66 protein-coding genes, 1 tRNA gene and 1 other annotated feature (2 of these 68 cut by a window edge) are annotated in these 55104 nt (G+C 37.9%); of the genes, 42 read left to right on the top strand and 25 right to left on the bottom strand.

What is annotated here, in order from left to right; genetic code table 11:
• The 3 genes in view from ACK3CR_RS01720 to ACK3CR_RS01730 are tightly spaced (at most 31 nt apart) and all read left to right on the top strand, a layout consistent with a single transcriptional unit that may run on beyond the window.
• Nucleotides 1-159, top strand: partial view of a hypothetical protein gene (locus ACK3CR_RS01720; protein ID WP_243509558.1) — the end only. The gene continues 189 nt to the left of window position 1, outside the view; the window shows 159 of its 348 coding nt (coding positions 190-348); its start codon lies beyond the left edge, outside the window; the stop codon is at nt 157-159.
• A 14-nt stretch (nt 160-173) separates the two neighbouring features.
• Nucleotides 174-3842, top strand: a complete 3669-nt coding sequence (locus ACK3CR_RS01725; protein WP_488974629.1) for a multicopper oxidase domain-containing protein — start codon at nt 174-176, stop codon at nt 3840-3842.
• Nucleotides 3843-3873: 31 nt separating this feature from the next.
• Entirely contained in the window at nt 3874-4470 is a 597-nt protein-coding gene (locus ACK3CR_RS01730) for an SCO family protein (protein WP_488974630.1), read from the top strand.
• 81 nt (nt 4471-4551) lie between these two features.
• Here the strand turns inward: ACK3CR_RS01730 and ACK3CR_RS01735 are convergent.
• Together ACK3CR_RS01735 and ACK3CR_RS01740 are read right to left on the bottom strand one after the other, a co-directional pair.
• Nucleotides 4552-4622, bottom strand: a tRNA-Ala gene (locus tag ACK3CR_RS01735).
• Nucleotides 4623-4758: 136 nt separating this feature from the next.
• Nucleotides 4759-4923, bottom strand: a complete 165-nt coding sequence (locus ACK3CR_RS01740) for a hypothetical protein (RefSeq protein WP_243509548.1) — start codon at nt 4921-4923, stop codon at nt 4759-4761.
• A gap of 315 nt (nt 4924-5238) precedes the next feature.
• On the opposite strand from ACK3CR_RS01740, the gene ACK3CR_RS01745 reads away from it, so the two are divergent.
• Complete coding sequence (locus tag ACK3CR_RS01745; protein ID WP_430238579.1) at nt 5239-5805, top strand: YjgB family protein; 567 nt, start codon at nt 5239-5241, stop codon at nt 5803-5805.
• Between the two features lie 44 nt (nt 5806-5849).
• Here the strand turns inward: ACK3CR_RS01745 and ACK3CR_RS01750 are convergent, their stop codons facing one another.
• A complete protein-coding gene (locus ACK3CR_RS01750; RefSeq protein ID WP_243509542.1) occupies nt 5850-6110 on the bottom strand; it encodes a hypothetical protein in 261 nt (86 codons plus the stop codon).
• 447 nt (nt 6111-6557) lie between these two features.
• Between ACK3CR_RS01750 and ACK3CR_RS01755 the strand changes: the two genes are divergently transcribed.
• Nucleotides 6558-6971, top strand: a complete 414-nt coding sequence (locus ACK3CR_RS01755; RefSeq protein ID WP_243509540.1) for a YjdF family protein — start codon at nt 6558-6560, stop codon at nt 6969-6971.
• 47 nt (nt 6972-7018) lie between these two features.
• Here the strand turns inward: ACK3CR_RS01755 and ACK3CR_RS01760 are convergent, their stop codons facing one another.
• Together ACK3CR_RS01760 and ACK3CR_RS01765 are read right to left on the bottom strand one after the other, a co-directional pair.
• Nucleotides 7019-8215, bottom strand: a complete 1197-nt coding sequence (locus ACK3CR_RS01760; protein WP_488974631.1) for a macrolide family glycosyltransferase — start codon at nt 8213-8215, stop codon at nt 7019-7021.
• 384 nt (nt 8216-8599) lie between these two features.
• A complete protein-coding gene (locus tag ACK3CR_RS01765) occupies nt 8600-9064 on the bottom strand; it encodes a hypothetical protein (RefSeq protein ID WP_328123642.1) in 465 nt (154 codons plus the stop codon).
• A gap of 461 nt (nt 9065-9525) precedes the next feature.
• Between ACK3CR_RS01765 and ACK3CR_RS01770 the strand changes: the two genes are divergently transcribed.
• On the top strand, nt 9526-9720 hold the full coding sequence (locus ACK3CR_RS01770) for a helix-turn-helix transcriptional regulator (RefSeq protein ID WP_243520844.1): 195 nt from the start codon (nt 9526-9528) through the stop codon (nt 9718-9720).
• Nucleotides 9721-9722: 2 nt separating this feature from the next.
• Entirely contained in the window at nt 9723-10184 is a 462-nt protein-coding gene (locus tag ACK3CR_RS01775; protein ID WP_488974632.1) for a DUF3278 domain-containing protein, read from the top strand.
• Nucleotides 10185-10537: 353 nt separating this feature from the next.
• Here the strand turns inward: ACK3CR_RS01775 and ACK3CR_RS01780 are convergent, their stop codons facing one another.
• From ACK3CR_RS01780 to ACK3CR_RS01790, 3 genes are all read right to left on the bottom strand, one after another.
• The gene (locus tag ACK3CR_RS01780) at nt 10538-10894 is read right to left on the bottom strand and encodes a DUF2512 family protein (RefSeq protein WP_019394329.1); all 357 of its coding nucleotides are present in this window, start codon (nt 10892-10894) and stop codon (nt 10538-10540) included.
• Nucleotides 10895-10997: 103 nt separating this feature from the next.
• The gene (locus ACK3CR_RS01785) at nt 10998-11123 is read right to left on the bottom strand and encodes a hypothetical protein (protein WP_264158241.1); all 126 of its coding nucleotides are present in this window, start codon (nt 11121-11123) and stop codon (nt 10998-11000) included.
• A gap of 67 nt (nt 11124-11190) precedes the next feature.
• Nucleotides 11191-11388, bottom strand: coding sequence for a cold-inducible protein YdjO-related protein (locus tag ACK3CR_RS01790; protein WP_019394327.1), 198 nt, complete (start codon nt 11386-11388; stop codon nt 11191-11193).
• Between the two features lie 372 nt (nt 11389-11760).
• Between ACK3CR_RS01790 and ACK3CR_RS01795 the strand changes: the two genes are divergently transcribed.
• Together ACK3CR_RS01795 and ACK3CR_RS01800 are read left to right on the top strand one after the other, a co-directional pair.
• Nucleotides 11761-12150, top strand: coding sequence for a hypothetical protein (locus tag ACK3CR_RS01795; RefSeq protein WP_243509533.1), 390 nt, complete (start codon nt 11761-11763; stop codon nt 12148-12150).
• Between the two features lie 90 nt (nt 12151-12240).
• On the top strand, nt 12241-13029 hold the full coding sequence (locus ACK3CR_RS01800; RefSeq protein WP_268584307.1) for an HAD family hydrolase: 789 nt from the start codon (nt 12241-12243) through the stop codon (nt 13027-13029).
• 31 nt (nt 13030-13060) lie between these two features.
• Here ACK3CR_RS01800 and ACK3CR_RS01805 read toward each other — a convergent pair whose 3' ends face one another.
• Nucleotides 13061-13603 carry a PadR family transcriptional regulator gene (locus ACK3CR_RS01805; protein ID WP_243509528.1) on the bottom strand — a complete coding sequence of 181 codons (543 nt, stop codon included), beginning with the start codon at nt 13601-13603 and terminating at the stop codon, nt 13061-13063.
• Nucleotides 13604-13714: 111 nt separating this feature from the next.
• On the opposite strand from ACK3CR_RS01805, the gene ACK3CR_RS01810 reads away from it, so the two are divergent.
• From ACK3CR_RS01810 to ACK3CR_RS01820, 3 genes are all read left to right on the top strand, one after another.
• A complete protein-coding gene (locus ACK3CR_RS01810) occupies nt 13715-14170 on the top strand; it encodes a DUF3237 domain-containing protein (RefSeq protein WP_488974633.1) in 456 nt (151 codons plus the stop codon).
• A gap of 19 nt (nt 14171-14189) precedes the next feature.
• Nucleotides 14190-14678 (top strand): phenolic acid decarboxylase, encoded by a 489-nt coding sequence (gene padC / locus ACK3CR_RS01815; RefSeq protein ID WP_019394322.1) that lies wholly within the window; start codon nt 14190-14192, stop codon nt 14676-14678.
• A 141-nt stretch (nt 14679-14819) separates the two neighbouring features.
• Nucleotides 14820-15080, top strand: a complete 261-nt coding sequence (locus ACK3CR_RS01820) for a hypothetical protein (RefSeq protein WP_243509524.1) — start codon at nt 14820-14822, stop codon at nt 15078-15080.
• Nucleotides 15081-15141: 61 nt separating this feature from the next.
• Here the strand turns inward: ACK3CR_RS01820 and ACK3CR_RS01825 are convergent, their stop codons facing one another.
• From ACK3CR_RS01825 to ACK3CR_RS01835, 3 genes are all read right to left on the bottom strand, one after another.
• Nucleotides 15142-16767, bottom strand: coding sequence for an L-lactate permease (locus ACK3CR_RS01825; RefSeq protein WP_488974634.1), 1626 nt, complete (start codon nt 16765-16767; stop codon nt 15142-15144).
• Between the two features lie 23 nt (nt 16768-16790).
• Complete coding sequence (locus ACK3CR_RS01830; protein ID WP_243509520.1) at nt 16791-17747, bottom strand: L-lactate dehydrogenase; 957 nt, start codon at nt 17745-17747, stop codon at nt 16791-16793.
• Nucleotides 17748-18040: 293 nt separating this feature from the next.
• Nucleotides 18041-18655, bottom strand: a complete 615-nt coding sequence (locus ACK3CR_RS01835; RefSeq protein ID WP_488974635.1) for a LysE family translocator — start codon at nt 18653-18655, stop codon at nt 18041-18043.
• Nucleotides 18656-19078: 423 nt separating this feature from the next.
• Here ACK3CR_RS01835 and fdhD point away from each other — a divergent pair, with 423 nt between their 5' ends.
• The 6 genes from fdhD (at nt 19079) to ACK3CR_RS01865 (ending at nt 25955) form a co-directional block, all read left to right on the top strand.
• Nucleotides 19079-19876 carry a formate dehydrogenase accessory sulfurtransferase FdhD gene (gene fdhD / locus ACK3CR_RS01840; RefSeq protein WP_488974636.1) on the top strand — a complete coding sequence of 266 codons (798 nt, stop codon included), beginning with the start codon at nt 19079-19081 and terminating at the stop codon, nt 19874-19876.
• Between the two features lie 147 nt (nt 19877-20023).
• Nucleotides 20024-22975, top strand: coding sequence for a formate dehydrogenase subunit alpha (gene fdhF, locus ACK3CR_RS01845; protein WP_488974637.1), 2952 nt, complete (start codon nt 20024-20026; stop codon nt 22973-22975).
• A 26-nt stretch (nt 22976-23001) separates the two neighbouring features.
• Nucleotides 23002-23484, top strand: a complete 483-nt coding sequence (locus ACK3CR_RS01850; RefSeq protein ID WP_488974638.1) for a helical membrane plugin domain-containing protein — start codon at nt 23002-23004, stop codon at nt 23482-23484.
• Between the two features lie 468 nt (nt 23485-23952).
• Nucleotides 23953-24258 carry a hypothetical protein gene (locus ACK3CR_RS01855; RefSeq protein WP_488974639.1) on the top strand — a complete coding sequence of 102 codons (306 nt, stop codon included), beginning with the start codon at nt 23953-23955 and terminating at the stop codon, nt 24256-24258.
• A 90-nt stretch (nt 24259-24348) separates the two neighbouring features.
• Nucleotides 24349-25242: an ABC transporter ATP-binding protein gene (locus ACK3CR_RS01860; RefSeq protein ID WP_488974640.1), complete on the top strand. Its 894-nt coding sequence runs from the start codon at nt 24349-24351 to the stop codon at nt 25240-25242.
• An 11-nt stretch (nt 25243-25253) separates the two neighbouring features.
• Nucleotides 25254-25955: an ABC transporter permease gene (locus ACK3CR_RS01865; protein ID WP_488974641.1), complete on the top strand. Its 702-nt coding sequence runs from the start codon at nt 25254-25256 to the stop codon at nt 25953-25955.
• A gap of 39 nt (nt 25956-25994) precedes the next feature.
• On the opposite strand, the gene lepB is transcribed toward ACK3CR_RS01865, so the two are convergent.
• A complete protein-coding gene (gene lepB / locus ACK3CR_RS01870; protein WP_061804344.1) occupies nt 25995-26534 on the bottom strand; it encodes a signal peptidase I in 540 nt (179 codons plus the stop codon).
• Between the two features lie 76 nt (nt 26535-26610).
• Here lepB and ACK3CR_RS01875 point away from each other — a divergent pair, with 76 nt between their 5' ends.
• The 3 genes from ACK3CR_RS01875 (at nt 26611) to ACK3CR_RS01885 (ending at nt 28767) form a co-directional block, all read left to right on the top strand.
• Nucleotides 26611-27075, top strand: coding sequence for a GNAT family N-acetyltransferase (locus tag ACK3CR_RS01875; protein WP_488974642.1), 465 nt, complete (start codon nt 26611-26613; stop codon nt 27073-27075).
• A gap of 70 nt (nt 27076-27145) precedes the next feature.
• The gene (locus tag ACK3CR_RS01880; RefSeq protein ID WP_040057552.1) at nt 27146-27412 is read left to right on the top strand and encodes a GNAT family N-acetyltransferase; all 267 of its coding nucleotides are present in this window, start codon (nt 27146-27148) and stop codon (nt 27410-27412) included.
• A 17-nt stretch (nt 27413-27429) separates the two neighbouring features.
• A complete protein-coding gene (locus tag ACK3CR_RS01885) occupies nt 27430-28767 on the top strand; it encodes a CoA-disulfide reductase (RefSeq protein WP_488974643.1) in 1338 nt (445 codons plus the stop codon).
• A gap of 60 nt (nt 28768-28827) precedes the next feature.
• Here ACK3CR_RS01885 and ACK3CR_RS01890 read toward each other — a convergent pair whose 3' ends face one another.
• Nucleotides 28828-29562 carry a YdcF family protein gene (locus ACK3CR_RS01890; RefSeq protein WP_243509501.1) on the bottom strand — a complete coding sequence of 245 codons (735 nt, stop codon included), beginning with the start codon at nt 29560-29562 and terminating at the stop codon, nt 28828-28830.
• 250 nt (nt 29563-29812) lie between these two features.
• Here ACK3CR_RS01890 and ACK3CR_RS01895 point away from each other — a divergent pair, with 250 nt between their 5' ends.
• Both ACK3CR_RS01895 and ACK3CR_RS01900 read left to right on the top strand, forming a co-directional pair.
• Nucleotides 29813-30793 (top strand): ketoacyl-ACP synthase III, encoded by a 981-nt coding sequence (locus ACK3CR_RS01895; RefSeq protein WP_488974644.1) that lies wholly within the window; start codon nt 29813-29815, stop codon nt 30791-30793.
• A gap of 142 nt (nt 30794-30935) precedes the next feature.
• Nucleotides 30936-31691: a class I SAM-dependent methyltransferase gene (locus ACK3CR_RS01900; protein ID WP_480380632.1), complete on the top strand. Its 756-nt coding sequence runs from the start codon at nt 30936-30938 to the stop codon at nt 31689-31691.
• Nucleotides 31692-31833: 142 nt separating this feature from the next.
• Here ACK3CR_RS01900 and modB read toward each other — a convergent pair whose 3' ends face one another.
• Both modB and modA read right to left on the bottom strand, forming a co-directional pair.
• Nucleotides 31834-32514, bottom strand: a complete 681-nt coding sequence (gene modB, locus ACK3CR_RS01905) for a molybdate ABC transporter permease subunit (RefSeq protein WP_480380631.1) — start codon at nt 32512-32514, stop codon at nt 31834-31836.
• A complete protein-coding gene (modA, locus tag ACK3CR_RS01910) occupies nt 32495-33292 on the bottom strand; it encodes a molybdate ABC transporter substrate-binding protein (RefSeq protein WP_488974645.1) in 798 nt (265 codons plus the stop codon). The genes modB and modA overlap by 20 nt, the downstream gene beginning before the upstream one ends.
• Before the next feature lie 133 nt (nt 33293-33425).
• On the opposite strand from modA, the gene ACK3CR_RS01915 reads away from it, so the two are divergent.
• Nucleotides 33426-34340, top strand: a complete 915-nt coding sequence (locus ACK3CR_RS01915) for a helix-turn-helix transcriptional regulator (protein ID WP_243509491.1) — start codon at nt 33426-33428, stop codon at nt 34338-34340.
• A gap of 59 nt (nt 34341-34399) precedes the next feature.
• Nucleotides 34400-34618: a hypothetical protein gene (locus ACK3CR_RS01920; protein ID WP_328123653.1), complete on the top strand. Its 219-nt coding sequence runs from the start codon at nt 34400-34402 to the stop codon at nt 34616-34618.
• 38 nt (nt 34619-34656) lie between these two features.
• Here the strand turns inward: ACK3CR_RS01920 and clpP are convergent, their stop codons facing one another.
• Together clpP and ACK3CR_RS01930 are read right to left on the bottom strand one after the other, a co-directional pair.
• Nucleotides 34657-35229: an ATP-dependent Clp endopeptidase proteolytic subunit ClpP gene (gene clpP, locus ACK3CR_RS01925; RefSeq protein ID WP_328123654.1), complete on the bottom strand. Its 573-nt coding sequence runs from the start codon at nt 35227-35229 to the stop codon at nt 34657-34659.
• 18 nt (nt 35230-35247) lie between these two features.
• The gene (locus tag ACK3CR_RS01930; protein WP_328123655.1) at nt 35248-35859 is read right to left on the bottom strand and encodes a sigma factor-like helix-turn-helix DNA-binding protein; all 612 of its coding nucleotides are present in this window, start codon (nt 35857-35859) and stop codon (nt 35248-35250) included.
• Between the two features lie 232 nt (nt 35860-36091).
• On the opposite strand from ACK3CR_RS01930, the gene ACK3CR_RS01935 reads away from it, so the two are divergent.
• From ACK3CR_RS01935 to ACK3CR_RS01960, 6 genes are all read left to right on the top strand, one after another.
• Nucleotides 36092-36811, top strand: coding sequence for a YebC/PmpR family DNA-binding transcriptional regulator (locus tag ACK3CR_RS01935; RefSeq protein ID WP_019394294.1), 720 nt, complete (start codon nt 36092-36094; stop codon nt 36809-36811).
• 270 nt (nt 36812-37081) lie between these two features.
• Nucleotides 37082-37477, top strand: coding sequence for a hypothetical protein (locus ACK3CR_RS01940; RefSeq protein ID WP_488974646.1), 396 nt, complete (start codon nt 37082-37084; stop codon nt 37475-37477).
• A gap of 67 nt (nt 37478-37544) precedes the next feature.
• Entirely contained in the window at nt 37545-38174 is a 630-nt protein-coding gene (locus ACK3CR_RS01945; protein ID WP_488974647.1) for a poly-gamma-glutamate hydrolase family protein, read from the top strand.
• 176 nt (nt 38175-38350) lie between these two features.
• Nucleotides 38351-38596 (top strand) — a binding site (T-box leader).
• Nucleotides 38597-38665: 69 nt separating this feature from the next.
• Nucleotides 38666-39907, top strand: a complete 1242-nt coding sequence (locus ACK3CR_RS01950) for an MFS transporter (RefSeq protein WP_488974648.1) — start codon at nt 38666-38668, stop codon at nt 39905-39907.
• A gap of 65 nt (nt 39908-39972) precedes the next feature.
• Nucleotides 39973-40941, top strand: a complete 969-nt coding sequence (locus ACK3CR_RS01955; RefSeq protein WP_488974649.1) for a bile acid:sodium symporter family protein — start codon at nt 39973-39975, stop codon at nt 40939-40941.
• 319 nt (nt 40942-41260) lie between these two features.
• The gene (locus tag ACK3CR_RS01960) at nt 41261-41824 is read left to right on the top strand and encodes a GyrI-like domain-containing protein (RefSeq protein WP_488974650.1); all 564 of its coding nucleotides are present in this window, start codon (nt 41261-41263) and stop codon (nt 41822-41824) included.
• Between the two features lie 119 nt (nt 41825-41943).
• Here the strand turns inward: ACK3CR_RS01960 and ACK3CR_RS01965 are convergent, their stop codons facing one another.
• Complete coding sequence (locus tag ACK3CR_RS01965) at nt 41944-42624, bottom strand: hypothetical protein (protein WP_488974651.1); 681 nt, start codon at nt 42622-42624, stop codon at nt 41944-41946.
• 90 nt (nt 42625-42714) lie between these two features.
• Nucleotides 42715-43875 carry a stage II sporulation protein P gene (gene spoIIP, locus ACK3CR_RS01970; protein ID WP_488974652.1) on the bottom strand — a complete coding sequence of 387 codons (1161 nt, stop codon included), beginning with the start codon at nt 43873-43875 and terminating at the stop codon, nt 42715-42717.
• Nucleotides 43876-44088: 213 nt separating this feature from the next.
• Between spoIIP and ACK3CR_RS01975 the strand changes: the two genes are divergently transcribed.
• From ACK3CR_RS01975 to ACK3CR_RS01985, 3 genes are all read left to right on the top strand, one after another.
• The gene (locus tag ACK3CR_RS01975; RefSeq protein ID WP_488974653.1) at nt 44089-45630 is read left to right on the top strand and encodes an FAD-dependent oxidoreductase; all 1542 of its coding nucleotides are present in this window, start codon (nt 44089-44091) and stop codon (nt 45628-45630) included.
• A gap of 133 nt (nt 45631-45763) precedes the next feature.
• Nucleotides 45764-45997, top strand: coding sequence for a helix-turn-helix transcriptional regulator (locus ACK3CR_RS01980; protein ID WP_243509455.1), 234 nt, complete (start codon nt 45764-45766; stop codon nt 45995-45997).
• Complete coding sequence (locus ACK3CR_RS01985; RefSeq protein ID WP_243509452.1) at nt 45990-46295, top strand: hypothetical protein; 306 nt, start codon at nt 45990-45992, stop codon at nt 46293-46295. The genes ACK3CR_RS01980 and ACK3CR_RS01985 overlap by 8 nt, the downstream gene beginning before the upstream one ends.
• A gap of 20 nt (nt 46296-46315) precedes the next feature.
• Here the strand turns inward: ACK3CR_RS01985 and ACK3CR_RS01990 are convergent, their stop codons facing one another.
• A complete protein-coding gene (locus ACK3CR_RS01990; protein WP_488974654.1) occupies nt 46316-46972 on the bottom strand; it encodes a GDSL-type esterase/lipase family protein in 657 nt (218 codons plus the stop codon).
• Between the two features lie 317 nt (nt 46973-47289).
• On the opposite strand from ACK3CR_RS01990, the gene ACK3CR_RS01995 reads away from it, so the two are divergent.
• The 4 genes from ACK3CR_RS01995 to ACK3CR_RS02010 all read left to right on the top strand — a co-directional run bounded on the left by ACK3CR_RS01995 (nt 47290) and on the right by ACK3CR_RS02010 (nt 50664).
• Nucleotides 47290-48252 carry a tyrosine-type recombinase/integrase gene (locus tag ACK3CR_RS01995; protein ID WP_243509446.1) on the top strand — a complete coding sequence of 321 codons (963 nt, stop codon included), beginning with the start codon at nt 47290-47292 and terminating at the stop codon, nt 48250-48252.
• A 17-nt stretch (nt 48253-48269) separates the two neighbouring features.
• Nucleotides 48270-49148: a 50S ribosomal protein L11 methyltransferase gene (locus ACK3CR_RS02000; protein ID WP_243509443.1), complete on the top strand. Its 879-nt coding sequence runs from the start codon at nt 48270-48272 to the stop codon at nt 49146-49148.
• A gap of 72 nt (nt 49149-49220) precedes the next feature.
• Nucleotides 49221-49847: a LysE family transporter gene (locus ACK3CR_RS02005; protein ID WP_243520842.1), complete on the top strand. Its 627-nt coding sequence runs from the start codon at nt 49221-49223 to the stop codon at nt 49845-49847.
• 61 nt (nt 49848-49908) lie between these two features.
• Nucleotides 49909-50664, top strand: a complete 756-nt coding sequence (locus ACK3CR_RS02010; RefSeq protein ID WP_328123664.1) for a YqcI/YcgG family protein — start codon at nt 49909-49911, stop codon at nt 50662-50664.
• A gap of 60 nt (nt 50665-50724) precedes the next feature.
• Here the strand turns inward: ACK3CR_RS02010 and ACK3CR_RS02015 are convergent, their stop codons facing one another.
• On the bottom strand, nt 50725-51042 hold the full coding sequence (locus ACK3CR_RS02015; protein ID WP_328123665.1) for an ArsR/SmtB family transcription factor: 318 nt from the start codon (nt 51040-51042) through the stop codon (nt 50725-50727).
• Between the two features lie 232 nt (nt 51043-51274).
• On the opposite strand from ACK3CR_RS02015, the gene ACK3CR_RS02020 reads away from it, so the two are divergent.
• Entirely contained in the window at nt 51275-51562 is a 288-nt protein-coding gene (locus ACK3CR_RS02020) for a putative quinol monooxygenase (protein WP_243509436.1), read from the top strand.
• Between the two features lie 28 nt (nt 51563-51590).
• Entirely contained in the window at nt 51591-52331 is a 741-nt protein-coding gene (locus tag ACK3CR_RS02025; RefSeq protein ID WP_243509434.1) for an NADPH-dependent oxidoreductase, read from the top strand.
• A 41-nt stretch (nt 52332-52372) separates the two neighbouring features.
• On the opposite strand, the gene ACK3CR_RS02030 is transcribed toward ACK3CR_RS02025, so the two are convergent.
• Nucleotides 52373-52579 carry a hypothetical protein gene (locus ACK3CR_RS02030; protein WP_243509431.1) on the bottom strand — a complete coding sequence of 69 codons (207 nt, stop codon included), beginning with the start codon at nt 52577-52579 and terminating at the stop codon, nt 52373-52375.
• A 126-nt stretch (nt 52580-52705) separates the two neighbouring features.
• Here ACK3CR_RS02030 and ACK3CR_RS02035 point away from each other — a divergent pair, with 126 nt between their 5' ends.
• Complete coding sequence (locus ACK3CR_RS02035; protein ID WP_243509428.1) at nt 52706-54004, top strand: lysine N(6)-hydroxylase/L-ornithine N(5)-oxygenase family protein; 1299 nt, start codon at nt 52706-52708, stop codon at nt 54002-54004.
• Nucleotides 54005-54057: 53 nt separating this feature from the next.
• Here ACK3CR_RS02035 and ACK3CR_RS02040 read toward each other — a convergent pair whose 3' ends face one another.
• Nucleotides 54058-54252 (bottom strand): hypothetical protein, encoded by a 195-nt coding sequence (locus ACK3CR_RS02040; protein ID WP_019394274.1) that lies wholly within the window; start codon nt 54250-54252, stop codon nt 54058-54060.
• Between the two features lie 196 nt (nt 54253-54448).
• Here ACK3CR_RS02040 and ACK3CR_RS02045 point away from each other — a divergent pair, with 196 nt between their 5' ends.
• Nucleotides 54449-54997: a GNAT family N-acetyltransferase gene (locus tag ACK3CR_RS02045; protein ID WP_243509425.1), complete on the top strand. Its 549-nt coding sequence runs from the start codon at nt 54449-54451 to the stop codon at nt 54995-54997.
• On the opposite strand, the gene ACK3CR_RS02050 is transcribed toward ACK3CR_RS02045, so the two are convergent.
• Nucleotides 54969-55104, bottom strand: the final stretch of a protein-coding gene (locus ACK3CR_RS02050; protein ID WP_488974655.1) for a TatD family hydrolase. It continues 632 nt past the right edge of the window; the window shows 136 of its 768 coding nt (coding positions 633-768); the start codon falls outside the window, past its right edge; its stop codon occupies nt 54969-54971. The two genes, ACK3CR_RS02045 and ACK3CR_RS02050, sit on opposite strands and share 29 nt — an antisense overlap.

Raw genomic sequence — 55104 nt, forward strand, 5'->3', positions numbered from 1 at the left:
ACGGCAGTAGTAGGAGACAACGTTGTGGTGGACGTCCAAACCACAACAATTGGGGAATTAGAAAATCGAATTTGGTCGATCCATATTCACCAAATTGAAGTATTTTATATTGAACAAGAAGGATTACCGGCAATTCCAGAATTAAGAGATGATATGTAAAAGGGGAGGGATATATGAAACGATTTTACCATGTGGTAGCTATTGACATTCGTATTGTGTTAAACACTTTTGGAGATCACAACGAACATGGGAAAATATATATCTTAAAAGAAAATGTCGATAAAGTGAGAAAAGCGGTCGAGAAAAACCCGTTTACACCTGTCGATCTAGTTGAGCCACTCTGCATTCGAGCAAATAAAGGGGATACAATCGAAATTTTGTTTGAAAATCAAATCAAAACCTCGGCTGGAATGCATTTTCAAGAAGTAGACTATGATGTATTAGATTCAGATGGAGCAAATGTCGGATTTAATCCAAATACACTTGTGAAACCTGGGGAGAAGATTCTCTACCGTTTACGGGCAAATCATGAAGGAATCGCTTTCTTTTCTGACTTAGGAGACCCAGATAGTAGTGATGATGGTACAAATATTAACGGTTTGTTTGGAGCCTTATTCATTGAAAAAAGGGGATCAACATGGACAGATCCTGTGACAGGTGGCCCTTTAAAGAGCGGGCCTATTGCTGATGTTCACAATCCTTTCGCTCCGTCATTTCGAGAGTTTGGCTTTATTTTTCATGATGAAATGCCAACGCAAGATATTACAGGAAACAGACCTCTTGATCCTGTCACAAATCAAGAAAGAGAATCCACTCACGCGATTAACTATCGTTATGAACCTCTACAAAACCGTAAAAAACTAATTGAAGAAGGGGTTGTATGTCCAGATTGTGAGGGAGAGGAAGTTCACCATGATTCATGGGTATTTGGAGATCCTGCAACTCCTATTTATCGAGGATACAAGGGAGATCCTGTGAAATTTAGACTTGTGCATGGTGGTGTAAAAGAAACACATGTTTTTCATTACCATGTTCATACATGGTTTCGGGATCCGTTAAATACGGATTCTGCTATATTTGATGCTCAAGCTATTAGTCCGCAAAATTGGTATACAGTTGACGTTCTTTATGGATTAGGGTCTCTTCAAGAGGCAATTGGAGATGCTATTATTCACTGTCATTTGTATCCCCACTTTGGAGTTGGCATGTGGGCCCTCAATCGGATTTTTGATACTATGCAAGACGGAAGTCAATGTTATCCAAATGGAATTCCGATTAAACCGCTTCAACCTTTACCAGATCGTCCTGCTCCACCCCGGCCAACCAAAGAAAGACCAGGATTCCCTAATTTTATTCCTGGAAAAGTGGGATGTAAAGCACCAAGACCGCCACTTGGTATTGTGGGAGGGCGCGGTTTAACAGAACTTGAAAGAAATGCAGCTGTTCCTACCGCAAGACCTGGAGCTGTTTTTGCAGATCCTTGTATTATTGAAGAAAATCCTGTTGTGCAGGAATTCAATGTTTCTCTTATTGAACTGCCTCTTGTCTATAACCGAGAAGGATGGAATGATCCGAAAGGAAGAATTTACGTTCTTGATGAAGATCTAGACGACATTTTAGCAGGACGGAAAGAGCCAGAGCCTCTTGTTATTCATATGAATGCGGGAACGTGTATCTCTGTTAACTTTACAAATCGTCTTAACGAAGTAGCAGGGGGGGATGCCTTTCAACTTGTGACCCGAACGTACGAAGTAGGGTTTCACGTTCATTTTGTTAAATTTGATGTTCTAGTTAGTGATGCAGCGAATGTTGGGTGGAATTATGATTCGAGCGTTCTTCCTGGTGAAACGATTCGCTATGAATTTTTTGCAGACACGGAACTCAAAGCATGGTTTCTACACGATCATCTTTTTCCCAACTATCATCAGCAACATGGGGTATTTGGCTCAGGGAATGTTCATGCCAGATTTTCAAAAGTGTTAGATTCGAAAACAGGAGAAGAAGTGCAGTCAGGCACACAAGTTACTGTCACACATCCTTTAATTCCAGACTACCGAGATTTTGCTCTATTCGTCCAAGATTTCACTCTTTTATTTGATAAAAACGGCTGTCCACTTGAACCGCCCGAGTTTCCTGGATCTGAGGACGACCCGGGGTTGTTTGCTGTAAATTATAAAAATGAACCGCTTCAGTTCCGTTTAGGAAAAGATTGTGACCCGGCGTATTCCTTTAGTTCGTTTGTAAATGGAGACCCTGTCACACCTATTTTGAACTGCTATGAAGGAGACCCTATTAGAATCCGCGTACTGCAAGGATCTCAAGAAGAATCCCACAGTTTTAATATGCATGGTTTACGATGGAAAGCAGAGCGTCCAGATAGTGAAACATCCTTTGTTTGTCAAGAACATATTGGAATATCGGAGTCCTTTACATTCGAATTGGCTGTGCCAAATTCCGGAGATTATCTTTGGACGTTTGAAACAGAAGAAGATTTGTGGAACGGCTGCTGGGGGCTAGTGCGTGCATTTGACGAGGAAGTAGATTTTCTTATTCCTCTTCCAGATAGGCCTGATCCGCCAAAACGAACAAAGGATTTACCTGTTTGCACAGGAAAACCGCCGGAAAAAGCAAAACGTGTTGAAGTAGATGCTCCACCTAATGCTCCTGTGAAGCGCTTTGATATTGTTGCATTTCATGTTCCGATTCCTTACAGCAAATGGGGCGAAAAAGACCCGTTTGGTATCGTCTTTGCACTTAGAAAAGATGTAAAAGCTATTTTAGCTGGAAAGAAAAAAATTCAGCCGCTTATTATCCGTGCAAATCAAGGTGACGTGGTGGAAATTAATTTAGAAAGCCGACTAGAATTCGATGAATTCCCATTTCCTGATGGAATTTGGCCATATCCTCCTGTAAAGGAGCAGGCATTTTATCCACCATCTGTCCGGATTTCGTTGCATCCACAGCTCATTCAATATGATGTGAAATCTTCGGCAGGAGAAACGGTTGGCTTTAATCCAGACCAGACCGTTGGACCTGGTGAGAAGATTACGTATCGCTGGTATGTTGATCTTCCCGTTGGGGCATGCGGAATGTGGGATATGGCGGATATCCGCAATCATCGCTCATTAGGGACGTTCGGGATGTTTATTGCGGAACCAAGAGGAGCGCAAACTTTAAGCCAGAAAACGTTAAAACCTGTTATTACAACAGATCGAGCTATTATAAAGCATCCTTTTTTACCGACTACACGGGAATTTGCGCTTATTATGTACGATGGAGCTAGATTAGTGGATAAAAACGGAAAGTTAATTATTGATCCTGTTGACGGTATATTAGGTGGCGTAGATCCAGAGGAGTTAGGTGATCTTGTTGATACGTATGATAATGGGTCAAGAGGGTTTAACTACCGGACAGAACGATTAATTAATCGACTTAACCAGGTTCCTGTATTAAAAGACTTATTTAGTTCGAAAGTACATGGAGATCCGTCTACACCAATTCTTGAAGCTTATCCTGGAGATCCTATTACAATTCGCTTTGCAAATCCGTCTGAACGAAGACGTGCCCACGGATTTCATGTGCATGGTCACTATTGGAATACAGATGATAAGGATATTTTCTCACAAGTAAAGTCCATCCGAGATCATATCGTATTAGGAGATGCCTTTGATATTCAGCTGCATTACGGGGCAGGAAGCTTTTTTAACTTCCCTGGTGATTATATGTACCGCTCTGGGAATATTCGTTGGGACATTGAACAAGGCATGTGGGGAATTATGCGCGTGCATAAAAAACAACAAAAAAACCTTCCGTCTCTAAAAATGCTAAAGAAAAAGCATTAGCTTCTTAATTAGATAAGAGAAGGTGGATATCATGACAAAAAAGCATCGATTGTTCATTTTACTAAGCATATGTGTGGTTGCTTTTGTGCTTGTTTATTGGCTTTGGCCAAAGAATGAAAAACTCCCCGTATTAGATGGCATAAAAAGTGTAGCACTACAAAATGTCCATGGTGGAGAGTATGATTTTAAGAGCGGAAAAGTTAAGCTTGTCACTTTTTTTTATACAAATTGCCCAGATATTTGTCCGTTAACAATGGCTGATTTTAAAGATTTACAAGCAGAGCTCAAGAAGGAGAAGATCTTTGCTTCAAAAGTAGAACTTGTAGCTATTTCACTTGATCCAGAACAAGACACACCATCTGTTGTAAAGAAATATGCAGAATCTTTTGGTGCAGATTCCTCCGGTTGGAAATGGTTAAGAGGTTCCTTAAAGGAAACGAAAGGCGTTACAGATGATTTAAAAATGCAGTACAAAAAAGGAGAAGGTAATTTTCTTTCTCATTCGACAACGATGTATTTAATCGATGAAAATAACAAAATTAGAGCGCTTTACGATATGGCTTACTCGAAGAATCCAATTGATAAGAAGAAAATATTAAGTGATATCCGGTATTTAGTAAACAAATAAAAAAGGGCTTCAATCTTTTATTATGAAGAAATGAAAATCCCCCTTCTTCATCTTTTTACAGATAAGAAGGGGGATAAAGAATGGAGCTAGCGAGAATCGAACTCGCATTACTTGACTGCCAGTCAAGCGTAATCCCATTATACCATAGCCCCACTTTAGAGATATTTAGCGAATATTCTTTCATTATAAAGGAAAATGTCACACAGTACAATAAAAAAGAGAAGGGGAAGAGAGAAAATCTCATTTTCAGCCAACTTAAATGAGATTTTTATTCACAAAAGTGTATGATCAGAGAGAGAGTGGAGGTTGTTCATCGCCGTATATGACTTCGCTTAATAAGGAAATATCTTCTGAAATTTCTTTTTTTAATGAAGGTTTTTCACAATTCCTATAGTCGTCCAGCAACCGGGCCAGCTCTTTTCGAAAAAAGAGCACTTCTTGATTGTCAATCATCGTAAAAACCCCTTTTTTAAGATCAACTTCACTAAGAATCTAACATTACCATATACTTATTAAAGTTGCCCATAAATTTTGTTTTCAAACCCCATTGGAATTATTAAGAAAGTTTCGAAAGCAAGGAAAGCCGAAACTAGGCGCTTTTTACTATATGAAAATAGAAAAAAAGAGTGCTTATCTGATTTTTAACTTTAACACGTTAAATCGATAAGGGGTTCGTTTGAACTAATTTGTTTGAGTAAACGAAGAGACGGGTAGAAGTATATGGAATGGAAAACTTGAAGATGGAAGATAAATGAGGAGGTTTAAATCATGAAAAAAGCGAAAATGATCGCTGCTACAGCTTTAATTGGAGCATCTTTTGTAGGCGGAATTGGCGCAACTGTTCATGCAGAGAGCCCAACAATAAAAAAAACAACAAATATTAAAGATGAGCAAAAACAAATGGCGCTAAATACTCTGCTAGGCTTATATAGTAAAGCACAAGAAGGAAAAGTATATGGAGGATTTAGCGATCAGTTCGTTGTGGGAGAAACAACGCGTACAGAGGTATATAACAGCATTGGTAAGCCTTATTCAGTAGAAGGAAACTTTGAACATTATTCAGGTTCAATGGGGCAAGCTTCTTATGACTTCTCCTATGATAAAAAAGGAGTGTTAAAAGAAGTGCGCTACTTTGGTACAAATGTGGAACGTCAAACAAATCTTGGTGGCATTACACCTGACATGATGATAAAGCATTTAGGGAAAGAAGACCGCACACACATTATCACAGGCACAAATGAAACAAATCATATTTATGATTTAGGAGACTATGCGCTTGAATTTGTGGAAAGTGCTGACCATACGATAAGTCACGTGAACTTAGTCGCGCAATAAAAAAGAGAGAATCCCCTCTCTTTTTTATTATGTGTTTATAGGTACTATACAACTAGATAAACTAAAACCGCGAGGATGTTTGGAATGGCAATCGATATAAATCTCTTCGATTCCTCCACACGTCCGATTTTGCGTTTTTTTCGACGAGAAGACATTGTACCTTTATTTCCTAGAATGATACTGTCAAGGAAGTAGGCTAGTGCTAAAACGAGATTAATAAATGCAGCTCCCCCGCACACATAATAAACATACTTCCATTCTCCAATAAAATAGGAAGTGATGAAAACAACAAGTAAGATAAGCATGCCTGATATTAACCCTTTTTTTACAATTAGTATCACTCCTTTTTGAGTTTTTATACATATTTTACCACATTTTTTGTTTTTATAGGAATATTAAGGAAAACCTTCTTGAGTAGGCAAAAAGAAGAGAAGCGTTATTAATAACGGAGTAAGTGTTCTTACAGACTTTAGGAGGAGAAGAGGTATGAGTATGATGAATCATCGGGAATTTCATTTCCATATAGGCTATTATAAAAGTGGTTATGAAGCAGTCACTCATAAACGAAAAAATGAATAATTTGTATTCTGTTCAAAAGTAAGATTAGTTCTTTTATGTTATAATTTGGATGTGAAATGAAAAAACACAATTCGGTTGGTAGTCCGGATGCATGAAGAAGACTTCATGTCAGTAGCCTTCCCCTCCTCGGGATGTCCATCATTTTATAGTATTTTATAGAGGAGGGAATCGTTATGAGATTAACGATTTACCATGATGGTCAGTTTTGGGTTGGAACAATTGAAGTGGTTAGTGACGGCCATTTAAAAGCATTTCGTCACGTTTTTGGAGGAGAACCAAAAGATTCAGAAGTGTTAACTTTTATCTATCATGAACTTTCAACTCTTATTCATAATTCACATCAATCAGGTGTCAATGTAAAACAAAACGACCTCAAACGCATCAACCCTAAGCGTTTACAGCGCAGGGTAGCAAAAGAGATGAGAAGAACTGGAGTCTCAACAAAAGCCCAAGAAGCAGTTAGGCAAGAATATGAAGAACGAAAAAAGCAACGTAAGCACATCACAAAGCAGCACCGTGAAGAAGAAAAGCAGCGAAAATATCACCTCAAAAAGAAAAAAGCAAAAGCGAAGCATAAAGGAAGATAGAAAAAAAGATCCCTCATAAATGGGGGATCTTTTTAGTTTATTTAATGTCATTTCACGCTTTCACTAAGTGCTTGACGTTTAAAAGAAAAAATTTCGTCTACAGCTTTCTTATAGCCACCTGCATTTTTGAAAGAGGTGCTAATTTTTGTAGCGTTCTCTTTGTAAGAAGATTCACATAAGAGGGTATGAGCTGTTTCTTTTAATTTCTCTGCGGTAATACTGGTGAGATCAAGATGAATCCCTGCTCCTAACTCTGCAATGCGCTTTGCAACAATAGGTTGATCAACACTTACAGGCAGTACAGCTAATGGAATATTAAAATATAATCCTTCACTTGAACTGTTCATTCCTCCATGTGTAAAGAACACATCTGTATGTTGCAGCACTTCTAGCTGAGGAACATAGTTTTTCACAATAAAGTTTGTAGGGATATCACCAAGCTCATCTATTTTTAATTTTTTACCGATGGACATCACAACGGTTCCTTCAAAATCTGCAAAAGCTTTTAAGCATGTTTGATAAAAATCAATGTTCTCATTGAATATTGTTCCAAGAGAAATAAAGATTACAGAATCGTTTTCTAGTTTTTCTAATGGGAATTCGATATTATGCTGTCTTTTGGCAATAGAGGGTCCAACAAATTTAAACGTATCATCAAGCTCTTCACGATGCATTTGGTAATGTTCAGAAGTATAGACAATCGTTAGGTCACCAGAGTTCGGCATAATGGAACCTTTATTACGGATAAAGGTTAAGTCTACATTGTATTTCTGTTCAATCTCCGTTAATATTTTTTCACTTTCTTCATCAAAACCTTCTATATCTTCTGTTACATTTAGATGCTTTTTCATGTCTTCTAACATGTTTTTTGTAAAAGCAAACGTTGTGCAATTGCAGATTTTAGGGATGTTTAGCATTTTCGCTAAAATAACGCCGGCTAGACAAATTTCATCGTAAATAATATAGTCATATGTTTCATCTTGAATGTCAGCCACAATTTTGTCTAATAGAAAACTGTTCGCTTCTAAGATTTTTGACATGCTAGGAAGAGTATTGGCATTCATCGTTTCTGAAAAATCTTCGTATGTTCGGACAACGGCACCAACGTTTTCGAGGCGCTCTCTAAAACGTTCTGCACAATAATATGTAATCGTTTCGCCTCTCTCAACTAATTCTTTGACTAATCCCACAGTTGGATTGACATGTCCTTCGGCTGGTAAGTTAATAAATAATACATTAGACATGAAACAGCCTCCTTTTAGGTAAATATTCATATTTAGATATAATTTTGAATTTTATTTACTTAAACAATCTGAATGTGGAGATTATATCACTTTATCATAAAGTAATTCTAGTGAATTTGTTGGATCAGGAGGATGAACCTATTTTAGTGAGATAGAATGTCTTACATAGTTTAGGCCAATAGTAACCTACTACAATATGTTTCTTTTACTTTAGAGGGATGTTTTACTTTAAATCTAAAAAGTATACGGTGATTCATCTACATGCTTTTAGATGTAGTTTATTATTAAGGTTCACCTCTTTTTATAGAATAAAAAAGTGCGAGAATGATGGACAGAGGCATAAGCAAAAAGAGTTCCATATCTAGTATGGAACTCTTTTTGCTGTTAATAAACAGCATATACTTTTACTTCAAAATCTTCGGTAGCACCTTCTGGATTAGCGATTTTAAGAGCTGGGGAAAAAGCTAGAGTGGAAGAAAGATCTGTCTTAATCCCATTCGAGACATTGTGAAAAAGTGGAACATCCATAAAAGGTGTTAGCCCTCTGTACACATCAAACGTTACGCCTTCTGGTGCTACCCATTTAAGTGCATAGATACCTTTTGGGGGGGAGGCTAGCAAGATAGTATCTGATGAATGTAGTTGTCCTGGCATACCTTCATAAGACGGTGGTCTATTAGTTGGAGAACTAATAACCGTGCCAACAAGTTTTAAGCGCTCTTCTTGTTGCGCTATGTTACCTTCTTGTTCAGAAGTGGAAGTTTGGGCAAAAGTAGAAACTTCACCTGTAGATAAAACAAAAGGTACGGCAAGTGACGCGATTAGAAGCTTTGTTTTCTTTTTCATCATATTCTCTCCTTAAATATAAGTAGTGGGTAGCTACTTAATATTAAGAATTAGCTAAAGAAATGAAGAATCCTTTAAAATTTCTTTATTTTTACATTTTTATCTATAAAATCCTTTTATTATTCATATGAAATTCAAAAAATTAGAGTATCGAAAAAAGAATCACTGCTATCATCGTTTGCACACATGACACAATGCCTAACCTTTTTAATGAGCTTTCTTTTTTCGTAAGAAAGGTGTCACATAAAAGATTAAGCATAAAGAAAATAATTAGGGCAAAAAGCGTTTCAACAATGATCATATCGTTCTTTTCACATCCATAAAAACTGATTAATTCTCTTCCTATTTATATAAGAGAATTAATCAGTTTTTATGGAAATTTATTGAATTAACCTTTCGTTTGATGTAATCTATATGTAACAATAAGTAATATATAGATTGCATTACATTAAGAAGGTGTTAATCTGAAAAACAAAGTGAAATTAGCGCGCGTTGAAAAGTCGATGACTCAGCAAGACTTAGCTAAGAAAGTTAATGTGACACGACAAACGATTGGATTAATTGAAAAAGGAGAATATAATCCGTCGCTAAAGCTTTGTCTTAATATTGCTCATGCTTTAGGAAAAACGTTAGATGACCTATTTTGGAAAGGGGAATGAAGATGAAGAAATCGTGGCTATCGCTCTTTTTATCAGAAGATGAGTATAAAGAAAAAAGGATTTTATACTTTTTAGGGGAAGCCGCCATTTTAGGGGTATGTGTTAGTCTTTTATTTCTAATTGCAAGCTATACGTATCCACTTCATATAATAGAAACGAACATGTTTTTTAGTTTTGTCGTAGTTGGACAGGTTATCTACATCTTTTTAAGATATATTTTCTCTGGAATGGAATATATGGATACGTTTAGCAGCAACGATTATAAAAGAGAAATGAAAAAAATCTTTTTTCAATCTCTTACATTTATGTTTGTATTTTTTACGCTCTATGTATTGGTTAGCGGTCTTCCACAAAAACAGCCCGAGTGGAGAGACATGATAGGCTTGCCAATTCTTAGCGGGTTTTTAATGTTTTTAATTAACTTCATTTCTCTTAAATCATCGTATAGAAAAAATAATGGATAGATCCATGGGATAGGAGAAAGCAAAATAAAGAAAATAGGATTTCTTGTCCTATCATTGTTTGTTATTTCTTTATTACTTGCAGTGACAAAATAATAACAAGCAAGCCAGATAAGTCAACCGTGAAAGAAGAAAAAATAACGAAAAAGATAAGAATGGAGGAGATTGGTTCTATGTTTTGGGAAGGACAAGATATTCGTTCTTTATTTTGATTGTTGAAGTAAATGGTGAAATGAAGAAGGGTATAGTATCAGCGGAAGGAGAGGAAGAAAGATTAGAGATGCAACAAAAAAACATAGGGGGTTAACCTCCTATGTTTTTTTTGCTATAATGCACCTATTAGAACATTATAAACATTATACGATTGAATTTTGTTCAACATCTTCTTTAAGAAGAAAATAATGTTGCGGAAGCTCTGCAACTGTAAATAAAATAGCTGTAAAGACTGCGCCAGGAAAAAGGACGTATGCATTTTCAAATCCGTACGGCAAAATATAGGTAATAAAGAACGCCGTGAAGAAGTCGATAATGAGCGTAATAATTTTAGTATGAGAACGAAGCAAAATGCGTTCCACATACCTTGTGACAAGAGCAATCGCCACACCAATGACAATTGGTTGCCAGTAGGAAGAATAAAAGATACCGGGGAAAATAAAGGCCGCAAATGTTGCTAAAACAGGGGTTAAAATCAGTTTGATAAGTAAAATAGTCATTGTGCGTCTCCTTTTTATAAGTTAACGCTAGTATGTGTAATAAAAAAGAATTCACGCATACTACAACAAAAAAAGGCTCCTAGATGGAGAAGCCTTTTTCCTTTTATGCCGAAGGTTTATAATTTGATGCGGGTTTTTTTGCGGGTTTTGGTCTTAAATTTTTAAGCTGTTTTTTCAAGTATTCCTTTAAAAGTCGCTTCTTTCGGATACTTTTATCTCGATTTTTCATTTCACATCACCACCTCTATTGTACTCAAAAGGGAGGCATTTCGTGCTAGATAAAAGACACAAAGATACTATCGACCTTGCAAGTTTGTCAATTTAGACAGCATGCGCTCGCCGCTTTTCATTGAGGAACCACATAAAGGGCAGCTTGGCTTTTCATCGAACGAGAAGTTTTTTCTCATCCATCCTACGCATTCCGTTGATTCACATTCCCATACAGCAACTTCTTCTTGTACTTCTTCTTCGGTATTTCGTTTACTCCAATGCATAACACCACTCCTCTTTTTTGACAGAGTACGTTCACGTTTGTCACGCTTTGTAAGGAGAACGAATCTGTTTGTTTGCTTAATTTATATTGCCATTAGATGAAAGCAATTCAGCCTGTCTAAGCATTACAAATAAAAAATTCACATATCTCCTTGTATTCGCTAAGATGGTACTTTTATGAATACTGTTAACATGTGAAGGAAATCTGTTATAATTTTTCTAACTAATCTTAATTATACGCTTATTATTCATCCTTTTCAATGTATATTTATTACAGAGAAGGAGTCATATAAAGATAAATGCGTCATATATGCTCTATAATGTTTAATACGAATATCTTTAACATCTTGTGTAAGACAAGTGGAGGGGAAGTTGTGAAACAAAGATTTGATGCAACAAATATTGCATATACATCTATTATTACATACAGCATTACCGTTTGGTTTATCCAGTCCGAATGGCTTTTATTGCTGCTTTTACTTGCGGTTATTAGCTTTAGTTGGCCACACCGCCATATGTTAAAAAAGCTCCGTTTTTACGAACTAGCTCTTTTATTAGTTGGTTTTGTTGTGCTTGTTACCATTGGTTCAGTGCTTGTATGGGGAAGTGATGCGCTCATTTCACGAGAAATTACGATTGGAGATAATGGGAAAATTGGCGTTCAGTTCTTGTTGATTTTAATGGTGTTGTTCGGTCTAGGGTACTTATTTAAACGTCTGTTCAAAAAAATGTTCGGAAAAAGAGTAAATAATAATAAAAAATAGAGAATTTTCATTTACTTATTCATTTTTTCGATGTAGTCTTATAGAAATAAAGCAATTTTAAAAACATAATGAAAAAGTGGGGAACGCAGAATGATTAAAGCTGTTTTTTTCGATCTTGATGATACGCTGCTTTGGGACAAAAAAAGCGTAAAGGAAGCCTTTGTGGCAACGTGTACATATGCAAGTCAGAAACGTAATGTAGATGTAGAAAAATTAGAAGAAGCGGTAAGAGAAAAAGCCCGTGAACTTTACTCTTCTTATGAAACGTATGAGTTTACTCAAATGATTGGAATCAATCCTTTTGAAGGACTATGGGGAAACTTTTTAGATGATGATGATAACTTTCGCAAAATGAAAGATATTGTACCAGCTTATCGAAAAGAAGCGTGGACACAAGGATTAAAGGAGCTTGGCATCGATGATGAAGCATTTGGAGCAGAGCTTGCAGAACGCTTTCCACTTGAACGTCGTAAGCATCCGTTTGTATATGAAGAAAGCTTTCGTACGTTAGATAAGCTAAAAGAGAATTACCGTCTTCTTTTATTAACAAACGGTTCTCCAGATCTTCAAAATACAAAGCTTGAGATCACACCTGAGATTGCTCCTTATTTTGACGAGATTATTATTTCAGGAGCATTTGGTCGTGGTAAGCCTGATCCAACCATTTTTGAACACGCTCTTGAAAAAATGGGATTAGAAAAAGACGATGCGATTATGGTAGGAGATAACTTAATGACAGATATTTTGGGCGCCTCACGCATTGGAATGAAATCAGTGTGGATTAACCGTGAAAATAAAGAACGTAATGAAGTTACTCCAACGTACGAAATTACTCATTTAGAAGAACTATATCCACTGTTAGAAGAGTTAAATAGATAAAAAAAGCCTCCGCAACGACGGAGGCTTTTTTTTACTTCAGTAGGTCAATTGTCTTTTCAAGCCAGACAATATATCCTTTTTCTCTTTCAATGGCTCTCGTTAAGACGAGGTAGTGACCAAATTGAGGAGAAGAGAACGTAATCGATATTTCCTCTTCTTCTAGTAAAGATAGCGTCTTTTGAAGCTTTGAAAGATTTTCTTTCCTCTTAACAAGCTGATCGTTAAAAAGGTCATATGCTTCTTCTTTCTCCATAGCTGAAATAAAGTATGTTTTTAGCATAAATTCATCTTTGTTTACACTTGAATCTCGCTCCACTTTTTCAAGCCACTCTGAAAGCTCTTTTTCTCCAAGCGAAGTAATTTCATATACTTTTTTTTCAAGTTTTGTTCCTTGAACAACGACTTCATATTGAATAAATCCTTCATCTGTCAGCTTTCGTAATTCAGGATAAATTTGACTGTGTTTTGCTGTCCAAAACTGTCCAAGTGGTCCTTTAAATTTGCTTGTAATATCGTACCCTGTTAATTTCTCGTTGTAGAGAAGTCCTAGTATCGCATATTTTAAAATCCGCATGCTTTGCCTCCAGCTCTATTATTTGACACTATTATATCATAGTGTTAACATAAACATGTAAATAGTTACATGATTTCTTCTTGCTTAGAAGAAGAAGGAGGAAAAACTATTATGAATAAGCCGTCATTGAAAAAAGTGGCTTCTGCAGAAATTGAAGTTGCCGCACCAATAGTTGTTGGCCACACAAAGCTTGGAAGACGACAATTTATTCCAATCAAAGGTGGGAAAATAACCGGAGAGATAAATGGCAACATTATAGACGGTGGAGCCGACTCGCAAATCATTCGTGCTAACGGACGAACAGATTTATCTGCTCGTTACGTTATCGAAACAAACGATGGTGAACTTATTTATATCGAAAACAACGGTATACGCCAAGTGATCGAGCATTTTAGAGATCGCGCCTCAAGAGGGGAAATTATCGATCCTGAGCACGTTTATTTCCGCACTGTTCCGACGTTTGAAACAAGCAGTGAGAAATACGAATGGCTTGAAAATTCCCTGTTTGTTGGGGCGGCTCTTCGTACAGAGACAAAGGTAGTATTAGATATTTACAAGGTACTTTAATCAAGAAGGAGAGAGAAATATGGAAAACTTTATTGGAAATCACATGATTTATACGTATGAAAACGGTTGGGAATATGAAATGTATATTAAAAATGACCATACAATCGATTATCGTATTCATAGCGGAATGGTTGGCGGACGCTGGGTGCGTGATCAAGAAGTTGATATTGTAAAATTGACAAAAGGCGTTTATAAAGTATCATGGACAGAGCCAACAGGAACAGATGTATCTCTCAACTTTATGCCTGAAGAAAAACGCATGCACGGCATTATTTTCTTCCCAAAATGGGTTCATGAACATCCAGAGATTACGGTTTGTTACCAAAACGACCATCTTGATTTAATGAAAGAGTCAAGAGAAAAATACGAAACATATCCAAAATATGTTGTACCTGAATTTGCAGACATTACGTATCTTAAAAACGTTGGAAAAGATAACGAAAACATCATTTCAAAAGCTCCATATGAAGGAATGACAGACGATATTCGTGCTGGAAAACTTCAATAAGTATGAAAAAAGCCAAGTATATATACTTGGCTTTTTTCATGTGTTTTATTTTCAGAATAGTTTTATTATAATGAGAGGAGAAAAACTGCAGAATTTGTCATCTTTTTTGTGCAAACTCTAAAAGAGAAAAGAGGGATGTTCATGAAAATTGTTCAGTTTGAAGTCTGGAGAGAACGAAGAAAGAGGCGCCGACGGATAAAGGCTGCTGAAATTGGAGTCATTTTTCTTCTTTTATTGGCCGAGCTCTTGCTTGTATGGAACGGAGATTTTATGATGCACGAGGCATTTGAAAGAGGAAACGCACTTTATTATACCCTTATTCTTCTTTCGCCTTTTTGTCCCATTTTGCTGCTTTTTCTATTTTTAAGAGTTTTTAAGCAAAAAGAGAGACGTTTATCGTGAAAATAATCCATGTTATCCAAGAACGAAAAAAGCCCTAACTAAAAATCAGGGCTTTTTTGTATTATATACCAAGCAATGAAAGAACATATGTCCATAAGCTAATAAGTACGAGTAAAAATAAACTATATTTAAGCGTCATTGTAAGCAGTTTAGATTCTTGCCCTGTTTCTTTAACAGAAGCTGTCGCAATCGCAATAGATTGTGGTGAAATAAGCTTAGCCATAACGCCTCCGCTTGTATTAGCTGCAAGAAGAAGCGATGAACTTGTGCCAATTTGAGCGCCTGTTACAACTTGTAAGTTACCAAATAGCGCATTGTTGCTAACAACAGAGCCTGTAATAAAAACGCCAATCCAGCCTAGTACAGGAGAAAGAAGGGGAAAGATATCACCTGTTTTAGCTAGCGCAAGACCAATAGAAGAAGAAAGACCAGCGAAATTGGCGAGATTTGCAAAGCCCATAATCAAGCAAATTGTCACAATCGGAAGCCAGAGCTCTTTTACGGTCTCACCAAGTCCTTCCCACGTTTTTTTTCTATTCATATTACGACTTAAAAGAGCTGTTAACAATACGGCAATAAAGATAGCTGTACCTGTTGCCGCTAAAATATCAAATTTAAATATAGCCTCAAGCGGCATTTTTTCAGCTGAGATAGGTGGGATTTTCATAACCGCTCCATCTAAGCTAGGAATGTGAACCATCAGCGTTGTTTTCGCTAGAGGACCACCTTCTGCAAAAAGAGCTTTAAAAGCAGGTAGGCTCCATAGCATAATCATGATTGTTAAAATATAAAAAGGGGACCATGCAAGCACAATATCTTTAAATGAAAAAGGAGGTTGGGTGCTGACTTTTTCTTCTTTGTTTTCTCGATAAATATGCTTTGGCTGCCATTTTCTAAGGAAAATAGCTAGAGCTGCCATGCTGAGAAGAGCAGGAATGATGTCGGCAAGTTCTGGACCTAAAACGAACATTGTTAATATTTGAAAGATTGAAAAAACTAAACTTACAACAAGAAGTGCTGGGAGCGTTTCTTTAATTCCTCTCCACTTGTCTAAGATGAAGACAAGTAAAAAGGGGATGATAAAAGAAATGAAAGGGAGAATGAATATAAGCGTATGCGATAAGTCCAATGTTCTTAGATTTCCCATTTGTGCTCCTACAATGACGGGAATGCCAATAGCTCCAAACGCTCCAGAAGCAGCATTTGCAATTAAACAAAGCATAGCAGCTTTCAATGGACGAAAACCAAGTTCTGTGAGCAGAGCTGCACAAATAGCAATTGGAACGCCAAAGCCTGCTGCTCCTTCTAAAAAGGCGTTAAAGCTAAATCCGATTAATAGCACTTGCAGGCGTTGATCTCTTGAAATATTGGCGATACTGCCTCGTATAATCGCAAACTTTCCAGACTTCACGGCAATTTTATATAACCAAACAGCCATAATAATGATGTAGCCAATTGGCCAAAGTCCGTTCGCGATACCTTGTACAATCGCTGCTAATGCCTTTGTGATTGGCATATGAAAGCCAATTACAGAAACACAAGCACTAATAAGTAAGGTAAGAAGGGCGGCTATGACGCCCTTCATTTTAAATAAGGTGAGTGAGAGCAAAAAGAATAGTACAGGTAGAGCTGCAAGTAGTGCTGATAAATAAACATTATCTAAAGGATTATAGTTTTGAATCCACATGATGACCCACTCTTTCTTTTACATTATTTTGTTACTTCTTCAAAGTGTGGAGCTAAAATCTCTTTTAATACATGTGCACTATGAGCAAATTTTTCTTCTTCTTCCTTATTTAAATCAAGTTCTACAATTTCTCGAATTCCATCTCGATTAATAACGGCTGGAACCCCAATATAGACGTTTTCTTCGTTATATTCACCTTCTAAGAGGGCAGATACAGTTAATATGCTGTTTTCATTGCGCAAAATCGCTTTTGTAATGCGCACAAGTCCCATCGCAATGCCATAGAAGGTAGCACCTTTACTTTCAATGATTTGATAAGCAGCATCACGTACGTTTATAAATAGGTCATCTAAATCTTCTAGTTTGTATTCTTCATTTCGTTCAATCATTTTAAGAACAGGGATGCTGCCAACATCAGCAGAGCTGTAAACAGGAAGCTCGCTATCACCGTGTTCTCCAATAATATAAGCATGTACATTTTTAGGAGCAACATTGAAATATTCACCAAGAAGGAAGCGGAAGCGAGCTGTATCTAAAATTGTGCCAGAGCCGATTACGCGTTCTTTTGGTAAGCCACTAAATTTCCAAGTTGCATAGCTTAAAATATCTACTGGGTTTGTTGCGACAAGAAAGATGCCGTCAAATCCGCTAGCCATTACGTTATCAACAATATTTTTAAAGATTTTTAAGTTTTTTTCAACAAGATCAAGGCGAGTTTCGCCAGGTTTTTGGTTAGCACCTGCACAAATCACGACAAGGTCTACATTTTTACAATCTTCATAATTACCAAATCGAACGTGAGTCGGATGAGGGGCGAAAGCTTTTCCGTGATTAAGGTCCATCACATCTCCCATTGCTTTCTTTTCATTCAAGTCAATCATAATTAGTTCATCTGCGATACCTTGGTTTACAAGAGCAAAAGCATAGCTTGATCCTACAAATCCTGTTCCAATTAATGCGACGCGGTTTACTTTTTCCATGAATAACTCATCCTTTCTGACGTTAAGAAAATGTATAAATTTGTTTGTGAATCATTTCACAATTAAATCATACATCATATTTTTATAAGTGACAACAAATAAATTCCAATTATTTTGTCTAATTTGTGAAAAATATCACAAATAATAATATTATATTTTCCTCGAAAAACAAAAAAACAAACATTAATCAGTTTAAAAGAGGAACAATCTGATAAAAAGAACAGTAATTCAAAAAAACTATGTTCTAAAAGATACTAAATAAAAAAGCTCAAAGAAAATTCTTTGAGCAAAATTTAACGACTTGAAAATAATAAACTAATACCAAGTAGTCCAAAAACCATTCCTTTTGTATATTTTAAGACATGCTGAAAACGTAAGCTTTGAATGAACTTTTGGCCAAGCTTGGAAGCAAAAAAGGCAATAATACTAAAAATGATTAATGTTTCGATAATAAAAATAAAACCAAATAAAAGCATCTGTAAATTCACATGTCCAAGCTCTGGACGTACAAATTGAGGAAGGAACGTCAAGAAAAATAGGGCACATTTTGGATTCGATAAATTCATAATCATGCCTTTTCGAAAATAGTGTCCTTGTTTTTTATGAGGAAGCACCATTGATGGATTCTTTTCTCGGAAAGCTTGAAAAGCTAAGTAGAGAAGATAAATGACTCCAACGATTTTTAAAATGTTAAAAGCAAGAAGCGAGCTTGCGAAAACAACGGAAAGACCAAAAGAAGCAAGCAGCGTATGAAAAACTGTTCCTGTAATGGATCCCGCAACAGTTTGTAGTCCTGCTTTTTGTCCAGAAGATATGCTTTGGGTAAGAACAAAAAGCATATCTTGACCTGGGATAAGGACGATTGTGACAGATACAAGTATGTAGGGTAAAAGCCATGAAAATTCCATATTTTTTTCTCCTTTCTTTTTATGCAGCTTTATTCTAAGTTCTTTTGAACATCTTCTCAAGAGTGTCAGATAATGAATTAATATAGCAGTCTGGTGAAGGATTAAAGGGAACTTTGTCACATATTGTTTTAAACGAAAGAGCAAGCATGATAAAATGAAAAAATAACCATAAAATAAGAAGTGAAAGTAGAGGATACAGCGATGAAAAGAGAACCATCTTTTGCAACAGGCTGCTTTTATGGAGTCCTAATGTCGATTCCACTTTGGTTAATCATTTTATGGGGTGTAAAGAAATGGATTCTATCATAAACATCAATATAGAATGCTCAGAAAGAATCCTGCTTCTTGTTTTATAGCAGGATTCTTTTTAGAAGAAAAAGGGAAGAAGTAAGAGAAAATATAGGTTGAAGGGTGTAAAACAGGATGGAATCAATTATAAAAAGACGCAATATTATTAAATTTATGAATGGAAAGACAATAAATATAGAAGATTCTGTTGTTACAGAATTTCCAGTTACCATCAAAGTGAACGAAAAAGAATTTGTGACAATGGTATGCACACCTCAGTATATAGAGGATATGGTAATTGGCTATTTAGCTTCTGAAAGAGTAATTCAGTCCTACAAAGATATTAAAAATTTATGGATACAAGAAAAAGAAGGATTTGTTCATGTTGAAATTGAAAACCTTCATACATATTATGAAACCTTTCAAAACAAGCGCTATATTACATCATGTTGCGGAGGAAGCCGGCAAGGTTTCGTTTTTACAACAGATGCGCTTGCGGCTAAGGAGATAAATTCCAATCATGTAAGTGTTACCCCTAAGGAATGTATTCACTTTATGAATAAGCTCCAAAACAGTGCAGATACGTTCAAACATACAGGAGGTGTTCACAATGCCGCTCTTTATGACCGAAATGGTTTCTCTCTAGAAAGAATGGATATTGGAAGGCACAATGCCCTAGATAAAATCTACGGCTATTGCTTAAAGAATAACATTGAATTACATGGAAAAGTTGTGGCTTTTAGCGGTCGAATTTCTTCTGAAATTTTACTTAAAGCAAATAAGATAGGCTGTGAGGTTTTACTATCTAAATCTGCCCCAACCGAGCTAGCGCTAGAACTTGCAGAAGAGCTTGGAATGACAACTGTTGGCTTCATTCGGGGAGAGGGCTTTAATGTTTATACAGGAAGTGAACGTATTATTTTTCCTTCCTAAAAAGAGACCTTTTCCAGATAAGGATAGCCTTGTAAAGCCTATTTTAATTTGAGAGAAAAAAATATAATAGCACTAGAATAGTTCAGTAAGTGAACTATTCTTTGAAAAAGAGGAGAATTTGAAATTTAAGAGAAAAGGGGAGAAAAGATGGAAAAAACGGTTGCAGTTACAATTAACGGGGAACAACATAAAGTTCAACAAGGCACAAGGCTCTTAGATTATCTACTAGCTCAAAATACCCCACATCCTCATGTTTGCTATTCTGAAACGTTAGGTCCTATTCAAACATGTGATACATGTATGTGTGAAATTAATGGCGATATTATGCGAGCTTGTTCTACTGAAATCCAAGAAGGAATGGAGATTTTAACCTCATCTGAACGTGCCCAATCTTCTCAGAAAGAAGCAATGGACCGCCTGTTGGAAAATCATTTATTATATTGCACAGTTTGTGATAATAATAATGGAAATTGCCGTGTACATAATACAGCAGAACAGCTTGAGATTGAACATCAAACACGCCCATTTCGTGAAAAAGGATATGAAAAGGATCATTCTCATCCTTTTTACCGCTATGATCCAGATCAGTGCATTTTATGTGGGAGATGTGTAGAAGTTTGTCAGGACGTTCAAGTAAACGAAACGCTCACAATTGACTGGGATCGTAAAATGCCACGCGTGCTGTGGGACAACGGAAAAAGTATTAACGAGTCTTCTTGCGTATCCTGTGGCCAATGTGTCACTGTTTGTCCATGTAATGCCCTAATGGAAAAATCGATGATTGGAGAAGCTGGGTTTTTAACAGGGATGTCAGAAAAGCTATTAGATCCAATGATTGATCTTGTGAAAGAAGTAGAGCCAGACTACAAGACTGTCTTTGCCCTCTCAGAAGTAGAAGCCGCAGCCCGAGAAAAACGAACTAAGAAAACCAAAACAGTGTGTACTTTCTGTGGTGTTGGGTGTTCGTTTGAAGTATGGACAAAAGGCCGAGAAATTTTAAAGATTGAACCAACAGAACAGGCTCCTGTTAACAGTATTTCAACTTGTATTAAAGGGAAATTCGGCTGGGATTTTGTAAATAGTGATGAACGTTTAACAACCCCTCTAATCCGAAAAGGTGATCAGTTTGTTCAAGCCTCCTGGAATGAAGCTCTTACGCTCATTGGAGAAAAGTTCGGGTTTATAAAAGAAACGTACGGTGGAAATGCTCTTGGGTTTGTAAGTTCTTCTAAAACAACAAATGAAGAAGCCTATTTAATGCAGAAGCTTGCGCGTCAAGTTTTTGAGACAAACAACGTTGACAACTGCTCCCGCTACTGTCAATCCCCTGCCACAAATGGATTGCTTGCAACTGTTGGCTATGGAGGAGACTCTGGCACAATTCAAGACATTGAGAATGCTGGTCTTGTAATCACGATCGGCGCAAACCCAACGGAAGGACATCCTGTATTAGCAACCCGTGTTAAAAGCGCTCGTAAACTTCGCGGCCAAAAGCTCATTGTAGCTGATCTTAGAAAACACGAATTAGCAGAACGCTCAGATTTATTTCTTCGACCAAAACAAGGAACAGACTATGTATGGTTAACAGCTCTTGCAAAATATATGATTGACAAAGGATGGAATGATGAAAAGTTCATCCGAGAGCGCATTGACAATTATGAGGAATATGTAAAGCTCTTAGACAAATATACGCTTGATTATGCCTCGGAAGTGACAGGTCTCTCTAAAGAAATCCTTCACAATACAGCAAAAATGATTTATGAAGCGGACGGAACTTGTATTCTTTGGGGAATGGGCGTGACGCAAAATATCGCTGGGTCCCACACGTCAGGCGCGATTGTGAACCTTTTGCTTGTAACTGGTAATTTTGGACGAACAGGAACGGGCGCTTATCCGCTTCGGGGGCACAATAATGTACAAGGGTCCTGTGATATGGGGGCACTTCCACAGTCGCTTCCTGGAAATGAACCTCTTACAGATGATGAAGCAAGACAAAGATTTGAAGAGGCTTATGGAGTGTCTATTTCAAAAGAAAGTGGCTTAAAGAACGTAAATATGTTAGTAGGAGCGAAAGCGGGAAGTTTAAAAGGCATTTATTTAATAGGAGAAGATATGGCCTTAGTTGATGCAAATGCAGATCATGTTCAGGATGCACTGAGTAAGTTAGATTTCTTCGTTGTGCAAGATTTGTTTTTTACGAAAACGGCTCAGTTTGCAGATGTGATTTTGCCAGCTTCACCGTCCTTTGAAAAAGATGGAACCTTCACAAATACAGAGCGAAGAATTCAACGTCTTTACCAAGCGATCCCACCATTAGAAGATTCTAAACCAGACTGGTGGATTATTCAAGAAATAGCAAACAGATGCGGGGCTCAGTGGAATTATCATCATCCAAGCGATATTATGGATGAAATTGCTCGCCTTTGCCCAAACTTTGCCGGTGTTTCATATGAGAGATTAGAAGGATGGAAGAGTCTTGTATGGCCTGTTCAACACAGTGGAAAAGACGAGCCGCTTCTCTATACAAAACGATTCAATTTTCCAGATGGAAAGGCACGGTTCTCACTCAAAGAATATGTACCTCCACTTCAGTTTTCAAAAGAGTATGATTTAACGTTAAATAATGGCCGACTTTTAGAACAATTTCACGTTGGGAATATGACAAACAAATCAAAAGGCATTCAGTACAAGCTTCCTAAAGTATTTGTAGAAGTTTCCCCACATCTGGCAGCAGAGAGAGGCATAAAGGATGGTTCGCTCGTTCGCCTCCGTTCCCCATATGGAGCGATTAAACTTCATGCCCTTATCACAGATCGTGTTGAAGGAAATGAACTTTATGTACCGATGCACTCTGTTCAGCATGAAAATGCCGTCAACCTTTTAACCGGAACGGCAGGAGATCTTCAAACCCAAACTCCTGCTTATAAGCAAACAAAAGTAAAGATGGATGTTTTAGCAGAAAGCGGAGAAAATCCGCTTCCATCTTACAATCACCGTTATACCAAACGTTATCCTCAGCTTGGGGTTGAAGTTGAGCGAAAATGGAAGCGCGATGATTATGAACCGATTGCAGATCAAAACCAACCTGTAAGAAAATAAACAAACGTAAGGTAAGGGGGAGTATAATGGCGAAACCTATTACAAAAATTGAAAAACCAGTATTAACAGAAGAGGAAGAGCAAGAAAGAACCCTTCAAGAAGTGCTTCACGAGCTTTCTAAAAATGTGGGTGGCGTGAAAGACACGATGACATTACTTCAAGAGCTTCATAAGAGTGGAATATTAGGAGCAGTTAATCATCTTGTAGAAGCCAAAGAAGACGTGACGAAAATTGCTGTTGAACAGATGCTTCGTCCTCCTGTGACAAATGCTATTAATAACGCTATGGCAGCAGCAGGAGTGCTAACAGATGTTAATCCTCAAACAACGGAGAAGCTTGCAAGCGGGTTTGCCAAAGGATTGCAAAAGGCGGAAGAAGGATTAAAAGAGGAGAAAAAAATGAGTATGTTTGAACTTGCTCGGTCATTGAAAGATCCAGATGTTAATCGGGCCATTAAATTCTCTTTAAACTTGTTAAAAGGCGTAGGGGAAGGATTAAAAGAGAAATAAAAAATTCACAAACAAAGGATGCTAATTTGTATTAGCGTCCTTTTGTTTGTAAGGAAAAAGAAAGTCCATTTACATAAATATCTTATTTTGAAATACGAAAAGGGGTATTTTTTAGCTAAACGTGTTCTAAATGCGTTTAGCTCTCTATCTAATGAGGAATGTGGTAGAGGAAAGGAGCTGATGGTATGCGGTTGAGATATATTTTTCTTGTGAAAGAGGTTTTTGAGTACATACAAAAGAAAACAACTCGTTATTAACAGATTGTCGGGAACATTTTCTTCGTTCACCTTTCTTTTCAACAAAAAGAACAAACAACTGGAAAATATAGTATAATAAAATAGAGAGATAGAAAATAAAGAGAAGATGGATTTGAAAGCATGTTGGATACACTTTAACTTATATGATAGAGAAAAGCTGCTATGTTGAATCTAGCTCTCTTATATTGCCTGTGAAAGGAGAAAGTCATTGATGGATGATAATTTTCTCGAATTTCTTGCAAATCTTCTTCCTCCCACCTGGAGTAGAAAACCTCTGACAACAGAAGAGAAAATCAATGAAAACATAAAAGAACTTCGAAATGTTCCATGGTTTCAATCATTGTTCGCTTCTCATATGGACATTTTTATCATGAATGATTATGTTCGGTTTTCCATCGGTTTACAAAATGTAGAGAACTTATTAAAAAGTGAGCGAAAACAGAAAATATTTAAAGAAGATTTAGTTCATACTCTACAAAAAATTAGAAGGTCACAGCAACGGAAGAAAAAACTGTAATCATTTAAGGATATACGCACTTTTATCTTTTGGGTGCTGGAATACTACGTGCGAAGTGGAAGTGAACATAAAAAAGTAAGGTGTGTGAATATGGAACTTATACCTATAATGGAAGTGCGAAATATTACCAAGCACTATAAAAATAAAGTAGTCTTAGAAAATGTTTCTTTCTCAATCTATGCAAATCAAATCATTGCACTTGTTGGAAAAAATGGGTCTGGTAAAAGTACTTTACTAAAAATTATAGGAGGATTAATCAAGTCAGACAGCGGGGAGTTGTACAAACCCGCATCTTCTTTAAAAATGGGGTATGTTCCTGAAATCACCCCTTCTCATATTCCGTTCACTATAGAAGAATATCTTACTCATATGGGAAAGATTAGAGGGATAAATAAACAACGCTTAAGACAGCGAATAGATGGTTTACTAAAAACGTTTCATTTACAAGAAGACCGCCGAACAGCAATTGCCGCGTTATCTAAAGGAATGAAACAAAAGGTGATTATTATGCAGTCGATGATTGAGGAGACAGGTTTTCTCCTATTAGACGAGCCCTTATCTGGACTGGATCCGAAGGCGCAAAATGATGTAGAAACGATTCTCTTGACTTTGAAACAAAGAGGAGTAAGTATTATTCTTACATGTCATGAAACAAAATTACTAGAAAACCTAGTAGATAGACTCCTATGGATTAAGAATCACCAAATTGTTCAGAATAGTAGTCCTCTTCATACTATCATCGGAGGAAACAAACTTGTTTTTCAAATCCTCGCGCAAACATCATTAAGAGAAGTACTTCCCCTTATGAAAATTCAACAACAGCGTTATTTGAGTTCTAATGCGAACGAGATAGAGGCCATTGTCAAGCCGGAAGATACAGACAAACTCTTAAGAGAACTTTTACAAAGAGGGGCCTCAATTAAGGAGCTGCTCCTTATAAATGAAAATAACAAGAATGTGTATAGCTATTTTGAGAGGGGGTAGGATCGAAGAGAATGAAGGGTTTATTATACTATCACTTACACAACTACTTAAGATCTCATCGATACATTCCTCCTCTTTCCCTTTACATCTTGTCTCTTGTCATAAATTATACATATACACCAAATCCGATATTAGACAGTTATTCATTTACGTCTTTACTTCTTTTCTTTATCATGGGATGGTTTACAGTCACCATATTTCATGCCGAAGATGAAGGACAAAAAAGGATCACAATGCTCCATTGCAAAAATCCAAGAAAATATTATCGATCTTTATTTACAATGGGCATCCTTATTGGGCTTTGTCTCAGTCTTATTTCAGTAGTTTATCCAATTGTTTTTAACGCGTTTGGTGTAGAAACGAGAGGACTACATCTTATAATGGGTTTTTTGTCTCATTTTAGTTTATCCCTCTTATCCCTTTCCCTTTCCGCTCTCTTTACAAGGGAACTTATCCAAAATCAAAGCAATACATGGTGGGGAGTTCTTGGTATTCTCGTTATATCTGTTTCCATCTCCACTTTGAAAGATACGATAGACGGATTTATCTGGTTGTTTCCACCTCTTCATTTCTCATTAGAAATCATGAGTTCAGAAGATAATATAAAGTCTATACCTGGCTTATTTTTGGGGCAGTTCAGTTGGATCTTTCTTTATACTTTTCTATTAATAGGGCTCTTTTTTTGGATAATGAAGCGTAAACATCCCTTGTGAAAAAACTAGGAGAAAGCAAGATGCTTTCTCCTCAGAGGTTTAAAGCGGACCTATTTCATTAAATGGCCAAAAGCGAAATACGGCTTGGCCTTGAATGCTTTTCATAGAAAGTAAACCGAAAATCCGGCTATCTTTGCTTATCGGACGATTATCGCCAAGAACAAATACATATCCTTCAGGCACTACTTTCTTACCTGTTTTTTCTTCTAAAGTAAAGTCTTCTGTCCAATGTTGGCTGATCGATTCTTGTTTCGCTACAGAATTTAAATAGTCTTCTGAATAGGCTTTTCCATTCACATATAGGGTATCATTTTTCATTTCTACCGTATCTCCAGGAAGGCCAATTACGCGTTTAATATAACGATCATCAGAGTCTGGAGCATCAAAGACGATGGTATCAAATCGATCTATATCACTCAGTTTACTCACAATCACACGATTATCATTTTGAATAGTTGGCATCATAGATTCCCCATGAACCGTGTATGGAGAGAAAATGAAGTTGCGTGCAATTAACGCAATCACAATAGCAAAGCCAAACACTTTAATCCAAGAGAAGATTTCTTTACGTTTTTCCACTAATTTCACATCCTTAAAGCAACAGATTCTTTATTATGTTACCACAAATTCCATAGATAGGAAATGGAGAGATAGGATGAAAGAACTAAATTTTGTATTAATGACAGAAGAGGAGTTTCATATTTTTATAGAGAGAGAAGTTTCCCGCTACGCAGAAAGTCTCCGTGAATATAAAAGATTGCAAAGAGGAGAAGCATTGAAAAAAGCTCATCTTGAAATACAACGTCTTCTTCCTCATGGAGTAAACACGCCCTTTCATACGTTTTATCGTTGTCGTAATGGGACTGAAGACGTTGGGACGCTTTGGATATATGCTGATAAGAAAAAGAAGCAGGCTTTTATTTATCAAATTACGATTTTTAGATGTTATCAAGGAAAAGGGTACGGGAAAGCTACATTAAAGGAAATAGAAAAGATTCTTAGAAAACAAAAAATCGACACCATCTCGCTGAACGTCTTTTATGAAAACCAGCGGGCTTACCGCCTTTATAAAGAAATGGGATTTAAAACAGTCAGTATGACGATGAAGAAACAATTATGAAATAAAGGATGAAAACAGGATAGAAAAGGGTATAAGAATAATAAGAAATGTGTAAAGGAGAGACTTTAAAATGGATATCAAACAAAACGAAGAATCTTTTTATATTGGTGAGGAAGAAGGAAAAAAAGCAGAACTACATTTTACAATAGAGGGAGACACCATTGTGGTAGACCACACTTTTGTGTCAGATGAGCTAAGAGGTCAAGGAGTGGCAGGAAAACTGCTTCATCAAGTTGTGGAAATGGCTCGAGAGCAAAATAAAAAAATTACACCAACGTGTTCTTATGCTAAGCAAAAGCTGCAAGATACAAAAGAGTATCATGATGTCCTGTCATAAAAAAAGGGGGAAATAAGATGAAATATGTGATTATCGGTGGAGATGCAGCGGGAATGAGTGCTGCGATGCAAATTGTCCGCAACGATCAAGAGGCAGAGGTCATTACCTTTGAAAAAGGTGAGATTTACTCCTACGGTCAATGTGGTCTTCCTTATGTGATTGGTGGGAAAGTTCCCTCAACAAATGACTTGATTGTACGCAGTGCTGAGACGTTTCGAGAGAAATATGGCATTAACGCTTATACACATACAGAAGTCAAAAAGGTAGATGAAAAAGAGAAAAAGGTTTATGGCATACATACAAAAACAGGAGAAGGGTTTTCCCACTCTTACGATAAACTGCTCATTGCGACAGGAGCCAGTCCAAATCAACCCGATTGGCCTGGTGTAGAGCTAGGGCATGTTCATCTGCTAAAAACGATTCCAGATACCAAAAAGATTCAAGAAAGCCTTCAAGATGAGATTCAAAACGTCACCATTGTAGGTGGAGGTTATATTGGGCTGGAAATGGCTGAAAACTTTCTCGAACTAGGAAAAAAAGTACGCATTATCCAACGAGGAGGACAGCTTGCCTCTCTGTTTGATGAAGAGATGGCTGCACATATCCATGAAGAGGCAAAGCGAAAAGGGATAGAGCTTTGCTTAAAAGAAGATGTAGAAGCACTGATTGGGGAAGAGAACGTGCGGGAGATTCACACCAATAAGGGTACGTATGAAACAGATCTTGTGCTGCTCGCAACAGGGGTTCATCCTAATACGCGCTTTCTAGAAGGAAGCGGTATAAAGGTGGGAATAAAGGGAGCCATCGAAGTGAATGCCTATATGGAAACGAACGTAAAAGATATTTATGCAGCAGGCGACTGTGCTCTTCACTATCATCGTATTAAACAGAAAAATGACTATGTTCCGCTTGGCACAACAGCAAATAAACAAGGAAGAATAGCAGGACTAAATATGCTAGAGAAAGGGGTTCCTTTTCAAGGGGTTGTAGGTTCTTCGATCATTCAATTTCTCGAGCTCACGCTTGGGAGAACCGGTTTAACCGAAAAGGAAGCAAAAGAGCTTCACTTCCCATATGAGGTGATTTCTTTCCAAACTAAAAACCATGCAGGGTACTACCCACAAGCAGAGGATCTTTATCTCAAACTTCTTTATCGAAAAGATAGCGGCCTGCTTTTAGGAGGACAAATCATCGGAAAGCAAGGGGTAGATAAACGGGTAGATGTGCTCGCTACCGCTCTTTATCATAAAATGACTGTTCATGAACTTGAAGATTTAGATTTAAGCTATTCTCCGCCTTACAATAGCGTATGGGATCCGATTCAACAGGCAGTAAAAAGGCGATCACCGAAATAGATAGGGAGTAAAAGACCATAAAAAAAGGAAGAGACCCGTATTGTCTCTTCCTTTTTTGGCTTAACTTGCAAGTATGCCTACATATTCTTTCAGTGCTTTATATGTTGCAGTAATCATCGTAGGAGAAAACTGATTTGGATATACTTCTGTTTTCTGATTTGATGAATAGTCTGTCGGATATGGTTCTACTGTAAGGCCAACGTTATGAAAATGTTTAACAGCACGCGGCATATGATAAGCAGATGTGACGAGAATCGGTTTTTGAAAATGCTCTTTCTTTAATAACTCTTTTGTATATTTCGCATTTTCTTCTGTGTTGCGACTTTTCGTTTCTACGAAAATGGCATCTTGTTCAATCCCTAAACTGATTAGCTGACGTTTCGCAATATCTGCTTCACTGCCGTTATCAGGATAAACGGTGCCTCCAGAAACAACAATAGGCAATCCTGTTTGATTATGTAGTCGAGCCGCTGTTAATAAGCGGTTTGCTGCACTTCCGTAGAGATGACCTTTGCCATCAACATCAGGAGTATCAAAGGTTGCCCCGCCTCCAAGCATGACAATTACATCTCCTGACACTTCTTTTGGAGGAGTATATTGTTTCTCTAGCGCGTGAATCAAAAAGTGACCTGTAAAAGGAATAAAGAAAAGATAGAGCAAGAAAGATAACAAAAGGAAGCAACGAGCTAGCACTTTATCCCGTCGATACGCAAATAAACCAAGTAAAAGCGTTCCTGTAACAAATAAACCAGGAGGAAGCACAAATCCATATAAAAATTTAATAATATAAATCATTCCACTATCCGCCTTTATTTCAAAAGTCTTGATGCCGCTTCTATTATAGCGCATTTTTTCTTTTAGATTTGGGTCATTTGAAATCTTAACAAACCTTTTACGAAATCTCCTATCAAAAGAAGCATAGGGCCCAAGAAAAACGTTTTTATAATTTCTATTAAACATGAGAATAAGAAAAAATTGACATATTTAATACTAGGTACTAATATTAAGTAATAAAATCTAGTCCTATTATAGGGGGAATTAAAACATGAAATCGACCGCAAAAATCACAGCCATTGGGCACTATTTACCACAACGTATTTTATCAAATGAAGATTTAGAAAAAATGATGGACACAAGTGATGAATGGATTGTTCAGCGAACAGGGATGAAAGAAAGACATATTGCAGGAGAAGAAGAATTCTCTTCTGATTTAGCAATTAAGGCCATTGAAAATTTGATGGATCAATATGATAAAACAGTGGAAGATGTAGATTTGATTATCGTTGCGACCACAACTGCAGACTATGCTTTTCCGAGTGTAGCATGCCGCATTCAACACTATTTTGATATTAAAGAGACCGGTGCTTTTGATTTGAACGCGACGTGTGCTGGTTTTACTTATGGACTTCATCTTGCCAACAGTCTTATCACATCAGGACTTCATAAAAAGATACTTGTTGTGGCTTCTGAAACGCTGTCTAAAGTAACGAACTATGAAGATCGTTCAACAGCTGTTTTATTCGGTGATGGGGCAGCAGCTTTCCTTGTGGAATATAATGAAGAAAACCCAAGCTTTATCAGTGTACATATGGGCACAAGAGGAGAAGGAGGCATACATCTTTATCGTAAAACATTAGCTGATAAAATTGATGGAGCTTCCCTTGATCCAAGCGGAAAAATGGTCCAAAACGGTCGAGAAGTGTACAAATGGGCTACACGTACAGTGCCAAAAGGAATGGAAACGTTACTAGAAAAAGGGGAAATGACAAAACAAGACTTAGACTGGTTTATTCCGCATAGTGCCAATCTGCGAATGATTGAGTCTATCTGTGAGAAAGCGGACTTTCCTGTTGAAAAAACGCTAACAAGTGTAGAGACATGTGGAAATACCTCATCTGTTTCTATTCCACTTGCCATTCATCTTGGTGTTCAAGAAGGAAAAGTGAAAAAAGGAGATCATATGCTTCTGTATGGATTCGGAGGAGGATTAACAAATCTCGGTCTTTTGATTCAATGGGGCATTTAAACATTATTCTGTTTTTTAAAGGCTTGTTGTTTATAAGATATAGGGATTTCCTTCCTTTTTTATGCTAATATTCAAAAGGTGGATCTTTTGACCAAATGAGCAGAGTGCTTAAAAGGATGATAGCTAAAGGGGGGAATGTAAAATGAAACAAAATGCATGTACCAAAGAAGCGATTAAAAGATGGGAGGCATTTGCAGATACCTATTCAAAAAATCATACGGAACAAGGAGACCTTCATAAAGAGGTCTTTTTAAACCCAACTTTATTTTCACTTATGGGGAATGTGAAAAACAAAAAAGTTTTAGATGCAGGGTGTGGAGAAGGGTATTTAAGCAGAATTTTATCCAAGTCTGGTGCCACTGTAACAGCAGTAGATTATACTCCACGAATGATAGAAATTGCGAAAGAAAGAACGCCACATGATTTGGTAATTGATTATAAACTAGGTAATTGCGAAGACTTAAATACTCTAGGAGATAAAAGTTTCAATTTAATAGTGTCCAATATGGTTATTCAAGACCTTGCGAATTATGAAAAAGCATTTCAAGAAATGTATCGGTTATTAATAGATGGAGGCCATTTTATTTTTTCGATATTACATCCTTGTTTCGTTACTCCTGAATGTGGTTGGGAAAAAACAGAAAGCGGAGAAAAGTTGCATTGGAACGTAGATCAATACTTTTATGAAGGTGTGTATGAACAAGGGTTAGGGGATAAAGAAAAAATGCTGTTCTTTCATAGAACATTGACAAGTTATATCAATACTTTAATCAAAACGGGTTTTGTTTTAGAAAGTATTGTAGAACCTATCCCGTCAAAAGAAATGCTAAAAAAATACCCTTCATTTGAAGAAGATTTTAGATGTGCTGACTTTATAGTGTTTAAATTAAAAAAGTAAACCAATGACCCTATAAATCGTTCCACGAGCGGGTCACTTTAGCTCAATCACGATTGTAGCCATTTTCTTGTTGGATATGGCTTTTTTATATTTCTCGTAAGAACTTCACCGTTATAAAAAAGGAGTCGAAATAGACTCCTTTTTAATGACTTTTTCGTTGAACCATCCATAACATCATAAATGAAATGATGATAATCGTTCCTACCCAACACCAGGCAAGCGTCATGTTACCAGAATCTAACGCAACATAAATAGCCGTGGGAATCGTTTGTGTCACTCCCGGAATATTCCCTGCAAACATAAGGGTTGCTCCAAACTCTCCAAGAGCCCGGCAAAAACTTAAAATCCCTCCGGAAATCAATGCGTTTTTAGCAAGAGGAAGGGTAATATAGAGAAAGACTTTCCACTCCGATGCTCCGTCCATGCGAGCTGCTTCCTCAATAGAAGCCTCAATACTTGCAAACCCAACTTTTGCAGACTGATACATAAGAGGAAAAGCGACAACGGCAGAAGCGATAACAGCTGCCCATGGAGTAAAAATTAACGATTGACCAAACAATGACTGAATGGCTTCTCCTATGAAACTATGCTTACCAAAGATGATGATTAAAAGAAATCCAACAACGGTTGGAGGCAAAACAAGGGGAAGCATTAAGACTGTTTCCACAAGTGCTTTTCCACGAAAGGACCTTCGTGCAAGTCCTCGCCCTGCAAGTACTCCGGCCACTAATACAACGATCCATGCAACAATGGCTATTTCTAGAGAAAGAGAAATAGGGGTCCAAAATTCAGAGAATGTAAGGTTACTTAGCCGTGAATCCATATTCTTTTAACACATTCATAGCTTCTTTCCCTTGAAGATAGTCATAAAAATCATGAGCTTCCTTCTCGTGATTGGAATCCTTAATGACTCCAAGGGGATAAACGATTGGATCATGGGACGTTTCTTTCGCTGTATCGATAATTTTTACTTTATCAGATACAAGAGCATCTGTTTTATAAACAATTCCTGCTTCAACATTTCCTGTTTCTACATAGGAAAGCACTTGGCGCACATCTTTTGCGTAAACGACTTTTGATTCAACATCTTTCCATAGTGATAACTTTTCAAGTGTTTGCTTTCCATATTCTCCAGCTGGCACCGTTTCAGGCGTTCCGAGCGCAATCTTTTCTATCTTTTGGTTATGTAAGTCTTCAAAACTAGTAAGAGAGGAACTCTTTGGTGCAATAAGAACAAGACTGTTTTGGATAAGGTCTGTACCATCTTCTTTATTAATCTCTCCTTCTTTCACAAGTTCATCAAATTTGTCTTCTGCTGCTGAGAAAAAGAGATCAACAGGGGCCCCTTGAGAAATTTGTTGCTGCAGCGTTCCAGAGCCGCCAAAGTTAAATTTAAGATCAACATGAGGATGTTCTTTTTCATATTTTTTCTCAATCTCCCCTAGGGCGTCTTTTAAGCTTGCTGCCGCTGATACGGTTAGCGTTATATCTTCTTGCTTATTTTCACTGTCTCCGGATGCTTTTTGTTCTGAATTCCCACACGCACTCATGAGGAGTGTGCCGCATAATACAACAGATAGGGCCATTGCCTTCTTTTTCATTTCATCTGTCCCCTTTGTTTTATTGTTAGTTATAATTAGTTATAACTAATTATAACTGATTATAATATATAAAGGTCTTTGCATTCATCCTTTTTTTACAAGAAAGAGAAGATTATACTATAGAAGAGGTGATATGATGAGCACGACTTCTTACACAATCGAAGAACTCGCATCGATTTTAAAAGTGTCAAAGTTGACCGTTTATGACTTAATAAAAAAAGGAACTCTTCCGGCTTACCGTGTTGGACGACAAATGCGCGTAGACGAAGAAGATTTAACAGACTATAAAAACCAAACCAAAAATGTTGTTACATCTCAAAAGCAAGAGGAAAAACAAAAGACACGCCCTGTTGTCATTAGTGGACAAGACGTTTCACTTGATCTGTTAAGTAAAAATTTAGAAGGGGAACTAAGTCAAACACCGCTTCGTCTTTATAATGGCAGTTTAAACAGTTTAATAGATTTATATCATGGAAAATGTGATATTGTGAGTCTTCATTTATATGATGGGGAAAGCGATACATATAATCTTCCATATGTGAAGCGTCTTCTTGTTAGTGATGCTTATGTTGTAATTCATCTTGTGAAACGAACAGCAGGATTGTATGTGCAAAAAGGCAATCCTCATCATATCCAATGTTTCAAAGATATAGCTGAAAAAGATATTAAGATGGTAAACCGAGAACGAGGGGCAGGGGCACGTGTCCTATTAGACGAAAAGTTAAAACAACTAGGGCTTTCAGCGTCTCACATTAGTGGGTATCATAACATTGTTACTACTCATCTTGCCGCGGCCTCCGCTGTCTCAAGCGGAAAAGCAGATGTTGGAATTGGGATTGAAAATGTGGCACGAATGAGTGATGTCGAGTTTATTCCCCTAATTGAGGAACAATATGACTTAGTGTTGTTAAAAAATGAGCGAACCGAAGAGATCATTGCGTCTATTAAAAAAGTACTCTCTTCAGAATCCTTTCAACAGCAGCTTCTTTCTCTTAATGGATATAAGACAGATCAGACAGGGGAAGTCTTGTATGAATCAATATTGTAAAATTTTCACATGTGACAACCTCTCCTTTACATATCGTGTAAAGAGACGAGGTGAGGAAGATGCGAGCGAAGGCGAATCAGATTGTGATTTATACGATAGAAGCTTCTACAATTAAAAAGATTGTTGTGGTAGATCTTTTCTTTGGTACAGGGATTTACTATGCGGCGAAAATTATTTCTGCAAGCGTTATGATTGGGATGATTAGTAGTATAGCGGGAACAGAAGGGGTCAAAAGATTTCAAAAAAGAAAAAATAGAGAGAGAACATTAGTCAAATAAAAAACCAAGACGGGAATCTTCCCGTCTTGGTTTTCGTTTTAAATAACTTCATCAATCACCCCATAGGTTTTCGCTTCTTCTGCGCTTAGGAAGTAATCACGGTCCGTATCTTGCACAACTTTATCATAAGGCTGTCCTGTGCGGTCTGCAATAATACGATTAATGTGTTCTTTTAGTTTGAGGATCCGCTTTGCTGAAATCTCAATTTCAGTGGCTTGACCGCGTGCCCCTCCAAGCGGCTGATGAAGCATTATTTCACTATTTGGCAGAGCAAATCGTTTTCCTTTCGCTCCTCCGAGTAGTAACAGAGCTCCAAACGAAGCGGCCATTCCTGTACAAATGGTACGAACATCTGGTTGAATATGCTGCATTGTATCAAAAATGGCAAATCCCGCTGAGACCGATCCACCTGGACTGTTAATATAAAGAGAAATATCTTTTTCGGCATCATCCGCTGTTAAAAAGAGCAGTTGTGCCACAATGCTGTTAGCCATTGAATCATTAATTTCGTTGCTCACCATAATAATGCGATCTTTTAAAAGACGTGAATAAATGTCATATGAACGTTCACCAGATGCTGATTGTTCAATTACATATGGAATATGATTCATGCTTAACCCTCCTTTTTCTTATGACGCGATGTTGAGAGAACTGTAAGAGCGGAATACCATATGAGCCATTGGTTCGAATGCCTTTTTTTGTTTTAGGAAAGAAAGTAAAGGTGCAGGATCTTCCCCTTGAATACTCTTTGAAATAGCATCTACAAGTTCTTGATTGTTGATTTTTTCTTCTTCGTTTTCTCTGCGAAGTTTTGTTCGTGCCCGTTTTAAAAGGGCTTTAACCCCAGGTTCTGTCATGTCAAGAATGGAGGAGATCTCACTGATTTTATATTGAAAAGCTTCTTTTAAAGTGAGTATTACTGCTTGTTTCGGCGTGAGTGAATGTAAAAGAGCCTCAACTTCTTCCTGCCGGCTTTCTTTCGTTAAGGTATGGTGATCTGTTTCACCAACTGTTTCTCGACTTCTTTTACGCTTTTCATCTATCCATTTATGATAGGCTATTTTCTTTAATAAAGCAGGGGTAAGAGACCCGTAATTTTGCATCGCTTTTAACATCGTTTCTTGTGCTAAATCTTCTCCATCCCATTTATCTCCTGAAAGGAAACAACAGTAAGGAAGAAGGCCTTTATAAAGCTTTTGGACCTCAATTTCTTCCTCGTTTCTTTTGTTTGGCTCTAACATGGATTTTAATCCTCCTTTTAAGTTCTCTCTCTTTTAAAACGAATGAAACGGTGAAAAAGATATGGGGACTTCATTTATATATAAAATCATTTTGTTCTTTATCTTATCAAAAACAGGGAATTTGAGGTATAATGAAGAAGGTACAAAGGTGACAATCCTTCATTATAGTAGATTTTTGTCATCTTTAAGCGTATAATACATATCGATTTAAAGTTGAAAGCGAGTGTTCATAATGGGACGTAAATGGAACAATATTAAAGAAAAGAAAGCATCAAAAGACGCGAAAACAAGTCGAGTTTATGCTAAATTTGGTCGCGAAATCTACGTGGCAGCGAAAAGCGGAGAGCCTGATCCAGAGGCAAACCAAACGCTAAAATTTGTGCTTGAGCGCGCTAAAACATATAATGTGCCAAAAGCGATTATTGATCGTGCAATCGAAAAAGCAAAAGGCGGCGGTGAAGAAAACTATGACCAACTTCGCTATGAAGGCTTTGGTGTAAACGGATCAATGGTGATCGTTGATGCGTTAACAAACAACGTCAATCGTACTGCTTCTGACGTACGCGCGGCATTCGGGAAAAACGGGGGAAACATGGGTGTGAGCGGTTCTGTTGCTTACATGTTTGACCCAACAGGCGTAATTGGTCTTGAAGGCAAAAATGAAGAAGAAGTGCTTGAAATTTTAATGGAAGCAGATGTTGACGCACGCGACATTCTAGAAGAAGACGAAGCCGTGATCATTTATACAGAACCAGATGAGTTTCAAGCTGCTCAAGAAGCTCTTCGCACTGCAGGCGTAGAAGACTTTACAGTGGCAGAGCTTACAATGCTTCCTCAAACTGAAGTGACTCTTTCTGAAGAAGACCAAGCTTTATTTGAAAAAATGGTGGATGCACTAGAAGATTTAGAAGACGTACAACAAGTGTATCACAATGTGGATCTAGGTGAATAATCTAGGATAAGTTATGGGACTAAGCCTCACTTCTTGTATGAGAAATGCACTTATACAAGAAGTGAGGCTTTTATTTCGAGAAGATGGATAAGTTCATACAAAAATCTTCATTCCTTCCTGTTATCATAAATCATTTGTCATTGAATATATTGCGTTTAGAGTGATCCTCTTGTCCTTTTGCAAAAGAATTCATGTGGTAGGAGTATTGGTTTGACTCTTGTAAGTGTTATTCATTTACTTAACAATATTCTCTAAAGCAAGGAGAAGAACATGAAAAAACTCATTAGTATGAAGATGGCAAGTTATATCATTCTTGCCATTAATACAATGGCTCTATTCATGCATGGGCTCATATTACTAAACATTTTGCCATATGGCTTTGTATGGGGAGGACGATTAAAGAGACAGGAAGACGTTATCCTCTTCGAAATGATATCCATTCTAATCCAAATCGTATTTATTTCAATTGTTGCGGTAAAAGCAGGGTATATTTTAAAAGGAAAATTTAAAAGAACGTCAAACATCGGTATATGGGCTATATTTGCAGTGATGATTCTGAACTCCCTAGGCAATTTAGCTTCACACTCTTTCTTAGAAACAGTAGTCATGACCCCGATTACTATTTTACTTGCTCTTTTAGTATTCAGATTGGCAATTGAAAAGTAATCGTATATAAAGTCTTGAAAATCTAACAAAAAACCCATATCTTATAGAAAAGCAAGAGGAGAACAAAATGAGTGATGTATATAAAAATTATCAAGCTTTAACATTCGACAAAGTAGAAGGCATCCATTATCAAGTGCGATATCAAGATCACCAATCATTTCTTTGTCTTTCCGCTCCTCATGGAGGTGGAATTGAAGCAGGCACAACGGAGTTGGTTGAAGCCATTTCCATGAGTCGACCCGCGTGGTCTTGGTATGTTTTTGAAGGATTACAGTCTTCAGGGAATCGTGATTTACATATTACCTCAACCAACTTTGACGAACCTCGCCAACTTCGTCTGTTAGAAAACGTTCACTGGCATATTACGTTTCATGGCATGTGTGGGACAAAGGCTGAAACGTATATTGGAGGACGGGATGTGGAGTTAAAAGAAGCGATTCGACAGAAGCTTACGGAAAAAGGTTTTATCGTAAAAGACGCAAGAAAAGGATTTGCAGGAATGGAAGCCCGGAATATTACAAATGCAACCGTACAGGGCAAGGGCGTGCAGCTCGAACTGACCGCAGAGCAAAGAAAACAATTTTTCCAGCATCACAATTGGGCAAAATCAAACCGGCGACATCCTTCGAACTGGACAAAGTCTTTGCACAATTACAAAAAGGCGCTGATTGAAGCGATTGAGGAACATATGAGTTGAAGACCTTCTTAGTGAATAAGGAGGTCTTTTTACCATTTTGCACCTGATCTAGCATAGCTCACCTATAGTTTTGTGTTTTTTTTTAGCTTTTCATAGTTTTTGTCGTTCTTTCGCTTTTTTTCGAAAAGACTCCTTGACAAAAATTACATAAAAGGGATAAAATGATAAAAATTAAAAACTGAGCGTTGATGAGAAGAGTACGTAGAAAATGAAAAGCACAGAGAGCCCTGAATTGCTGAGAAAGGGTGTTTTCAATTCTACCGAAGCAAGCCTCTGAGCTTCACAGGGGAACCTTTTCGTGAGGGGATATTGTGACAGGAGCTCCTGTTATTGAGCTAGGGTATACTTGTACCTGATGAGGCTTTCTATGGCAACATAGAAGGCGAACTGGGGTGGCACCGCGAAAACATCTCGCCCCCAAGATGAAGAATCTTGGGGGTGGGATGTTTTTTTGTTGTGTAAGTTGTGTAAATAGAGGGGAGGAGCCTAGGATGAAAAAAGAATGGAGCACGCTGAATCTTTTACTTGTTAACCTTGGCATTACAGGAGTAGGAAGCTGGGTTTATTTTATAGCCTTAAATCTTATCGTACTTAAACAAACAAACTCTGCTTTTGCCGTTACCGTGCTGTATCTTTTAAAAGCAAGTGCCGCTCTTTTGGCGAATATTGGGGCTGGAAGCCTTGTGGATCGTGCTCGCACAAAGCAGCTTATGATTGTTCTTCAACTTATTCAAGCAGGACTCATGGTGCTTCTTCCTTTATTAGATACCTTGCTTATCCTTTATGTTTTTGTATTTTTCATTAATATCGCAAGCGCTATGTATCATCCTACGGTACTGTCGTATACAACAAAGCTGGTCGCTATAGAGCATCGTAAAACATTTAATTCGTATAAAAGCTTGCTTGACTCCGGAGCATTTATCACAGGGCCTGCGCTTGCTGGTTTATTTATGATGAAAGAGGCGGGAGATCTCGCTATTTATTTAAACGGAGCGGCTCTTTTACTGGCAGCTTTGCTCACCTTATTATTACCAGACCTAGAAGAAGAGAGAGAAAAACAAGATTCTTTATCATTTGCCATGTTAAAAAAAGATGTGGTTCTTGTTGGTCGATTTTCATCTACATTCCCGTATGTCGCGCTTATTTCGCTTCTTTTTCATTTGATGACGGTTTTCATGACTGCTACAGATTCACTAGAAGCTGCCTTTGCTACAACGGTTATTAAGCTAACAGAAGGAGAATATGGAGTGATTGTAAGTGGGGCAGGTGGAGGAATTTTAGTTGGGTCTTTCGTTAATGCATGGCTTATTCATCAACTTTCTCTCTTACGATTAATGAATGTAGGAGCCATCATTACTTCGCTTGGCTATTTACTTTTTGCCTTTTCGAACACGTTTGTTCCTGCTTTTATTGGATGTTTTACCCTTTCTTTTGCCCTTGCATTTTTGAATACTGGATTTTTAACCTTTTATCAAAACAACGTTCCTGTTCATTTGATTGGACGAATAAGCAGTATGCTTACTTTCATTGAATCACTGCTTGTTCTTTTCTTTACCATTTGTTTCGGATGGTTAGCCGAAATGTTCTCTATTCGGATGATGGTGGTCATTGGAGCATGTAGCATGGCGCTTCTCGCTATCGTTTTTGGAGGGGTGAATTTTCAAACGGTTCGTGCTCATTTCTACTCAGATAGGGAGCGTAAAGAAAAAAATTCCGCTTCAAAACCGCTCTAATTCTCCTAATATCTGATACTATAGAAAGGAACTGCTTTTTAAAATCGAACGATTGGAGTTTTTTTATGCTAGACCGTCTAAATTACTATATTGGAAAGTGGATGCCATTAATCACACCGCTCAGCGTTGCTTTGGGAGTGTTAGCTTACACAAACTTACACTCACTTTCTTTTCTAGTGCCGTGGCTTTTCGCTTTCATGACGTTTGTGGGGAGTTTAAAATCAAACTTTAAATCTCTCCAAAATACAGTACTACATCCGTTTCCGCTTCTTTTAACGCTCGTTGTTCTTCATCTCATTACCCCTCTTTGGGCATTTGCAATTGGTCATTTATTTTTTCCAAATGATCCGTTTACAGTCACAGGAATGACGCTCGCTCTTGTTGTTCCAACGGGGATTACAAGCATGATTTGGGTGTCCATGTATAAAGGGAATATTCCGCTGACGCTGTCGATTATTTTAATTGATACCCTGCTTTCTCCTTTTATTGTTCCGTTCAGCATGTCTATGTTAGCAGGGGAAACGGTTGAGATGCAAACGGTCGAAATGATGAAAGGTTTATTTTTTATGGTGGTGCTCCCATCCCTTCTAGCAATGCTTGTGAACCAATTTAGTGCTCGAGCACGCATTGAGAAAATGAGTCGGATGCTATCTCCGTTTTCCAAGCTCACGCTACCTGCTGTTATTATGATTAATAGCTCTGCGATTGCGCCACACTTGCGCCATATTGATGCAAAGCTTTTAGGAATTTTAGGGACGATTTTATTTATCGTTCTAGCGGGATATCTCTTTTCTTGGGGATTAGCCGCTTTATTCAAGCAAACGCGTGAAAATGTAGTGGCCATTATCTATACAGGAGGCATGCGTAACATTAGCGCTGGTACGGTCATTGCGGTTACCTTTTTCCCAGCGCAAGTGGCTGTTCCCGTCGTGTTCTGTATGTTGTTTCAACAAGTGCTCGCTGCTTTCCACGGCTATCTTTTGACAGCCTTTTACAACCGACGCACAATCCTTGCTAAAAAAGTAAATCAATAAACTAAAAAAGGGGCCTTGTTCCAGAACAAGGCCCCTTTTTTAGTTTAAGTAGTTCGAATAACGTGGAGGAACAATAAAAAATCGAGTACAAAACGCAGAGGTTTTATACTTGACTTTTTATTGTTAGATTAAGATTTGTTAAGTTTTAATCATTAAAATAGCAGCTCAATCAGCATCACTATCGGCATTCATAAATGTAAGATGCGATTTTGGATATCATGTGAGGTTTTAAAAACAGGCATTAGAAGGAGTAGGAAAACTCATCTTAAAATAGATGTAAAAATGTGCGGGATTATAGAATAAATGAAAAGAGGGATAAATGATGAGTAAGTATGAATGGAGAAAACAATTGAAGGAACTCTATTTACCCAAAAAACAACCTACTAAAATTGAAGTTCCAGAAATGAAATTTTTCACAATAGAAGGTAGTGGAAATCCAAACAGTGAACGATTTAAAGATAATATTGAAATCCTTTACGCTTTGTCATATGCCATAAGAATGATGCCTAAAAAAGGAATAACTCCAGAAGGTTATTTTGAATACGCAGTTTTCCCCTTAGAAGGACATTGGGATTTAGATGAAGAAGGGAGGAAATTAGACTATTTAAATAAGGACCATTTCGTATACAAGTTAATGATAAGGCAACCTGATTTTGTGACAGAACATTTATTTCAATATGCAGTAAATCGTGTCAAACAAAAAAAGACAAATCTTAATTTCGATAATGTACAATTTGAATTAATAACAGAAGGGCTATGTGTCCAATCAATGCACGTTGGAAGTTATGAAGATGAACCAAAAACATTTGAAGTTTCTGTATTCCGCTATCGGGTGTTTAAACGGGAAAAGATAGCAATAAAATCAGAAACGCTCAGAGCATAAAAAAACTGAGCGTTTCTGTGTGCTACTATGTGATTTCACCTGACAATTACAGGTTTGTGGAGTATGATATGTGAGATTTTCTCCACCATAAGGGAACTACTTATTTTTCGTTCTCTTCTCTATTTCACATCTTGATCTTCCATATTCATTTCAACGCTTTCTACTTTATCATCCTTTTTGACTTCTAAACGAACCACTTTATCTTTTAAATCTTGATTGCTGTCATCATCATGTTCAAAATCAGCTGTTTTTTCATATGTTTTTTCACCGCTTTTTACTTTAACAGTAAGACTTTTGTCATCTTCTTTCACAAATGTTCCAATAACGTTATATTCGCCGTTCTTCTCTTTATCGTACACTCCGTTGTCATCTGCTTTTGCTTGTGGCATAAGCTCTAAACTTTCGGCTTCCTCACCTTTGGCATTTACTTCTACTTTCACAAGTTTCCCTTTCACTTCTGTGTTGGCCGGTTCATCCGTTTTAAAAGAAGCGGCTTTCTTTACGGTCACTTTTTCATTATCAATCATCATTACAAGCTCGTTGTCTTTTTCACTTTCTAACGTTCCGACAAGATCAAAATCATCTTCCGTGCCATCATCTTGCTCGTTGTCATCACGAGCGTACTGTTTTAAATCATTTGACGTATCGGCTTCGTTTGTAGCCGCGTTGTTATTTGTTTCAGAAGTTGAATTGGTATCGCTTCCATTTTGAGCTGCATTTTCTTCATTAGTGCCGCATCCTGCAAGTGTACCGATCGTTAACATCCCAATAAGAGGGAAGGTAAGAAACGTTTTTTTCATCTTCCATACTCTCCTTTATCTGTTTTTCATCTTTATAGCCGTTTTCTTTCATTTTTAAACAAAAAAAGAGAGAAGAAATCTTCTTCTCTCTTAGTTCGCCGACGCATCTACTTTTTCGGCTTGAAAATAATAGTCACTAAATACATCTGTTAACGCAGAAACGGTATTTGCTAGTTCATCCATGTTGTTGTCAACGCCGCCAACTTCAATTAAAATCGCCCGAGGGGAAATATCCTGATTGTAGACGCCATTTCCGCTTGCGCCTGTTTTCCCGATAACTCCTCGACTTAGACCAGGATATTTCTTTTCAAGAGCATGGTGAAGATCTTGGGCAAATTTGACGTTTTGTTCATAGTTTGGCTGTTCTTTTCCAATCACAAACGCGACTTTTGCGTAGCCTTTTTCTTTAATTTTAATGGTTGTATGATCGCCTCTTAGTGAATCACGATGAAGATCAATAAAATAAGAGAGATCATCACTTTGACTTTTTGCCGCTTCTACGACTTCACGCGAAGCTCGGTAGGCTTGAACCGTTCCCCATCCTTTTGTATTCAGCTTTTGAGTCATATTGGTTGTATCCACAATCGAGCCGATGTTGTTTTTTTCTAAACTGTTGCCAAGCATTTTTCCAACAAGCGTAATGTTTGTTCGATTGTCTACCGCTTTATCAGCATCAGGATCATCCGTTAACCCAAGAATCGGAAGGTAAGATTCCCAGCTGTGCGTATGATAAATATACACCTTTTTCACTTTAATACCCCCATTCGGCGGTTGCTGAGGCTCTTCTGGCTGCTCTGGTTCTTCTGCTCCTGAATTGTTATTTTGGTCTTTTTCTAAAATGGTATCGAGCGATGGAGAAGACTCTACAGGCGTATTCGTATAGTTTGTCCCTTGTCCAGGTGTGATAATTTCAGAATGATAGGAAAAGAAACCAGGTAAACTATCGCCAAGAAGGGTTATTGCGCTGTTTAATTTAATATTTGTTGTCGCCTGCAATCCAAGAGAAGAAAGAGATAAAGGCTCACGCTTCTCAGAAGCAAAGGCAGGCGTTTCGGTTTCAAGCATGGTTAAAAAAATGCTGTCTGAACTATTATTTAACGTATGGCTAATATAAGAAGGAAATCTGAGCTGAAGTTTAAAAGTAGTTGTCGTAAGGGCCGTGACCAAAAACGTAAACACAATGACAATTGCAATGAGCGCTGATAGAGGAAGAAAGGAAATCTTTCCATGCTCGTATTTCCATTTTTTCATAGTTTAATCCCTCATTTAAAATTGAAGTATAATAGTATCTATGCAAAAAAATAGTAGGTTATGATAGAATATACGAATTTTACTAGAGTTAAGGAAAAAACTTTAGTTTACCATAACTAAATTCATGTAAACTAGACCGATGGGAACATTATACATATTTTACTTAGGGAATGGACATGCTAATGAAAGCTCATAAAAGGGAGGAAAATACCTATGTTTCATGAGGGAAAAATACCTGAGTTTTCAACATCGTATTGGCGAGAATCAACAGATGTTCCTTCGTTTTCACCGTTAAAGGAAAACATTGATGTAGACGTAGCCGTAATTGGAGGGGGAATTGCTGGGGTCACAACGGCTTATCTGCTTACGCTTGAAGGCAAAAGCGTGGCGCTTTTAGAAGCAGACAAGCTTTTTGACGGCACAACAAGTCACACCACAGCGAAAATGACCACTCAGCACGGATTGATTTATGACAAGATTATTGGATATGTAGGTGAAGCAGAAGCGGCTCTTTATTACGAAGGAAATAATGAAGCGCTTAAGTTTTTACAACATACAATTACATCTCAAAATATCTCATGTGATTATACAGTTGAGGATGCTTACGTATATGCGACAACAGATACATATGTCAAAAAAGTCGAAAAAGAATATGAGGCGTATAAAAAGCTTGGAATTGAAGGAGAGCAGCTCACTTCGCTTCCGCTTGATCTAAGTGAAAAAGCGGCGGTAATGATTCCAGGTCAAGGGCAGTTTCATCCCTTAAAGTATCTTGTTCACCTTGTGAAAGAGATGACAGCGAAAGGAGCTCAAATTTTTGAAACAACCCAAGCTATCGATATTAAAGAAGGCAAAACGCAAACGGTTGTTACAAAAGAAGGGCATCGTGTGAATTGTAAAGATGTGGCCTGCTGTACTCATTTTCCCTTCTATGATGGAAAAGGCTTTTACTTTTCACGTATGTACGCGTCACGCTCTTACGTTCTCGGGATTACAAGTGAGAAAGCATATCCAGGAGGCATGTATTTAAGTGCTGAGCCTTCGTCTGATTCCCTTCGTTATACAACAGTAGATAATCAGAAACTGCTCCTTGTCGGCGGGCAAGAGCATACAACAGGACGAAGTGAGGAAACGATTAAGCATTATGAAGCGATCTATTCATTTGCTCATCATTCCGTTGGTGTAAAAGAATGCTTGTACAGATGGTCAGCTCAAGATTTGATCTCGCTTGATGAAACGCCTTATATTGGACGCATTTCAGAAAATTCTCCGCATGTTTACGTTGCTACAGGATTCCGTAAATGGGGGATGACCCATGGTACGCTTTCAGGGATGATGATTCGCGATGCCATTCTAGAGAAAGAAAAGCGCTATGCTTCCTTCTTCACACCATCTCGGTTCCGCCCAAATCCGAGTGTGAAAAATTTTGTCACGCAAAACATGGAGGTTGCAGCAGAGCTTACAAAAGGAAAGCTCGATTTCACAAGAGGAAATGCCTATAATTTGAAAAAAGATGAAGGGGCCGTTGTGAGTGTGGACGGAAAACGAGCGGGAGCTTACCGGGACAGAGAAGGCTGTCTTCATCTTGTGGATACAACGTGTACGCATATGGGTTGTGAAGTGGAATGGAACAGTGGTGAACGAACATGGGACTGCCCTTGTCATGGTTCGCGTTTTTCATATGACGGTGAAGTTGTCGAAGGACCTGCTCAAAAGCCGCTTGCTTCATTAGAAGATGAGAATATTGAGAAATAAAAAAAAGCTTCTCTAACTACGTTAGGGAAGCTTTTTTGCAGTGTAAAAAAGTCACGTATTTCAAACAAAAAGTAAAAAATAATTTACTTTTTGTTTGAAATATTTTACTATGTAAGAGTGAGGTGGAAAATATATGAAAAAAGATGAAGGGGTCTTACATAATAAGCTTCATGTGTTACGAGCAGAGCGAAAATGGACGCAAAAAGAAGTCGCTGAAAGAGTTCAGGTTAGTCGGCAAACGATCGTGTCCATTGAAGCGAATAAGTATAATCCCTCGTTAATTCTCTCTTTTAAATTAGCACAGCTTTTTAACGTAAGGATTGAAGACATTTTTCAATACCAGGAAAGGATGAGTGAAAATGAGTAACTTTTCAGATTTAATAATGATGCAGCTCCCTTTGTTACTAGCTATTTCGGTTTTAATTCCAGGTGTGTACCTTTCTTTTTTCTCCAAACAGCAAAATGATGAACGAGGAAATAAAATTGTAACGGTTTCTTTTCGTTATACCTACTTGTTTGTGATGACAGGCATTTTATGTTTGTTTTTATGTCAGCGACTTTTTCAACTTTCTTTCGAAGAATTTAAAAATTACTTATTTGTGTTAGTTGTATTAGCTAACTTTTGTTTAGGAAGTTCTGTTTTTGTTCTTAACCGAAAATATTAATCAAAGCCGTTAGCATCCTGCTAGCGGCTTTTGTATGATGGCGTTTGTTCGCAAAATGCGCGCGCCATCGCCTCGTATCCTTTGTCATTTGGATGAACGCCGTCTCGGGATAGCCATTCTTTTTCTCTTCCTTTAAAAAGAGAATACAAGTCGACAATATGAAGGTGTGGATAATGATTGAGCTTTTTAATGGAAGCATTCACTTTTTGAATCCAAGCGTACGCTTCTTGGCTCTCTGGAAACGGATTATAGAGAGTGGCAACGAGAATAAAATAAGGCGTGCAGCTTTTTTTCTTGAGCGTTAAAAGAGATTGGATAAATCCATTAAAATCGCGCTGAGCTTCTTTTAATTGATCCTGAAGTGAAGATACACTTTTTCCTTTCATCACTTTTTCATAAGCATCAATCAAATTGTTTCCACCTGCTGTAATGGTGATGACTTCCGCGTCCGCTAGGTTTTGGAGGGAACGGGGATGAGAAGAGAGTGTAGCAATTTCTTCGACCGTCAATCCGCTTCTTGCAATGGTGTAAAGCTCTACCCGTTCTTCCCATACACACTCTATTTTCCTTCGGTAACGCTGGGGGAATGTGGGAGAAAACAAGGAAGTGCCAACACCTGCTGTTAAAGAATCGCCTAGGGCCACATACGAAATTTTTTCGTTCTTAAAGGGAAACATATTTTCCTTCCTTTCCTCTTTCCTACACTATTTTATTATTGATGTATTCTGCTCAGAGGAGAATGGCTTGTGTGTTACATGAAAATGGGCTAGAAAACGAGATTTTATAAAAATCTGAAAATTCAATCACACCTCTCTCTGTTGCATCCAGGTGAATAAGGATGCGAGAGATGAAAGATAACTGCAAAACTAGAAATCTCCTAATTTTTGAGAAATAATCTTCCTTTCTTGCCTTTTTTTGCACGATCTAGTATCCTATTGCGTGTAAGATATATTACACGCAATAATATGAAAGAAAATGTAAGGAGTTTTGAAGAATGAAAGAGACGAAGATTGACACTCTGTATGAAGAAGAATTAGATGTGTTTGATTTATATATGGAAGACTTAGGGTACTCTTTTTCGACCCTTCGTCACTATGGACATGACGTGCGCCTTTATTTACACTATATAGTGGACAAACACGAGGGAAAGAAAGAAATTGAAGATACGTCCAAGCGAGATGTGAGCGGGTTTTTACGCATGCTGAGAAAACGCAGTAACACATCGATTCGTCAAGATCATTCCTCCGCAAGCCGAAACCGAAGGCTGATGGCACTTCGATTGTTTTATAAAGCGATGATCAAACATGATCTAACAGATGAAAATCCAGCCTTAGAGATTGAAACCGCTAAATCGAAAAAAACGCACATTCCATCTTATTTAAATGAAGAAGAATTACGCGCGTTTTTTGAGAGTGTGCCACATGATGCGTTTTACCGCCGGAATAGGCTGATTTTAAAACTCATGGCCTTTGCTGGGCTTCGTGTCATTGAAGTGCATCATTTAAACGTCACAGATATTGATCGTTCTCGTCCTGGAATTACAGTGTTTGGAAAGGGAAGCAAATCACGCTATATTCCACTTCCGTCCTTTTTATACGACGAGTTAAGAGTCTATGAAAAAGAGCGAGGAACGCCACACGCGGAACATGAGGACGCCTTCTTTTTAACGCGGCACGGCAAACGCATCTCACGCCGAATGATTCAGCATGTGACAACAAAAACGCTTGAGAACTTAAAAGAAAAAAAGGGATTTGAATATCTTGCAACTAAATCTCTTTCCAGTCATAAACTTCGTCATTCGTTTGGCACGTATTTAGTCAAAAACGGAGCGGATTTGCGCACAGTGCAAGAACTGCTTGGACATGAAAACATTAGTACAACCCAAGTGTATACTCATATTTCAAATGAACAAAAAGAAAAGGCTATGGAATTGTTTCATAACAAGAACTGGCAATAACGAAAGGAAGACAATGAATGTTACATGAATTCACAGTACATATCCCTTATAAAAAAGCAGAAGAAATGGTCGAGAACTTAAATCTAGTTGGCCTTTATAATACGTACTACGAGGCACCCATTGAAGTGGAAACAACATCAAACGGGTATGATTATGAAGAAAAAGAAGACGAAACAATCCCTTTTCAGGTCTACATTGGGGAGGAGGAAATCGATGTTAAAGCAGTCTTACACGAGCAGTTCTCTTTTCCGGAAGAGGAGATTCACTACCGCTTTCTAACAGAAGAAGACTTACTTGGGCAAGCGCCATCATTTGAAGACATTGATCTTGAAAACGGATGGGTGATTGCGTTTCCAGATTTCAAAACTTCTTATGAAGGTAAACGTCGTCTTTTATTAGATCCTCAAGGGGGTTTCGGGACAGGACTTCACGGAACAACTCAAGACTGCGTTCGATTTATCGTTTCACAGAATCTGAACGGACAGAGCGTATTAGATCTTGGGACAGGGTCTGGCATTTTAAGCATCGCCGCTTCCCTTGTTGGCGCCAGAATGGTAGAAGCGGTCGATATTGAACCTGTTGAACGTGAAGTGCTCTATAATGCAGGGTTAAACGAGGTATCGAATATTACCGTTCATCAGCTGGATATCATGCATACAGAGGGAGTGATCACAGCTCAATATGACTGGATCTTTGTCAATATCGGTGGAGATGAAGCCGTTACGATTATAAACGCGCAGCAGCTTCTTTCTAAAACATCCCATATCCTCATCTCTGGCATGGTAGACTGGAACACCCTTGTTGTGGAAGAGCTTTTACACGACCATGGATTTCAACCGATTCATCGTGTTCAAACAGAAGAATGGGTCACAATGGCTTTTCAAAAGATGAAATAACCAACATACATCCTTCACCATACGAATAAAGTAAAAGAGGTGTACAAGTTCTATTGAAGGAGGAACCGTGTGGTGAGTTTATGGATTAGTTCATTTCTGTTAGGATTGTCTCTTGCCGCTCCTGTGGGACCCATTACAGCCGCACAGCTTGATAAAGGGATGAGGTACGGGTTTATGCATGCGTGGGTGTTTGGACTTGGTTCTTTTGTAGCCGACGTCATCTATATGATGCTCATCTTTTTTGGAGTTGTGCATTTTTTAGAAGCTCCGCTCGTCAAAACGTTCCTATGGTGTTTCGGCTTTTTTGTGCTTCTTTATACAGGGATTGAAATTTTGTGGAACGCGCGCTCAACGGATCTTTCAACGCGTTCTCGTCAAGATAAAACGCTCTGGAGTTCCTCGTTTTCAGGCTTCTTAATGTCGCTGTCTAATCCATTAACACTTCTGTTTTGGATTGGGATTTACGGCTCGGTTTTGGCTCAAACGGCGGATCAGTATGGGACAAGTCAAATGTTGTTAAGTAGCCTTGCGATGTTTGCGGGGATTATGCTATGGGATATAGGAATGGCTTTTATGGGAAGTAGCGCTCGTCGGTTTTTAACACCCGGCTTGTTCTTTATAATTTCATGCTGCTCTGCGCTTTTTATGATCGGATTTGCGTGTTACTTCGGGTTAAAAGCATTTGATACGTTGTTTTAAATCGTGGACAGTCACCCTTTCCTCTTTCGGGTAATAAATTGTACCAGAGGAGGAATCAAGAATGACAACCCTATATACAAAAGAAATACTAGAAGAAAATCCAACCTTATTAGAACCTTGGGAGCGGAAGGTGTTTACTCATTTTAGCGAAAAACTCTCTGACAAAAAAGCACCTTTCCCTTGTATTCCAGCTACGCAAGGATTTTCATTAAACCAGTTACGGTATGGATTTTTACGTGATATTCGGACAAAAGAATCAGCTCAAGATTTAAAAGAGCTATTATCCCGCTATACAACGATTTCTCGTTCAACAGGGAAATACGCTTCTTTAATTATATTTGCCGAAACTCCAGAAGAAGTAGTTGAAGAGTATGAAGTTGAAGACTACTACCAATGGTTTTGGAATACGTTAAATACGCTTGCTCGGGAAGACGAAAAAGAGTGGCCAACACACATTCCAAAAGATGCAAACGATTCAGCATGGGAGTTTTGTTTTCACGGTGAGCGGTATTTTATGTATTGCGCAACTCCAGCCCACAAAAGACGCCAAAGTCGTTCCTTTCCGTGTGTAATGTTGGCTATTACACCAAGATGGGTATTAGAGACGTTTAATGCGTCAAAGCAAAAAAGTCAACGTGTACAAGAATCCATCAGAAAGCGCATTGTTGTCTATGATAGCATTGGACCTCACCTAGATTTGAACGTGTACGGTACAGAAAATAACTATGAGTGGAAGCAGTATTTCCTTACAGATGATGAAACGTCTCATACAAAATGTCCGTTCGAACATCTCTGGAAAGAAAAACACGTTAAATAGCATGAAAAAGAGCCGAAAAAGGAGAGGAAATCTCTTTTTTTCGACTCTTTTTAATTTGTTTTACTCAATATGCGTCTCATCTGCTCTGAGGACAGACGGAAGGAGACCAGGAAAAAGGGCTTCTAAATCTTCCATTCGAAGAGAATAGAAATGTTGCGTTCCTTCAATACGAACTTTAATCACACCCGCTTCCCTTAGCACTTTAAAATGGTGGGAAAGCGTGGATTTTGCGACGTTTAAATGTAAATAAGGGCTGCAATATTGCTCTGTTGTTTCTGAAAGTCCTTTCACAATCTTCAAACGAAGCGGATCGCTCAGCGCATGTAAAACAGACGGTAATTTAATATCTTGTCTTGATGGTTGATATGGTGTTCTCATAATTTTACTGTATCATACTTACTGAGCTAGAGCTACTTCTTCCTCTTCTCAACATGTCCCAAGTCAAAATGATTGCAGTCTTAATTCCTTTATGATAAAGTTTCATTGTTCGATGCTTATAGAACAAATAACAAACAAACGTGTAATCTCATCTCTCTTTGGGAAAAAGAAGAGGAGAAGAATAGCTTTAAAATTCGATGAAAGTCGAACAAACTAAAGGAGGATATCTTATATGATCGGAATCGAAGCAAAAATGGTAGTAAGAGAAGACAAGCGCGAAGAGTTTTTACAAGAAGCAAAAGCGTTAATTGCAGGAACACGCAATGAAGAAGGAAACATCAGCTATACGCTATTTGAAAGCACAGAAAACAAAAATGAATTTTTAATGCTAGAAGAATGGAAAGACGAAGAAGCTGTAGCTTCTCATAATGGAGCCCCTCATTTTGTAGCATTTGTAGGCAAAGCAAAAGAACTTCTTGCAGGTCCTTTACAAGCTAAAAAATTCGAAAAGAATGCCTAATGTTTCAAAAGAAAGGGAGATGATCATTATGAATTCGGTACTTGAAACCTTAAACGATCATCGTTCTATTCGTCAGTATACGAATGAACCGGTGTCAGAAGAGCAACTCACAGCGATCATTGATGCTGTACAAGCTGCGCCATCTTCTATTAATGGGCAACAAGTTACAGTGATTACAGTGCAAAATCCTGAAACAAAGAAAAAAGTAGCAGAGCTTACAGGAGGTCAAATGTGGATTGAGCAAGCTCCTGTATTCCTTTTATTTTGCGCAGATTTTAACCGTGCAAAAATCGCAACAGAGCTAACAGGCACAGAGCTAGAAGTAACAGACGGAGCAGAAGCGGTGCTTGTTGGCGCGACAGATGTAGGCATTGCCGTTGGAACGGCAACAGCAGCGGCTGAGTCCATGGGGCTTGGTACAGTGCCAATCGGGGCAGTTCGCGGCCGTGCGGATGAGATGATTGAGCTGTTTGATATTCCAAAATACGTATTCCCTGTATGTGGTCTTGTAGTTGGTCATCCCGCAGACCGCTCAGCGAAAAAACCGCGCTTCCCGCAAAAAGCAGTGCGTCATGCTGAAAAATACAACAATAATCTTAAAGGATTCGTTCAACAATACGATGAACAAATCTCAGCTTATATGACAAAGCGTACAAATGGAAAAGAAACGCGTACATGGTCAGAAACCATTGCTTCTCTTTATACGCGCGTTTACTATCCACATATTAAAGAAATGCTAAACAAACAGGGCTTCGGCTTAAAAAAATAGATTCAAAAAAACGAGGGGACAGCATCTGTCTCCTCGTTTTTTTATGATTTGTCCCACCTTATAAGCTTAATGATAATAAAAACCGCTTGCAAAATGGCTAAAAACACCGCGATACAAAGAACAGCAATCAGCCCCATTATGAGGTTTGCACTTAATAAATTTGGAAAAAATACGTTTATGAAAAAGACTACAACGCTTGCTGAGATTAATGCAAGGGTAATATAAGCAGAAATCCATTTATTCCACATAAACTCGCTCCTTTTTCTTCCTTTATTGTTGATATGTCCTGAGCCCCTCGTTTTTATGCATGCTAGGTTTTCCTTTTTGGGAGGCGGGGAATAATCCTTTATACGGAATGAAAAAGGAGAGATAGAATGAAAAAAATAGATGCAGTGATTATCGGTGGAGGCCCCTATGGATTAGGTCTTGGCGTTCTTGCTGAAGAAATAGAGAATTTAGAGGTACTTGTATTTGAGCGAGAAGATTCCCTTGAGTGGCATCCAGGGATGTTACTTGATGGTACAACGCTACAAGACGCTTTTTTAGCTGATTTAGTCACACTATTAAACCCAAAAAGTCCTTATACATACTTAAACTACCTTTATGAACACGATCGTCTTCATACCTTTTTCTTTTTTGAAGACTTTGAAGTGCCACGAAAAGAGTTTAGTTCATATTTGAAGTGGGCCGGAAGTCAGCTCCCAACGCTTCGTTTGCGTCATGAAGTCACAGATGTATTAGAAACAAGGGATGGATACATGGTGAAAGTGCAAAACCATGAAAATGGGGAAGATGAAACCTACGAAACACGCCACGTTGTACTTGGGACAGGTCATGAACCAAATGTTCCGGAATTTGTGCATTCTTTACCTTCATATGATATATTTCACACAAGCAGCTATCTGTATCGAAAAGATGAAATTAAAGAAGGGGAGACCGTCACAATTATCGGCTCAGGTCAAAGCGCGGCTGAAATTTATTACGACCTTCTACAGCGGAAGCGAGACGAATCGTTTACTTTAAATTGGTATACACGCTCTGGCGGTTTTTTTCAAATGGAATCTGCTAAAATGGCTCAGCAGCTATTTTCACCAGACTATATCCGCTATTTCCGAACACTTCCTGTCAACAAGCGAAAAGGAACATTAGATGACTTATCAAAGCTACGGCACGGGGTGAAAGGATCTTTGCTAGAGTCCATTTATAAAGAGCTTTATCATCAATCAATTGATGGAGAACCCCTTACTACAACGATTATGCAAACAACGTCTCTTGAAGATATCGAAGAAAAAGAAGAAGGCTACACGCTTACGCTTCATCATACAGAGAAAGACGAAACTTTTCAAATTCACTCTAATAAAGTTATTTTGGCTACAGGCTATAAACCACGGATTCCTGACTGGTTAGAACGATTTGAAAACAAAATTGTATGGGAAGATGAACACGTATTTAAAGTAGATGATCATTACCGAATTGTAAGAAAAGAAGAAAGCAAGGGACATCTTTACACGCTTACAAACTTAGAATACTCGCACGGCTCTGGAGCAACGAATTTAAGCTTATCTCCATACCGAAATGCGACTATTTTACACAATATGACGGGAAAGGAACATTTTCGCATTCCGAAAAACTCGGTATTTCAAACTTTTTTCCCAAAGGAAGAAGAGCTATAATATAAGAAAGCCACACAGAACAGGCTGTGTGGCTTTCTTATTCACCAATGAATTTAGGACTTGTGATGAGAGCGGTGTTCTTTTTCTTGTATTCCTGCTAGTTCGTTTCGAAATGGACGAAACGGGCGTTGTACAACATTTGAAGTTAAAAACCACAGCGTTGCCAAAAAACCAATTCCAATAAAAGCGATTCCCGCGAGAATTCCATAGAGCCATAGGGAATGATCGAACAGGAAAGAAAGAATCACTGACCCAACACCTCCTTCACTATTATTGTAAATGACAAATATTTCATCGACAAGTTAATCTTTTATTACATTTTATTTATTATATGAGGAAAATGTTTTTTTTATAAAACCCCGTATATTTTGGCATTTTGCCCATATTATCATATATTACAATAATAAAATTGGGAGGAAAGAGAGAAATAGGAGGAAAAAACGTATGCTTGTGACCAAAAGACTTCGTTTACGACCGATGTTGCTTGGGGATGCTTCGTCTCTTTTTAACGTGTGGTCTGATGAAGAAACAACGAAATACATGGACATTGAGCCCTTAACATCACTCCAGCAAGCAGAAGAGATGATTTCGTTTTTTATCGTGTTAACACAGCGAGGAAAAGGCCATCATTTTACGCTTGTTACAGAAGAGAGTAAAGATATTATTGGTACGTGTGGGTTTCATGAATGGAATCATGATCATCGCCGAGCCGAAATTGGCTATGAATTAAGGAGAGACCAATGGGGCCATGGCTATATGAAAGAAGCGCTTCTTGTTCTGCTTCATACAGGATTTCATCAATATGGATTGCGTCGTATTGAAGCGAAAATTGACCCTCATAATCATCGGTCACGTTACTTACTAGAGAGCCTTGGATTTCAAAAAGAAGGCGTACTTCGTTCATATGAAGAACTGAAAGGACGCCGAGTAAATCTTGAGCTTTATTCACTTCTTAAAGAAGAATTTACATTTTCATTGAAAAAAGATTCTTAATATTGTGTTTTATTCTATTTCTCAACACGAGAGGATCAAGGGATTTTAAAGAAGACACCGTTTTTTCGACATGCGGAAGCAGCAAAGGAGACGTCTCGCAGCCAGCA

It is taken from the genome of Priestia sp. TRM10, from assembly GCF_057808375.1.

Excerpts from the sequence above, each read along its gene's own strand:
- ACK3CR_RS01725 (WP_488974629.1), top strand. The coding sequence starts at position 174 with ATGAAACGATTTTACCATGTGGTAGCTATTGACATTCGTATTGTGTTA.
- ACK3CR_RS01730 (WP_488974630.1), top strand. The coding sequence starts at position 3,874 with ATGACAAAAAAGCATCGATTGTTCATTTTACTAAGCATATGTGTGGTT.
- ACK3CR_RS01740 (WP_243509548.1), bottom strand. The coding sequence starts at position 4,923 with ATGATTGACAATCAAGAAGTGCTCTTTTTTCGAAAAGAGCTGGCCCGG.
- ACK3CR_RS01745 (WP_430238579.1), top strand. The coding sequence starts at position 5,239 with ATGAAAAAAGCGAAAATGATCGCTGCTACAGCTTTAATTGGAGCATCT.
- ACK3CR_RS01750 (WP_243509542.1), bottom strand. The coding sequence starts at position 6,110 with ATGCTTATCTTACTTGTTGTTTTCATCACTTCCTATTTTATTGGAGAA.
- ACK3CR_RS01755 (WP_243509540.1), top strand. The coding sequence starts at position 6,558 with ATGAGATTAACGATTTACCATGATGGTCAGTTTTGGGTTGGAACAATT.
- ACK3CR_RS01760 (WP_488974631.1), bottom strand. The coding sequence starts at position 8,215 with ATGTCTAATGTATTATTTATTAACTTACCAGCCGAAGGACATGTCAAT.
- ACK3CR_RS01765 (WP_328123642.1), bottom strand. The coding sequence starts at position 9,064 with ATGATGAAAAAGAAAACAAAGCTTCTAATCGCGTCACTTGCCGTACCT.
- ACK3CR_RS01775 (WP_488974632.1), top strand. The coding sequence starts at position 9,723 with ATGAAGAAATCGTGGCTATCGCTCTTTTTATCAGAAGATGAGTATAAA.
- ACK3CR_RS01780 (WP_019394329.1), bottom strand. The coding sequence starts at position 10,894 with ATGACTATTTTACTTATCAAACTGATTTTAACCCCTGTTTTAGCAACA.
- ACK3CR_RS01785 (WP_264158241.1), bottom strand. The coding sequence starts at position 11,123 with ATGAAAAATCGAGATAAAAGTATCCGAAAGAAGCGACTTTTAAAGGAA.
- ACK3CR_RS01790 (WP_019394327.1), bottom strand. The coding sequence starts at position 11,388 with ATGCATTGGAGTAAACGAAATACCGAAGAAGAAGTACAAGAAGAAGTT.
- ACK3CR_RS01800 (WP_268584307.1), top strand. The coding sequence starts at position 12,241 with ATGATTAAAGCTGTTTTTTTCGATCTTGATGATACGCTGCTTTGGGAC.
- ACK3CR_RS01805 (WP_243509528.1), bottom strand. The coding sequence starts at position 13,603 with ATGCGGATTTTAAAATATGCGATACTAGGACTTCTCTACAACGAGAAA.
- ACK3CR_RS01810 (WP_488974633.1), top strand. The coding sequence starts at position 13,715 with ATGAATAAGCCGTCATTGAAAAAAGTGGCTTCTGCAGAAATTGAAGTT.
- padC (WP_019394322.1), top strand. The coding sequence starts at position 14,190 with ATGGAAAACTTTATTGGAAATCACATGATTTATACGTATGAAAACGGT.
- ACK3CR_RS01820 (WP_243509524.1), top strand. The coding sequence starts at position 14,820 with ATGAAAATTGTTCAGTTTGAAGTCTGGAGAGAACGAAGAAAGAGGCGC.
- ACK3CR_RS01825 (WP_488974634.1), bottom strand. The coding sequence starts at position 16,767 with ATGTGGATTCAAAACTATAATCCTTTAGATAATGTTTATTTATCAGCA.
- ACK3CR_RS01830 (WP_243509520.1), bottom strand. The coding sequence starts at position 17,747 with ATGGAAAAAGTAAACCGCGTCGCATTAATTGGAACAGGATTTGTAGGA.
- ACK3CR_RS01835 (WP_488974635.1), bottom strand. The coding sequence starts at position 18,655 with ATGGAATTTTCATGGCTTTTACCCTACATACTTGTATCTGTCACAATC.
- fdhD (WP_488974636.1), top strand. The coding sequence starts at position 19,079 with ATGGAATCAATTATAAAAAGACGCAATATTATTAAATTTATGAATGGA.
- fdhF (WP_488974637.1), top strand. The coding sequence starts at position 20,024 with ATGGAAAAAACGGTTGCAGTTACAATTAACGGGGAACAACATAAAGTT.
- ACK3CR_RS01850 (WP_488974638.1), top strand. The coding sequence starts at position 23,002 with ATGGCGAAACCTATTACAAAAATTGAAAAACCAGTATTAACAGAAGAG.
- ACK3CR_RS01855 (WP_488974639.1), top strand. The coding sequence starts at position 23,953 with ATGGATGATAATTTTCTCGAATTTCTTGCAAATCTTCTTCCTCCCACC.
- ACK3CR_RS01860 (WP_488974640.1), top strand. The coding sequence starts at position 24,349 with ATGGAACTTATACCTATAATGGAAGTGCGAAATATTACCAAGCACTAT.
- ACK3CR_RS01865 (WP_488974641.1), top strand. The coding sequence starts at position 25,254 with ATGAAGGGTTTATTATACTATCACTTACACAACTACTTAAGATCTCAT.
- ACK3CR_RS01875 (WP_488974642.1), top strand. The coding sequence starts at position 26,611 with ATGAAAGAACTAAATTTTGTATTAATGACAGAAGAGGAGTTTCATATT.
- ACK3CR_RS01880 (WP_040057552.1), top strand. The coding sequence starts at position 27,146 with ATGGATATCAAACAAAACGAAGAATCTTTTTATATTGGTGAGGAAGAA.
- ACK3CR_RS01885 (WP_488974643.1), top strand. The coding sequence starts at position 27,430 with ATGAAATATGTGATTATCGGTGGAGATGCAGCGGGAATGAGTGCTGCG.
- ACK3CR_RS01890 (WP_243509501.1), bottom strand. The coding sequence starts at position 29,562 with ATGATTTATATTATTAAATTTTTATATGGATTTGTGCTTCCTCCTGGT.
- ACK3CR_RS01895 (WP_488974644.1), top strand. The coding sequence starts at position 29,813 with ATGAAATCGACCGCAAAAATCACAGCCATTGGGCACTATTTACCACAA.
- ACK3CR_RS01900 (WP_480380632.1), top strand. The coding sequence starts at position 30,936 with ATGAAACAAAATGCATGTACCAAAGAAGCGATTAAAAGATGGGAGGCA.
- modB (WP_480380631.1), bottom strand. The coding sequence starts at position 32,514 with ATGGATTCACGGCTAAGTAACCTTACATTCTCTGAATTTTGGACCCCT.
- modA (WP_488974645.1), bottom strand. The coding sequence starts at position 33,292 with ATGAAAAAGAAGGCAATGGCCCTATCTGTTGTATTATGCGGCACACTC.
- ACK3CR_RS01915 (WP_243509491.1), top strand. The coding sequence starts at position 33,426 with ATGATGAGCACGACTTCTTACACAATCGAAGAACTCGCATCGATTTTA.
- ACK3CR_RS01920 (WP_328123653.1), top strand. The coding sequence starts at position 34,400 with ATGCGAGCGAAGGCGAATCAGATTGTGATTTATACGATAGAAGCTTCT.
- clpP (WP_328123654.1), bottom strand. The coding sequence starts at position 35,229 with ATGAATCATATTCCATATGTAATTGAACAATCAGCATCTGGTGAACGT.
- ACK3CR_RS01930 (WP_328123655.1), bottom strand. The coding sequence starts at position 35,859 with ATGTTAGAGCCAAACAAAAGAAACGAGGAAGAAATTGAGGTCCAAAAG.
- ACK3CR_RS01935 (WP_019394294.1), top strand. The coding sequence starts at position 36,092 with ATGGGACGTAAATGGAACAATATTAAAGAAAAGAAAGCATCAAAAGAC.
- ACK3CR_RS01940 (WP_488974646.1), top strand. The coding sequence starts at position 37,082 with ATGAAAAAACTCATTAGTATGAAGATGGCAAGTTATATCATTCTTGCC.
- ACK3CR_RS01945 (WP_488974647.1), top strand. The coding sequence starts at position 37,545 with ATGAGTGATGTATATAAAAATTATCAAGCTTTAACATTCGACAAAGTA.
- ACK3CR_RS01950 (WP_488974648.1), top strand. The coding sequence starts at position 38,666 with ATGAAAAAAGAATGGAGCACGCTGAATCTTTTACTTGTTAACCTTGGC.
- ACK3CR_RS01955 (WP_488974649.1), top strand. The coding sequence starts at position 39,973 with ATGCTAGACCGTCTAAATTACTATATTGGAAAGTGGATGCCATTAATC.
- ACK3CR_RS01960 (WP_488974650.1), top strand. The coding sequence starts at position 41,261 with ATGATGAGTAAGTATGAATGGAGAAAACAATTGAAGGAACTCTATTTA.
- ACK3CR_RS01965 (WP_488974651.1), bottom strand. The coding sequence starts at position 42,624 with ATGAAAAAAACGTTTCTTACCTTCCCTCTTATTGGGATGTTAACGATC.
- spoIIP (WP_488974652.1), bottom strand. The coding sequence starts at position 43,875 with ATGAAAAAATGGAAATACGAGCATGGAAAGATTTCCTTTCTTCCTCTA.
- ACK3CR_RS01975 (WP_488974653.1), top strand. The coding sequence starts at position 44,089 with ATGTTTCATGAGGGAAAAATACCTGAGTTTTCAACATCGTATTGGCGA.
- ACK3CR_RS01980 (WP_243509455.1), top strand. The coding sequence starts at position 45,764 with ATGAAAAAAGATGAAGGGGTCTTACATAATAAGCTTCATGTGTTACGA.
- ACK3CR_RS01985 (WP_243509452.1), top strand. The coding sequence starts at position 45,990 with ATGAGTAACTTTTCAGATTTAATAATGATGCAGCTCCCTTTGTTACTA.
- ACK3CR_RS01990 (WP_488974654.1), bottom strand. The coding sequence starts at position 46,972 with ATGTTTCCCTTTAAGAACGAAAAAATTTCGTATGTGGCCCTAGGCGAT.
- ACK3CR_RS01995 (WP_243509446.1), top strand. The coding sequence starts at position 47,290 with ATGAAAGAGACGAAGATTGACACTCTGTATGAAGAAGAATTAGATGTG.
- ACK3CR_RS02000 (WP_243509443.1), top strand. The coding sequence starts at position 48,270 with ATGTTACATGAATTCACAGTACATATCCCTTATAAAAAAGCAGAAGAA.
- ACK3CR_RS02010 (WP_328123664.1), top strand. The coding sequence starts at position 49,909 with ATGACAACCCTATATACAAAAGAAATACTAGAAGAAAATCCAACCTTA.
- ACK3CR_RS02015 (WP_328123665.1), bottom strand. The coding sequence starts at position 51,042 with ATGAGAACACCATATCAACCATCAAGACAAGATATTAAATTACCGTCT.
- ACK3CR_RS02020 (WP_243509436.1), top strand. The coding sequence starts at position 51,275 with ATGATCGGAATCGAAGCAAAAATGGTAGTAAGAGAAGACAAGCGCGAA.
- ACK3CR_RS02025 (WP_243509434.1), top strand. The coding sequence starts at position 51,591 with ATGAATTCGGTACTTGAAACCTTAAACGATCATCGTTCTATTCGTCAG.
- ACK3CR_RS02030 (WP_243509431.1), bottom strand. The coding sequence starts at position 52,579 with ATGTGGAATAAATGGATTTCTGCTTATATTACCCTTGCATTAATCTCA.
- ACK3CR_RS02035 (WP_243509428.1), top strand. The coding sequence starts at position 52,706 with ATGAAAAAAATAGATGCAGTGATTATCGGTGGAGGCCCCTATGGATTA.
- ACK3CR_RS02045 (WP_243509425.1), top strand. The coding sequence starts at position 54,449 with ATGCTTGTGACCAAAAGACTTCGTTTACGACCGATGTTGCTTGGGGAT.